Source organism: Thermogemmatispora sp. (genome assembly GCF_042408735.1).
Taxonomy (GTDB): Bacteria; Chloroflexota; Ktedonobacteria; order Ktedonobacterales; family Ktedonobacteraceae; genus Thermogemmatispora.
Window position 1 is genome coordinate 1 of sequence record NZ_JBHOQV010000057.1, and the last position, 57,671, is coordinate 57,671.

Here is a 57,671-nt window from a genome sequence, read left to right on the forward strand (position 1 = left end):
CGATGACTGTGTGAGCTTTAAGTGCCCGTGCCACGGCTCGCATTATAATGTCGATGGCGAGTTCCTCGATGGCCCGGCGCCCCGCAGCCTGGATCGCTTCCGCATTCTCTTCCAGGGTGAGAGCGTGATCGTGGACACGTCCCAGCTGAACAATAAGGTTCAGCATCCCGATGCGTCCACCCGCCTGATCCCGGAGCCGACGATTGCCTGTGCCTGATGCTTGCTTTCTCTTCCTCCGCGCCTGAGCGGGAGGCCGCTGCGCCGAGCAATGCCTCACTCACACCAGCCAGACCGCCGATGTGAGGAAGGTAGCCAGCGAGTTGCTCGCCTGCCGGCCTTGCTGGCCGCCCTGGTGTTCGCAGGTGGAGGGCCGGCCCCCGGCCCGGGCTTCCTGGTTGGAGAAGAGAGAGGGAACAGAGGGAAAACTCTTGGAAAGGTAGCGCGTATGATCAATCCTGTCCAGGCAGCTATAGGCATTGTCGTGCTGCTGGTGACCGTTGGCGGCCTGCTCTATCTCTTCTATTCGCGTACCAATGCGGTCGAGAAGAGCGGCTACGGGGCGCTGATCATGCTCTCCTTGATCACGCTGATGATCCCTGTCTTCTGGATCATGGAGAGCAATGGCCAGGCAATGGCAAAGGCCCAGCAGCATCAAACCGCCCTGGAGCGCGGCGCCGAGCTGTATGCTCAGTACTGCTTCCAGTGCCACGGAACGAAGGGCCAGGGGCGCGTCGGCCCCAGCCTGAATAATAATCCCCAGGTCAACAAGTTGAGCGATAATGATCTGCTGCGCATTATTAGCGCTGGCATCTATAATACGAACACTAATCAGCTCAACGTGGCAATTATGCCGGCCTGGAGCGAGGATTACGGTGGCCCGCTGACGAACATCGATATCCAGTATCTCTTTGAGCTGATTCGCTCCTCCGACCCGGATTATCTGAAGGCTAATGGCTTGCCGTCGGGCAATGGCTTCGACCAGGTACCGGAGCTTATCCAGAAGAATAATCCCACGGCCTATCAGACGGCGGTCGCCCAGGAGAGCAGCGGTCAGTTCGGTAATCCGGTCGATCTGACTTCCAAGAAAAATGTCACGATCGACATGGTCACCTCCCCCAGTGGGGCAAGCTGCTCGCCGGCCTGCTACGACCCGATCTATGTGAAGGTCAAGGTTGGGACCACCATTACCTGGGTCAATAAGGATAGCCAGGCTCATACCGTCACGGCTCTGCAGACCGAGGATCTCAACAATAAGAAGATCGCTTCCAACATCTTCGACTCGGGCCTGTCAAAGCCGATCCTGACCAATGGTACCTTCACCTACACGGTGACTATGGCGGCCTATAATCTGAATAAGGACCATAAGGTCTATTACTACTGCCAGTATCATCCAAGCATGGTGGCTGTCCTGCTGATCGTTCCCTAGTTGGGGTGCGATCAGCCGGGGCTGCCGCTTGGCCCGGCTGCTGGCCTCGCTCGAAACCTCTCCGCCTTCTGCTTCGTGCTGGCCTGTTGGTGGGGGAGAAGGGACCAGGCTGGGGCTGGCAGCCGCTGGGTTGGGATTGCTAGGCTGAATCTCTCTCAGTGCAGATGAGCAACGAGGCGTCTTTCGCTTGATAAGGCGGACTGGCTGGCGATGCCGGCGAGGGCCAGCCTTGCCGGCATCGCCGTCAGGTCTGGCTTCAGGTAAGCTGCTCCCGGCGGGAGACGCTGTCGACATAGCGGGGCTTCGTGCCCCAGATCAAGCATGTCGCCGCAACTGTTTGTGGTACATGTCGTTGAAAGGGCTGGCAACTATGCAGAGAGTTCAACCACGGGAGCTGCCTGAGCGCATGTCGTGGGCACGTGCCCTGATCTTTGGTGTTGGCTTCTTCTTCATTACGGCGTTGCTGATTGGGCAGCTTCCGGGCTATATTTTCGATGAGCTGACGGCCTCCACGCTGCAGGGCATGGAACAAGGCTCGCTGGCCCTCGGCCTGGTCTGCCTGCTCGGTTTCTTTGTCGTTGAGGTTATTGTTCTGCTCTTTGACCCTAAGCCGTTGCTGCCGCCCATGCTCTTCGTAGGGCTGGGCCTCGTGCTCTTTGTAGGCGGATTGGCCTTGCTGCTCTGGGCCGCGCTCACTCCCGCCACGGCGGGTGGAGTGACGACCAATAGCCAGTACTTCCCTCAAGCGAACTTTTTCTGGAATCCCCTTCTGGATGGGAATGTACTCTGGCTAGAGCCGGGAGCTGTCGATTTTATCATGATCGCCATTGTCCTTATGCTCGCCGGTGGGGCCGCCATGTTCTACGGCGCCCTGGCCCTTAAGGAGCTGCGCGATCCCGATCGCAGCGATCCCGGAACCACACCGACCATCCGTGGTCTGACGGTGCTGGGCAGTGTTGTCCTCTTTGCCTACATGCTTTTCTCGATGCTGGTTGATCCCAATGCTCTGGCGGCCCGCATCAATCCGGCCTGCCCCACGGCCATCGATCTGGCCAAGGGCTGCGGGATGATCACCGGCCTCTTCGTGGTCAACGCGATTGAAGGTACCCTGCTGGCGATCGCTGTGGCGGCAACGCTGGGGGCCTTCGCCTTGCGCCTGCATTACCTGATGCGCCCCGTGCGCAAGCGGGTCATGGCGCCTTTCTATGCTGTCGGGGTCAACCTTCTGCCTTTCGGTGTAGTTTTCCTGCTCCTCTGGTTCTTCCTCTATCCTCTGCTGGCTTGGATTCATAGCTGGTCGCTGGCGGGCCTTGGCGACTGGCTGACGGTCTGCGCGCGCAAGTCGGTGGTCCCGGGTTCCTGTACCTTCTCTCAGCAGGCTGGTTACATCGTCGATGCTTTCCTGACGATGAACTTCTTTGTCCTGCTGATGGCGGCTGTCCGTGTCTGGCGTACGAACCGCAATCTGGTCATCATTGGAAGCTTTTGGGTAGCGGCGGTGCTGGGTTTGGCGACCCTTGTGACCCATCTGCATCCCGAGGAAGCCCTGATTGCCCTGCTTCTCTGTGGCGGGACGCTGGTCATGGTCACGATCTGGACGAGTGTGGCGCGGCGCGAGTTCGCCGTGGTGGGAGAGCGCAACCTTGGCTGTCTTGGCCAATGGCTGGTAGTGGGAACCTGCCTCTTCGTCTATATCGCTGCCTTTGCCTTCTTCTCGATCCCCGGCTTCCGCGAGACAGAGCCAAATATTACCTTTACACCGGGCCTGTTGATCCCTGGCAAGGGTGCCCCCGATGCGATCATTGTCTTTATTCTGATGGGCTTGCTGGCCGCTCTCCAGTTCTACTTCCTGGTGCGCAGCCGTTACAAGGTATAATAGCGCGCCAGCCGGGCCAGGCAAAAGAGCCAGGCAGGCGGCTCCGTCCCTGAGATAGGGCGGTGCTCGCCCTGCCATCTGCAAGGCGTCGCAAGGTTATCTGCTATCCGCAGGATAAAGGTGCGGAGAAGAGCCTGCGACGCTCTCTTTTTTTGGGGGCTGGATGGTGTATAATGAGGGACAGATTGTAAGAACGGGAAGACCAGGTAGGCAGTATGCAGTCTGAGAGTCCGCTCAAGATTCTAATTCTCGCCGCGGAAATCGTGCCCTTTGTCAAGGTTGGTGGGCTGGCTGATGTTGTCGGCGCCCTCCCCAAGGCGCTGCAGGCGCTTGGGCATGATGTGCGCCTGGCCATGCCGCGCTATCGTCAGGTTGATCCCGAGCGCTTTCAGCTTACGCCGGTGCTTGAGAGCATCACGGTGGATATGAATAAGTTCCAGGCCAGGGTGAGCGTACGCCAGGGCACGATCGGCAACGATATCCCCGTCTACATGATCGACGCCCCCCGCTTCTTCGAGCGCGAGAACGTCTATGGCTATACCGATGATGGGGAGCGCTTCATCCTCTTCTGCCGCGCTGCTCTAGAGGCCATGCGCGCGCTCGACTGGTCGCCCGACATTATTCACTGCAACGACTGGCATACCGGTATTGTTCCGAATTGGATGCATACCATCTATCGCCGTGACCCCTTTTACGCCGGGGCGGCGACCGTCTATACCATCCATAATCTGGCCTATCACGGCATTTTCGGCTATCGCATTCTCGAAGTGGCCGGAGTTGCGGCCAATGGCTTTCTCTATCCCCAGATTGCTGAGCTGGCGAACGTCGTCGATATCATGGGGCGGGGCATCCTCTTTGCCGACGCCATTACGACCGTCAGCGAGCGTTATGCTCAGGAAATTCTGACGCCCGCCTTTGGGGAGAAGCTTGATCACTTGCTGCGTTCGCGCAAGGATCGGCTCTTTGGCATTCTCAATGGCATTGACTACGAAGAGTGGAATCCTGCTCACGATCGCTACATCGCGGCCACCTTCGATGCCAATACTCTAGAGCGGCGGGCAGAGAACAAGCGCGCTCTTCAGCAACAGGCTCATCTGCCAACGCGCCCCGATGTGCCCTTGCTGGCGATGATCTCGCGCCTGACCGATCAGAAGGGCTTTGATCTCCTGGCGCAAATCGCGCATCCCCTCCTGGCTCAGGGAGTACAGTTTGTGGTGCTGGGCATTGGCGACCCCCACTATCAGGAACTGTTCCAGACCCTGGAGCAGCAGTATCCCGATCAGGTAGCTAGCTTTTTTACCTTCAATACTGAATTGGCCCATCGGATCTATAGCGGGAGCGATATGTTCCTGATGCCCTCGCGCTTCGAGCCGTGTGGTCTGGGACAAATGATTGCCATGCGCTATGGCAGCGTGCCCATCGTGCATCGCGTAGGTGGACTGGCCGATACGGTGCAGGAGTATGATCCGCGCAGCGGCGAAGGCAATGGCTTTACCTTTACCCGCTATGACCCCTGGGAGCTGTTCGCCGCCATTGTGCGAGCGCTGGAGCTTTATCGCTTTCCGGAGATCTGGCGCGACCTCCAACGGCGCGGTATGGCTGCCGACTATTCCTGGCATGCCTCGGCTGTCCGCTATGTCGATGTCTATCGCAACGCTCTCGCCTTTCATCAGCAGGGCAAATAATGCAAGGAATGGCCTGGACAGGAGCAAGCCAGGGGCCGATAAGGCTGGGGTGGGATGCCGGGCGTGGGCACAACAAGTGTGCTCCTTGTGGGAAGACCAATGTGGAACTGAGGTAAGTGAGCTGGAGGCCGTTGAAAGAGAGGTGAAGGGTAGGAGGCTGGTCTGGAGGATTCAGGTCCCCTTGCCGATTGGCTGGCTCAGACTGACCAGAGGCCCGAAGAATAGGCGCGGGTGTCAGGCGGCTCAGCTTACGCCTGGCGCAGACTTAGCCAGACACAGGTACCTTTGCCGGGCAGACCTTCGCTCTCCAACCAGATCTCGCCTCCCATCTCTTCGAGCAGCCGCTTGCTTAGATAGAGGCCAAGGCCCTTTCCCTGGGGGGCCAGGTGCTGGGCCCTCTCCAGTCGCTGGAAGGGTTGAAAAAGTCGTTGTTGGTCTTCGCGCGGGATGCCGATGCCTTCGTCCTGAATGGCCAGGTAGATGCGCCGCTCCTTTTCGGCGGTCCCGTCGGCGGCTAACGGAGCACTGCCTGGTCTGCTCTCGCTGAAGGTGATCCGTAAACGACTCCCTGGACTGGAGTAAGTAAGGGCGTTATTGACGAGGTTGCGTAGCACCTGACGCAGTTGGAGGGGCCGCGCCAGCACATCGCACTTGCTTAGCTCCAGCTCAAGCCGCCGATTTTCGAATTGCAGGCGAGGAGCAAAGGAGGAGAGGACAGAAAGCATCGCCTCCTTAAGATCAAGGCATTCGACCCCGGCCTGCTCTGTGGCCCGCTGAGGGAGGATGATAGAATCAAGGACGAACGTAGCTTCGTCGCAGGCGTGGTTGATCTGCTGTAAATATTGATCATAAAGCTCCCTGGGGATCTGCTCATGATAGCAGCGCAGCAGCTCGGCGTAGCCTTTGATGGCCGCAAGCGGCGTTCTGACCTCATGATTGAGGATCAGGAGTAGCTGGTCGCGGTTCTTCTGATCTTCGGAAAGCCGCTCTTTCTGCTGACGGAGCTGTCGATGTTCCTGCTCGATATGGCGCACCTCGTCGCTGATCTTGAAGAAGGCGCAGCCAACGATGAAGATCTGGGCCGTTGCCAGAATAAGGCTGCTATAGATTATTGCGCTGGCTGAGCCAGCAAGGCGGGGCAGGATAAGAAGGCTGGCGAGGTTGAGCAGACCAATGGCGGCCAGAACCCCGCAAAGGAGACGCAAGCAGGTGCGGAGCATTGTCATGTAATTTTTCACCTTCAAGACCCCTTCGCACAAGGCTCGTGACAAGTTAATGGTTCTGTTCTAGGACAACGAAGATGGTCTCTCGCCAATCTCTTAATTATACCCTTCGGTCCGGCTAGATCGACAAAACGCTGCTCTGTTAGCTGAGCCGATTCTCTTCGCTGTGACTGAGCCGGCGGCAGAGAGCGGACGCTGAAAGAAGATGGCCGAGTGCTGTGGACTGGTCTCCCTGACGAAACCTTTTTTAGAAACGAGGAGGGTGAATGATAGCCTACCTGGATTGCTATTCTGGGATCAGCGGCAACATGTTCTTGGGAGCAATGCTTGATGCTGGACTCCCGTGGAGTAGTCTGCAGGAGATGCTGGCCCTGCTCCCCGTGGAGGGCTACCAGCTACGACGTGAGACGGTGGAGCAGGGAGGGATACACGGTCAGCGCGTTGAGGTGGTCCTGGAAAACCCTGATCAACCGGAGCGACACTGGTCTGAGATCCGCCAGCTCCTGGAGAGCGCTCCGCTGCCCGGGCGGGTGCGTGAACGAGCGCTGGCGATCTTCCGCACGCTGGCTGAAGCGGAGGCAAGTGTGCATGGCGTAACGCCTGAAGAGGTGCATTTTCACGAAGTGGGGGCTGTTGACGCCATCGTCGATATTGTCGGGGCGGCGATCGCCGTTGAAGTGCTCGCTATCGAGCAGCTCTATGCCTCGCCTCTGCCGCTCACAAGCGGTATGGTACAGACGGCGCACGGGCTACTGCCGGTGCCCGCCCCTGCTACTCTGGAGATCCTGCGCCGCGTGGCAGCGCCCTGGCGCCCCTGCTCGGTGGAGGGGGAACTGGTGACGCCAACGGGGGCGGCCATTCTGGCTGCGCTCGCGCGCTTTGAGATGCCGCCGATCCGCATCGAACGGGTGGGCTATGGCTTTGGCCATCGCCGGCTTCCCTGGCCTAATTGCCTGCGCCTCTGTCTTGGCTCGGCTCAGCAAATGGCGGCCCGTGCGGGGGAAGAGCTAGATCGCGACTGGGTGGTCTTAATCGAGAGCAACCTGGACAATACGACGCCCGAGATCTTGGGTGCCTTGATGGATGAGCTGCTGGCGGCGGGGGCGCTCGATGTGACTTTCTCACCCATCCAAATGAAGAAAAATCGCCCCGCGACCCTGCTGAGCGTTTTGGCGCGCCCAGAGCAGAGCGAGGACCTGGCCATACTGATCCTGCGCTCCTCTGGAACGCTTGGCGTGCGTCTGCAACACATGCAACGCCTTAAGGCTCAGCGCTCTCAGGAGGAGCTTCTGACGCCACTGGGACCGGTGACAGTCAAGGTCAAGCGCCTGGGTGGGCGTCTGGTAAGTGCGGCGCCGGAGTATGAGAGCTGCCGCCTCCTGGCTGAAGAGCGCCATCTCCCCCTGGGCGCGGTCTATGACCTTGTCCAGCAGTGCCTTGAGGTCACCCTCCGTGATCAAGGTTCGACAGCAAGACTGGCTGGGGCGACGGACCCCTTGCTGCTTCAAGGAGAAAACGAGCGCGAGCAGAGGAACGTGTGATCATGGATCGAGAACAATATCTGCCTTTCTACCGTCGAACGCAGCAACAAGGAGAGGTGGAGAGCGATAGCGAGCTGAGCAGGAAGGGCTATGATGAGCGGCGATTCCGGGACTTTGTCGAAGACAAGATTCGTGACGCCCAGGAGCGAGGTGTCTTTGAGCATCTGCCGGGAATGGGCAAGCCTCTGCGTCTGGATGAGAATCCTTATGCACGCGATAAGGAGTTGGCCTATCACCTGCTCAAGAGCAATGGCTTTGCTCCTCAGGAAATCGAGCTGGCCAGGGAGATTCGCTGCGAGCTACAGCAGGCTGATGCCAGGCTGGCCAGGCTGCGCGAGCGACGCCAGCGGCTGGCCGGGCGCCGCGTGCCTCCCTTCCCAAGCGAGAAACGGGCCTTTAACGCTGCTCTGGCTCAGGCCCTGCGCGACTATGAAGCAACGCTACGCGAGTTGAATCGCAAGATTCTGACCCTCAGCCTGATGGTGCCGCCGGCGATGCACATGAACATGGTCGACGTTGACAGCAAAGTTAAGGCTTTCCGCGAAAGCTGCCCGCCATTTCCAATCTGAAGCCTGCCGTAGTGCAGCGCGACCAGGCCCTGTGCAGGCTGGGTCAGCCTACCTCGTGTTGGCCTGATGAGGTCCGGTTATCCTGTCTGACGCTCCCTTGCCGCCAGGCAGGGCCGAGCCGGGCCTCTCTTGTGCTCCCCCTTGCTGCGGCCTCGGTGCACTGGCACCTACAAGCCGAAATGAGCCGGCCCTCTCCCTTCAGTCGCCGGTCGAGTCACTCCACTCTATAAGCAAATACTCCTAATCTTCAGACTGGCATAGCAGTCCCTCTCAAGACTGAGTAGACTCCCTAATCGGAGGGGGCGAGGACGATCATGATCGATGAAAGCCGTGGGAGACCCCCCTCGGCTCCGGCCAAAGCGAGGGGAATCTCCACCAGGAAACTGACCGCTCATCTGGCCAGTCAAAGGACAGAAGTGAAGATCCCCGAGCGTCGAGCCGGCTGGAAGAAGAGCAGGGGAGCGTCGCACAGAGATGGGCCTGCCGGCAGTCCTCTATCCAGCGGTCCCCCTGCTCCTGTTCGCGACCTGATGCCTGGAAACGTTTTGCATGGAGGTGTGACATTGGCAACGCAGGATGAACTGGTACGGAAAGGGTTGCTTGAAGGGGATATCGATGTTGATCAGGCCAACGTTGACAAGCTGCATAAAAACGTTATTGGCCTGCCTGGCGTGCTCTACTTTTGCATTGCCGGCTCGGCCCCCATCTCGGCCATGCTCTTCAACGTGCCTCCCATAGCCCAGCAGGCCGGGGCGGCCTCGCCGCTTGTATTCCTGCTCTCGGGAATAGGCCTGCTCCTGCTAGGGGTCTCCATCGTTTATCTTTCGCGCCGCCTGACCTCGGCGGGAGGATTTTACACCTGGGTCAGTCACAGCCTTGGAAAAGGCACGGCCTTCCAGGCGGGCTGGCTCATGATGGGAGGCTATGCCCTCTTTGAAGCGGCTCTGATGGGAGCCTTTGGCTCCTATACCAACAGCTCCTTTGCCACCTACCTGCATCTCAACCTCCCCGGAGGCTGGGTCAGCTGGGCCCTCATTGGAACGCTCCTCATTTTCCTGCTCTCCTACTTTGACGTCAAGTGGTCGGTCTTTGCTATGGCCCCCTTCCTGATCCTGGAGATCAGCGTGCTCGTCATTCTCGACCTTGTCATCTGCCTGCGAGGAGGAGCGAGCGGGCATGATCTGCTCCATACCTTCAGTGCGCTGGGGGCGGACCTCAAGGGAGCGGCGCCAGGTGGGGTGCTGGGGATCGGCATCGGAATGGCCCTGGGAGTCTGGTCCTGGGTGGGCTTCGAGGCGGGAGCAGTCTACGGCGAAGAGGCGCGCAATCCGCGTCTGGCTGTTCCGGTGGCCATCTTCAGCGTCGTTGCTTTCCTGATCATCCTCTATGTCTGGACGTCCTACTCAGCGACCATTGGCTACGGCTGGCAGCATGCCGTCGATCAGTTCGCTGCCAATCCCAGCACCGCCTATTACACTCTGGCCACCACCTACGTCGGTGGCTGGCTCCAGGCTCTCATGATCGTCGCCATCAGCACCAGCGCCCTGGCCTGTGGTCTGGCCTTTCACAACGGCATGGTTCGCTACCTCTACGCTATGGGCAGGGAAGGCATTCTGCCGCCCCTCTTCGGCAAGACACATCCGCGCTATCGCAGTCCCCACATGGCCATCGTTGCCCAATCGCTTTTTACCTGTCTGCTCATCGCCTTCTTTGCCTTAGTAACGCAGAAGCCAGGAACAGGGAGCTATGGCTTTGGTCTGCCGGGCAACGGCTATCAGCAGGTAGATGGGCTGGCCCCCTATGCCTGGCTGGCCACGGCGGGGACCATAGCCTTTATCATCGTCTACATCATGGTGAACCTGGCGGCCCCCCTCTTTGCCTGGCGCTTTGACCGCGCCAGCTTTGGGATCGTGCGGCACATCGTGGCCCCCCTGCTTAGCTCGGCGGTTCTGCTGATCCCACTGGCCTCCTTTATCCTGCCAGCCATCCCAGGGCCGATCGGCACCTTCTTTACAACGCTAGGCTTTGCTCCCACTCCTTTCCCGACCAATATTCTGCCCCTCTTTGTGCTGGCCTGGATTATCTGCGGCCTCCTCTACGCCAACTACCTGGCGCGCAGCGATCCCGAGCGTTATGAGAAGATGGGGCGCATCGTACGCGGCGATGTCGCCTAGCCACCAGGCTCGCACAAGGCTGGGTCCCTCTCGACCATTCTTGTCAGCCCTTCGCTGCTCCTTAAAGGCCAGGAGAGCCGCCAGGCAGGCCACAAGCAAGCCCGCTCTCCTGGCCCCTCTCATTCCCTGATATCGATAAAGATAATAAAATCTATTTATAGCTAAATTTTGCCAGTCTTGTGTATTTTTCTTGAAAAAATCGAGATAATCATTAAACTCAGCATAGAGAACAGCCGACCCATTGCCATCTGGCCGAGAGTTCGAAGGGGAGGGGAGAGGGCAGCGCGGACCAATGGCTGCCGGCGCGGGTGGGAAGGTTCGGGTCAGGGGGAGGAAGCTTATGGCGCTTTACTCAGAGAGCGGCAAATGGCGTAGTGCTCAAGAGCCGCTGGCTTCGGAGGAGTACGTTGTCAAGGCGATGCCGGCGGTGCTGGGCACTCTTGAAATGAGCGCCTTCTTCATCGTCATCGTCTTTTTCATTACCAACAGCAACACGGCGAGCGCGGCTGGGCCGGCGGCGCTCACCTACCTACTGATCGGAGCGATAGTTTTCTTTCTGCCCAGCGTCATCGCCACGGCCCAACTGGGAGCCATGTTCCCCTACGAGGGATCGCTCTATAACTGGACTCACAAGGCCTTTGGGGGCTACTGGAGCTTCTTTGCGGCCTTCTGTGCCTGGTTCCCGGGGGTCCTTGTGATGGTCAGCGCGGCCGATAACGTCCTGGCTTTTATTCAGGGACTCAATCGTCAGTGGGTTCTCCAGCCCTGGCAGCAAGGGCTAATCATCATTGGCACGCTGGTGCTAGCCGGCCTCCTGGCGCTCCAGCGCTTCCGCACGGTAGTCAATGTCGTCCTGGTGGCGGCGGGAGCCATTTTAGGAGCGGTTTGCCTCCTGGGAGGAGCAGCCGCCTGGTGGCTGCTTAGCGGGCATGGACCTCTAAGCGACTTTAGCGAATTCTCTGCCTGGCTGCCCAGGCTCGCCCCGCAGGGAGGAAACATCGCCACCTTTGGGCTGGTTATTCTGGCCTATCTCGGAGCCGAGACCCCGCTGAACATGGCCGGTGAACTAAAGCACCGGCGGGTGGTGACGCGCCATCTCTGGTGGGGGCCACTGGTGGTGCTGCTGGGCTACCTGGTCGCCACGACTGCTCTGCTCGTCGTCGAGGGGCCGACCAGCGGCGCCCTCTTACCGGCCCTGGTGGCTACTGTCGACCTCAGCCTTGGCAAGATCGCTGGGAACCTCATGGCTGTTTGCCTGATCATCTTCTTTTTCACCGCCATTGTGGCCTACAACTGCAGCTACGCTCGCCTGCTCCTGGTGGCCGGAATCGATCAGCGTCTCCCGGCTGGAGTGGGGCGTCTCAATCGCAACCGGGTGCCGGCCAGGGCTATCCTTTTTCAGACGGTCATGGCCATCATGCTCGCCACCCTTATTTTCATCGTGGCGCCACTGGTGGTGCACGTTGGCTCACCTGCCGATCTGACCACCGAGGTCTACAATGTGATGCTGGCCTCCTCGACGCTGGTCTGGGCGACCTCGGCCTCCTTTCTGTTCGCTAACCTGATCATGCTCGCCCTGCGCAATCGAGAGGTCCTGCATGCCCAGCTCATCGTTCCGGCTCCGATTCTCTGGGGCAGCGTCGTGCTTGGCCTGATCTCTTCACTCTTTGCCGTCGTTGACTCGCTGATCTTTTCCTGGATTCCGAGCCTGATTCCCAATACGAGCTGGTGGTATATTATCGGAGGAGTGACCTGCTTCTGTCTCATTATTGCCGCTATCGGCAGCATGTTCGCTGCCAGCGAGGCCGACTGGCAGGGCTTAAGTAAGTGGTGAGCGCATCCCTCCTGGTGGCTCTGGCTCTGGTTAACGGATAACAGGTACAGAAGATGTCCAAAGATTGAAAAGAGAAATATTGATCAGGTCGGGATAAAGAGACCTCGTGGCGCGTGCAGGAGGACCTATCGGGAATACAGGAATAGAAGAGGGGCGCTCCCGCCAGGACCTCTCTCCCGCAGGACAAGCTGGGGGCCTGGTCTGGCTGGTCTAGACCGATTATGGTCAGCGGAGGAGGAGGATAGTGCGGGCCATGGGGTCGAGGATCTGCTGGCCAGCGAGAAGTGCGGCGGTCGCAGGTTAGAGGTCTGATGGTGGCAAAAAAAAGAGCCGGTGGTCGGACTCGAACCGACGGCCTGCGCATTACGAGGGCGCTGCTCTACCACTGAGCTACACCGGCTGAGGTTGGGTTGAACAACTGGCAACGTTCCAGCGCTGGCGACCCAGGTCGAGGTTGCCGGCTGGGCTGTTACCGCTTTCAATTATACGCCTGGACTAAGTTGCTGTCAAGCATCAGTTTGAGAGAAGAAAAGAGACTAGAGCGCCGGCTGGCGCGAGAAGCTTGCCAGGAAGAGACCGAAGTTGCCTGTGGTTGATGGAAATGCTATCCACGGTGAGCCCGGTGAGCGTCCTTATCACCGGGAGAAGGTGGCCCCTCGGGTCCAGGAAGAGGAGGGAGAGAGAGGCGGCTCTGTGGTAGTCGCTACCTGGCGCTTACCCTGCCGATGACCGGCAGAGCGAGAGAGAAGACAGATAGTACTCTCTGAAAAGAGCCGTGCCTCTTACGAAACTGGTGCGTCTCTATCAATTGAGGAGAAGAGAGTGGCCCTGTCTGAATGATTGTCCCTTTGCCGGGGGGGAGTAGTTGCAGGCTGTCCTATGAAGGAAAGCAAAACGGTACTCATCATAGATGACGATCGTGACGTCAGCGAGCTGTTGCAGATGGTCATTTTAGAGCGCACGGACTACCGTCCGCTCTGGATTGGTGAGAGCGAGCTGACACTCTACGCGGCCCCGCACGTGAGGCCGGCGCTCATCCTGTTAGACTATCGACTGCCGCGCATGCATGGTCTGGAACTCTATGATCGTCTCCAGGAGATCGAGACCATGCGCAACGTGCCTACCGTGCTCATCACGGCCTGGAATGACTTGCCGCTCGAAGAGCTACGCCGTCGCGGTATCTACCTGTTGCGCAAGCCCTTTGATCTAGAGGAGCTTCTCCAGCTAATGGCGCTGTTACTGCCGGGTGCGGTGTCTCCCGGGCAGTGAGGATCAGAGAGAAAAGCTCCACCAGAGCTGGATCGAACTGAGAGCCGGCGTGGCGGTGGAGTTCGGCCAGGGCCTCAAAGGCGGTGCGCGGCGCCTGATAGCTGCGACCACTGGTCATGACGGCGAAGGCGTCGCTGATAGCGATCAGGCGTGCTCCGAGAGGGATCGCCTCGCCGGCCAGGCCAGCCGGATAACCGTGGCCATCCCAGCGCTCGTGGTGATGGTAGACGGCGCGCACCAGTGCCTGGGGAGCGTGCAGGCGGCTCAGGAGCAGTGCTCCTTTCAAACAATGAGTTCTGATGTGGGCAAACTCCTCGCTCGTCAAGGCTGTCGCTTTATGGAGGAGCTGTCTGGGCAGCGCGAGTTTCCCAATATCGTGGAAGAGAGCTGCCAGCTCGATCAGCATGCTCTCGTGCGCCGGCAGACGGAGGGCCTGCAACAGAGGCGTCGTCAGCAAGTAGACGCTCAGCGAATGATGATAGAGCTGGCCATCGTACTCGCGCAAGGCCCGGAGAAGGTAGGCAAAGCCACCAGCCGGCAACGGGGATCCCCGCTGAGGAGAGGCAATGAGCGCTACTCTTCTTTCCTCTGGCTCCGATTCTTCATCCGCCTGACTGACATGGACATGACGGCTGCTTGCCTGACTGGTCCAGGATAGCCGCTGACCGGGGTAAGCCTCTAACCGTGTGACGGCTACTTGCCAGTCTCGTCCTACAGCGACGCTGCTGTCTCCGCTTACATAGTGTCGCATCATCGTTTGTCCTGGTCAATATGCTGTCCTTCCCCGACGTCATCCGAGTTGGCAGTGGAGGCCTGATCTGCCTTTCATATAGTTCATTTGAGCGTCTAAGTGTTTGCTCTCCTAAGAGGTACGTTTCAGACCAGGAAAAAGTTGATAGGGCTGTGAGGTTGATGGAGGTAGCCGCTGGCTCTTCCATAGGGCCGGTGCCAAGGCGCTTAGCGGCCTTTTTTCCTCTCGACAAGGCTGCCCCGGTATGGTAATATGGGATCAAATTTTATGTCATCCGCCTGGGACAAGGAGCGAACGGGCCTGAGAAGGTCTTGCCTGCTCAGGAAGTCAGGGTGAAGGGAAGCGGTTCCCGCTCACGGCGCCAATGGATACGAGTGTCCCCACCTGCGTCTGCTCCGTAGTGACCTGAAATCGATGAAGCAACGTGAGACGAGTGATCAACCCGCTCAAGAGCCAAGACGCCTGCTGCTGGCGACGACGAATCGCGGTAAGCTAGAAGAACTGCGCGTGCTCTTCAAGGATCTGCCCTTTCTTCTGGTTTCCCCTGAGGAGATTGGCCTTGCGCTGGAGGTGGAGGAGACTGGGCAGACGTTCCGTGAGAATGCTGAGCTGAAAGCGCGGGCCTACGCCAAAGCCGCCGGGCTGCTGGCCCTGGCCGACGACTCTGGCCTGGAGATCGATGCCCTGGGCGGAGCACCAGGCGTCTATTCTGCCCGTTTCCTTGGGCAGGAGACGCCCTACGAGGAGCGTTTCCGCTATATCTTCCAGCGCCTGCAGGGGCTACCGCCGGAGCAGCGCACGGCGCGCTTCCGCTGCTGTATCGCCATTGCTGAGCCTTGGGGCTATTGCCGCACGGTTGAGGGGGTCGTGGAGGGCCAGATCGCTGAGGAGCCGCGTGGCAGCAATGGCTTTGGCTACGATCCCATTTTCCTCGTTCCTGAAATTGGTAAAACCACTGCCGAGCTGCCCTCGGAGGAGAAGCATCGTATCAGTCACCGAGGAAGAGCGGCTCAACTAGCCCGGAGACTGCTCGCAAGCTGGCCTCCCTTCGCAACTTCTGCCGATCTGCTTGACACTCTGCCCTAGCCTGGCCTTCTGGCAGAAGAAGCGGCGATCGAAGAGTGCGCGAGTGGCTGAGCAAAAGAGCAAGGGAGCAAGCAAGAGTCAGAGACCCCCGGCTCAGGCTGGGAGCTTACAGGGAAGCTTGCTTGTAAGTCCGGCTCTGACCGGCCCAGGCGGCTGAGCCGAAGGAGAGGGCGAGAAAGCCGCTCTGTCGTCGACAGGCCAACGTCCCATTCCGGGATGCTTCCCCTGTCCCGAACCCGGGAAGCTCCGGCTGCAGACAGGCTTCAGGGTGTCGGCGAAACGGGCCGGAGCAGACGGAGGACTGGCTGGCAGTATGGGCGAGCAGAGCGGTCCAGGAGGGTCCGCCCGACCCGCTGCCGGCCCCGTGAGGGCTTCCGATCCGAAAGGAAGGGAAGGATCATGGCGTTTGTGCTGGAGAAGAGCAGGCAGCCGCTCATTGCTGGCTCCGAGCAGCGAGCACCGTTGTTCCTACAGCCCGGAGGCGCCGTCGTCCACCGGCTCCCGCCCTTCACGAGTCGGCCCAAAGATCGACGACTTGAAGGAGGCACATGGCAGCCCGACGGGCTATCGCTCGGTCCTGGCAGCAAGGTCACTGGGACGGTGGATGATCCTTGCGAGCATGCCTTGAGCTGGGCGGTGCTCGCTCAGCGTGGAGATGCCGGCCGGGAACGGAGGCAGCAACGCGCGGCCTCCCGCGCCTCACGGCTCACCCATCGCCGGAGAGCCAATGGATGGTCGCCGCCTTCGCTGCAGAGCCGGATTGAGCACCTCCTCTCCTGGGCGAGCTGGGATCGGGGTCTGGCCTCCATTGCTCGTATCGGGATCGAAGCCGAGACCGTCCGCTTTGAGACGCCGGCGCTCCAGCCTGGGGAGAGCGCTGGTGCTCCTCACCAGCGTGGCGAGCTGGTCGGCCATGAGGGCCGCGAGTACCTGCCAGCAAGGTGGGGACGCTGTTGTGGGCACCGTGGCGCAGAGAACGGGCCGCTGGAGCTGGAGCAGAGCATCGTGCAGTCGGGAGGCGGCATGGATCGGGTCAGGACCCTCCCTGCCGTCTATCGGGCCTGCAACCAGGCCAGAGGGAACCGGACGGCGGAGGGAGGATGGCTATCTGGAAGCCACCTGGAAGGGCCAGCCAGGGCGAAGGGGCCGCTGTGGGAGGCTGCGGCCGTCAACCCGATGGGCCACGCGATCCGGAACGGTCTGCACCTCCTGGGTCGAGCGGTTCGCTCCCGGACGGGCAGGCGGACGAAGGGGAACCGAGGACGGGCTGGGTTCCCGAAGGCGCAGGCGTTGGCGACCCTGGGCATGGGCGCTCTGGCCGGTGTTTCCGGCTGGCAGGCCCCGGTTCTGGAAAGCAAGGCGCTGGGTCGCGGGCAGCGGTGCCGGGCGACCGCGGAGGGAGGTCCACGGCTTCCCGCGCGAAAGCTGAGCGGGGGATCTGGGCCCTGTGGGAGTTCCGACGGGCAAGCGCACCGGCGTCCAGAGTGGCTCTGTGCTGTGGCCGTGCGCGCCTCTGGATCATCGCGGGTGGGACGAGCGGATCGGATGGGATTTCGTGGAGGTGGGGTTGCCTGCTTCAGCAGGCAGATGGATACGGGTACACGATACGAAAGGAAGGAGGGCGCGGCGCCTCCTCCCCAGGCGTGAACGCTGGGGCTTCCGGTGCCGCCTGACTGGGTGAAAGATTTCCTATGGGGAAGAAGCCGCCTATCCGGGTCGCCCTTGACCTGGAAACAACCGGCCTGCATGTGGAGCAAGATGCCATCCTCGAAGTGGCTGCGGTCAAGTTCCAGGGTACCACGATTCTCGATCGCCTTGAGACGCTGGTGGCGCCGGGGCGCTCCGTCCCTTATCGAGTTCAGCGTCTGACGGGCATTACGCCGCAACAGCTCATCGGGATGCCCTCCTTTGAGGCCATCGCGCGCAAGCTCCAGCAATTTGTCGGCAGCTTTCCAATTGTTGGGCACAGCATCCCTTTTGACGTGAGCTTCTTGCGCCGCCAGGGGTTGGCTTACCATAATCAGCTGATCGATACCTTCGAGTTGGCTTCAGTGCTCCTGCCCTCATTGCCGAGCTACAGCCTGAGCTATGTGGCGCGTTTTCTGGGAGTGCCCAGCTCGCCGGAGCGACATCGGGCTATGGCCGATACCCTGCTGGCGATGCATGTCTTTCTGGCCCTCTATGAGCGTCTGCAAGCGATCGACCTGGCTGCGCTTGAGGAGCTGGCTCATCTCGATGCTCCCCCCGACTGGCCGCTATTGACCTTTTTCCGTCAGGAGCTGCGCGAGCGCCAGCGGGAGCAGGGATTGCAGCGTGGCCCTATCTGGGGAAGCCTTGGTCAACACTTTGCCGCCCAATTAGGGATGGATCCGCGCGTGCTCTCGTTCGCCGTAGCGCGTGCTGGTTCGCCGCTCCTGGCGTTGGCTGCTGATCCCCCTCCTGAGCCGGCCCGCCCGCCCGCCTCCCTTTCCGCTACTGGTTCTGATCTCTCGTCTCACCTGGTTCGGCTCTGCTCTCCAGAGGCGCTCGCTGGGCTTCAGATTCTGGCCGAGGCCAAACGCTCGGAGTGCGAGCGTCCGCGCCTCGATGACTTTGCAGCCTTGCGGCGTCAGTTGCATGAGACGTTAACCTGCTCTGGGACGGCTCTGGTCGAAGCGACGCTCGGCAGCGACGACTACCTGCCGCTTCTGCTCGCGGTTCTGGAATGGCTGAAGGAGACTGCCGCCCAAGCAAGGGTCGCCTCCCTTCCGCTGCCCCGCCTGGTGATCGCCTGTGCATCGACCCAGATGGCCTATCGCATCAGGGATACATTCCTGCCTCGCCTCCAGAAGCTGCTGGGTGCACATTGTACGGTGGCCTATCTGGCTGAGCGCGACGGCTACCTTTGTCTGCATCGCTGGTTTGGGACGGCCCAGGTGCGGGCTGGTGGGGGACCGCGCCCGGAAGAGGCTCGCGCCTTTGCAAAGTTCACGCTCTGGGCCCAGGAGACCCTGACCGGTGAGCGGGGGGAGCTGACGCTGTTGCCCCACGAGGTCGCGACCTGGGAGCGCATTTGCTCGGGGGGGGAGCGCCTGGTGGCCAGCGATGAGCGCCTGGGCTGCATCTATGAGCGCTGCGCTTATCGTCGTAAGGGCTACTGTTTCTATCAGCGGGCCGAGGAGCGCGTACGGGCGGCCCAGATTGTAGTGACAACCCTTGCGGGGCTACTCGATGATCTCTCCTCTCCCCATTCTCTCTTACGGGAAATCCCCTATCGCCTCATTCTAGACGCCGATCTTCTCGAAGAGGAGTGGGCCCGCCGCAGCGGCGTCGAGCTGAGCCATAGCCGCCTGTTGACCCTCCTGCAAACGCTGGGGGTCGAGCTGCCCAATGGGCGCTATCAGGGGCTGCTGGCCCTGGCGGCTCCTGCCTTGCGAGAAGAGCCGGCTCTCTCCATTAGCGCTTCCTCCGATTTTGGGGCTGCCGAGACCGTTACGCGGGCAGAGCTGGACACACGCCTGCTCTCCTGGTTCCAGGTCCTCCGTCAGACCTGTGGGGCAGCCAATCAGTTTTTCACGGCGCTGACGCATCTCGTGGATGAGGCATTGCACACCTCCGCTGCCAGCCAGGGGGCTCGCCATGAGCGTGGGCGCTCTCAAACGGCCCGCAATCAAGGCCAGAATCCGCGTTTTGCGGAGCGCCTGGATCAGGCCCTGCGTCTCCAACGCTCCCTGCTGAACCTGGAAAGCTGGGACGAGACCGCCCATGCCTGGCGTCAACTTTCACAGCGCTTGCAGGCCGTGATCGAGCTGACCCAGGAGGCTGAGCGCCTCCTCTTGGCCGGCAATCGCGGGCGGACGCGCCAGGAGCGGGCCGGAAGCGGACCGTTGACCGATGCGCTGGCGGCCGAGTTTGCCATCAGTGCCCAGCGTCTGCGCACTCTCAAGGAACAGGGAGATCGGGCTTTTACTCTGGCAGAGGGTGAGATGGTCTACTGGCTGCGCGTTCCTCCTGCTCCCTGGCATTCGCAGCCTCGCGGCCTGGAGAGCGCTGCAGCGACTCCTGCTGTAGAGCAACCATTAGAGCATGCCCCCGCCCTCTACGGTCAGCCAATCCAGGTTGCTCCCATGCTGAAACGCCTGCTGTTTCATCCCCAGCGGGCGACCATTCTGGCAGGAGTGGCCCTGGCGGTGGCCGGCGATTTCTCGTTTGCCCGGGGCCGGCTGGCGCTGGAGATGGAACACTGCCCAGCCTATTCGTTGGAGGGCGATCATTGTGCTCAAACCCTGCTCTATATTCCCAACGATGTTCCAGAGCCAAATATGCCTCAGTATCAACGGCGCCTCGATGAGGCCATTTTGCAGATGGCTGAGGCTCTGGAGGGGCAGATCCTTGTCTTGTTCACCTCTCACGCCGCCCTGCGCAGCTCATATGCCTTCATCAAGTCGGCCCTGGAGGCACGCGATATCCTGCTGCTGGGCCAGGGCATCGACGGCTCGCCGCGCCAGCTCTGGCAGATCTTCGCCGAGCAGCCACGGGTCATGCTCTTTGGCGCCGGCGGTTTCTGGGAAGGAGTCGAAGAGCTACCAACGCTGCCGGCCTGCCTGTTTATCCCTCGGCTCCCCATGCCGGCCCTTAACGATCCTCCGTTAGCCGCGCGCGCCGAGCAGTATGCGGATCAGCTGCATCAGATGACCGTGCCGGTGGCCGCCCTTCGGCTGCGTCGAACCCTCAATCGCCTGGCCTGGAGCGGTAGCAAACGCAACAGCGTCATCATCTTTGATCGACGCCTGATCTCCAAGGAGTATGGGCAATTGATTTTACATTCGTTGCCGCGCTGTTCACAGCGCCAGGATAGTGTGGCCCACATGTCCGATGTGGTCCTGGACTGGCTCACCTCCGATGGCCTCGGTGGTCAGCAGGAGCCTGGTTTCGGGGCCGGCCTGGCTTGACCCGTGTCCGCAGCCTATGGTATCGTACAGGCATTGAAGAAGACGAGTGGCGCAGCCGCAAGCAAGTTGAGGGCGGTATTGTGACGATGAGTGTGGATGAGCTGGATGAGCGTCTAGCGCTGGCGCTCCCGCATGGGATGGTTTCCCTGCCCGCTTTTTTGCCCGATGCAACACATGGCGTTGTGCGGGCCGTTGACAGTCTCGATCTGGAACAGTGTGGGGTTCAGGCGCTGGTGATGAATACCTTTCATCTGATGCAGCGCCCTGGTTCCTCGGCGGTAGCGGCCCTTGGTGGGCTACATACCCTGAGCGGGTGGCGGCGTCCGATTGTGACCGACTCGGGCGGCTTTCAAGCCTATTCGCTGATCCGTCAGAATGCCCGCTACGGTCATCTGACCGAGAAGGGACTGGCCTTTCAGCCAGAGGGGGCGACGCGGCGTTTCCTCCTCACGCCCGAGAAGAGCATCCAGCTACAGGTAAGCAGCTATGGTAGCGATGTGGTCGTCTGCCTGGACGATTGCACGCACGTTGATGAGCCGCCGGCGCGGCAGCGCGAGTCGGTCGAGCGGACGATTGCCTGGGCGCGGCGTGGCAAGGCTGAGTTTCTGCGCCTGGTGGAACAGAAGAGGCTGTCGCCCGCAGAGCGCCCTCTGCTCTTTGCCGTTGTCCAGGGCGGGGGCGATTTTGCCCTGCGCCGCGCCTGTGCGGAGGCGCTGTTAGAGATCGGCTTCGACGGCTTTGGCTTCGGTGGCTGGCCACTGGATAGCGAGGGCCAGTTATTGAGCGAGATCGTGGCCTGGACGCGCGAGCTGATCCCGGCGCGCTTTCCTTTGCACGGCCTGGGGATCGGTCACCCTCTGAATGTGGTGGCTTGCGCCCTTATGGGGTACAATCTCTTCGACAGTGCCATGCCGACGCGGGATGCTCGCCATGCGCGCCTGTATTGCTTTACAGAGGATCCCTTCACCAGTCGTCTCGATCCCGATGGGTCGTGGTTTACCTATGTCTATCTCAGCGATGAACGCCTACGCCGCGAGCGGCGGCCGGTCTCTGCTTTCTGTGATTGTCTCTGCTGCTCGCGCTATAGTCTGGCCTATCTGCATCATCTCTTCAAGGTCAATGATGTCCTCTTTCTGCGCCTGGCGACTATCCATAACCTGCGCTTTATGATGCAGCTGATGCAGCGCCTGAGAAAACTGTTGCATGGTGAGCGAGTGGCAGAACAGCACGAGCAGCGAGCGGCTCAGGCAACTGGTTGAGACGGTGCGGATGAGCCGCAAGTATCGCTCGCTCTACGCTGGAACGATCGCCTATCTAGGCGCCCGTGAGCTGGTCCTGCACTCTAACCTGGAGGAGGCGGTCAAGGCAACGAAGCGCCGGCTGCACCAGATTGCCGGAATGTATCTGACGGGAGCTGCCCCGTATGCACGCTGGCTGGCGGAGCTTCGCCAGGCGCGTGCAAGCGGCGATGAGGAACAGTTACGGGCTGTCTGCCGGCGTGTGATGTCCTGGCATGCCTCGACCCGCGAGCGGCTCGATCTGCTGACTACCTTTTACCAGCCCTTACTGGCCGATCTCCCTCCTATCAGGCGAGTGCTTGATCTGGCCTGTGGTTTTCATCCTTTGGCCCTGCCCTGGATGCCGTTTTTCCGCGCGGGCGAGACGGCCTGCTACTATTATGCCTGCGATATCTATGAGGACCTGGCATCCTTTCTGCAGGCTGTTCTGGAAGTGCTGGGGGTGCCTGGCGAGGTCACGGTCTGCGATATTGTCCAGGCCCCACCGGACCTGACGGTCGATCTGGCCTTTGTCTTGAAGGTCCTGCCTTGCCTGGAACATATTGAGCCGGAGGCCGGCCTGCGGCTCCTGCGGGCTATTCGGGCGCGCTACTTGCTGGTCTCCTTCCCCGGGCAGAGCCTGGGTGGTGGAAAGCGAGGCATGGCGGCCCACCATGAAGCGCGCTTTCGAACTCTGGTCGCTGATTGCGGCTGGCGGCTCGAACGCTTCTCCTTTCCCGGAGAGCTGGTTTTTCGCATCCAGAAAGAGTAAGTAAGCTGGTCAAGGTCTCGACCGCGAGCCAGGCCGGCATCCCCTTCACTGGTAGAGGAGCTTGTTCCGCATGGTGAGAGCAACTTCTGATGAAAGCAGACAGCCAACACTGGCCTCTCAGCGTGTCGTCTACGGCGCCTGTCCTCACGACTGCCCCGACGGCTGTGCTCTAGAGACCGTCGTCGACGAGCAGGGTAGGGCGCTGAGCGTACGCGGACGGGCTGACCATCCGATTACCCGCGGCTGGCTCTGCGCCAAGGTGAACCGCTATCTGGAACGTGTCTATCATCCTGAGCGCCTGCTCTATCCGCAGCGTCGCCAGGGGCCCAAGGGCAGTGGCTCCTTCAGGCGCATCAGTTGGGAGGAGGCGCTGGCCGAGATCAGCGAGCGCTGGCGGCAGATTATCGCTGAGCATGGGGCAGAGTGTATCTTACCTTACAGCTATGCGGGCACACTGGGATTAGTCAATGGAGCCGTGGCTGACTCGCGCTTTTGGAATCGCCTCGGGGCCTCACGGCTGAAGCGCGCCATCTGTGGCTATGCAGCCGAGGAAGCCGTGCGTCTCACCATCGGCTGGCGTCTGGCCCCCTCGCCGGAGATGCTGCTGCAGAGCCGGCTAATCTTGATCTGGGGCAGCAATCCGGCCAGCACAGCCCCGCATATCATGCCGTTTGTGCGCCAGGCTCAGCGCCAGGGAGCGCGCGTCATCGTCGTTGATCCCGTGCGTACTCTGACCGCCCGCTCTGCCGACCTGCATATCCAGCCTTATCCTGGCACTGATGCCGCCCTGGCTCTGGCCATGATGCACGTCATTGTCACTCGGGGCCTGCATAACCAGGCCTGGATCGAGGCCCATACCGTTGGTTGGGACGGGCTGCGCGAGCGCATCATGCGCTATCCGCCCGAGCGAGCCGCGGAGATTACTGGCCTGCCGGTCGAAACAATCACCGAGCTGGCAGTGACCTATGCCACCACCGCGCCCGCCATGCTACGTGTCACCGATGGCATCAATCGCCACACCAATGGTGGGCAGACTGTCCGAACGCTGCTCTGTCTGCCGGCCCTGACCGGGCAATATGGGCTGGCAGGTGGAGGAGTAATGTACAGCACCAGCGATTGGCTTCACTGGGATGCAGAAGCCGTCAAACACGAGCATGATCCGGCCTGTCCGCCGGCGCCGCGCACTCTCAACATGAACCGGCTCGGAGCCTTACTCACCGGGGAAGCAGATCCGCCGATCTACGCCCTCTATGTCTATAATGCCAACCCGGTGGCCTCTGCTCCCAACGCTGCCAGGATTGTCGAAGGACTCAAGCGGGACGATCTCTTTGTCGTGGTGCACGACCTCTTCGAGACCGACACGGCCCGCTACGCAGACATCCTCCTCCCTGCTACCAGCCAGCTTGAGCAGACCGATCTTCACAAAGCCTATGGGCATCTGGCTCTGCAGTACAATGCCCAGGCTATTGCCCCGTTAGGGGAGGCCCGCAGCAACTGGGATGTTATGCGCGGGCTGGCCCGGGCGATGGGCTTCGAAGAACCCTGGCTGCACGAAGATGCGGAAGCCGTTATTCGGGGCGTGCTGCAGGCCACAGCGGCGCGCTCGCCACTTCTGGCGGATGTCACCCTGGAGCGGCTCCAGCGCGAAGGGTGGGTGGCACTCTCCATTCCGGAAGAGCAGCGCGTCCCCTTTGCCGATGGACGCTTTGGCACCCCCTCCGGCAAAGTAGAGTTTTACTCGCAGCAAGCGGCAGAACTGGGCTACGATCCCCTGCCCGACTGGGTCCCCGATGCCGAATCGCCATTTACCGAGCACGCCAGCGGGCAGAGCGGACGCCTGGTGCTGGTCTCGCCGGGCGCACATCACTTCATCAGCTCTAGCTTTGGCAATGTGACTACCTTACGGCGTAAAGAGGGCCGGCCCAGCGTGCGCCTGCATCCCGATGAGGCCCGGGCGCGCGGCATTCGGGATGGTCAACTGGTGCGCCTCTGGAACGAGCGAGGAAGCTGCCTGGTCTTTGCCGAAGTGAGCGATGAGGTGCGGCCCGGAGTACTGGCTGCCAGCTCAGTCTGGTGGCCACGCTTCAGTCCCGATGGACGCAACATTAACTGGTTGACCTCCGATCGGCTGGCCGACTTCAACGGCGGCAGCACCTTTCACAGCACCCTCGTCAGTATTGAGCCAGCCACCGAGGCGGCCCAGCCTGTAAGCGAGAGGCAGGAGGCCCTCAAGGGCTGACGCTGTACGGTATACCTGGCTAGCTAGAGGGAACGCTGCTGATAGAAGACCTCGTAAAGCACCAGGGCTGTGGCGACCGCCAGGTTGAGCGAGTCGCTGCGGCCCGTCATGGCAATGCTGACGACCTGCTCGCAGCTAGCCTGCTGAGCGGGAGAGAGACCTTCGCGCTCGCTGCCCATGAGCAGGACGAAGGGGAGCGGGTAGCGCAGGCTGCGGTAGTCAGTGGTGGCCTGTCCAGAGGTACCAATGACAGGGCAGCCGGTCTCTGCCTTCCAGCGACAGAAAGCCGCAAAGCTAGCGCGCACAAGGCCCTGAGAGAAGAGAGCGCCCATGCTGGCGCGCACGGCCTGGGGATCATGTGGATCGGCGCAATGATCAAGGAGCATCACTCCCCGCGCGCCAGCCGCATCGGCAGTGCGCAAAATCGTTCCAATATTGCCAGGGTCCTGGGCGGCGTGCAGGGCCACCCAATAGTCGCCGGGTCCCAGGCGCAGCTCCTCCAGCCGCAGCCAGCGCTGGCGCACCACGGCAGCCAGACCCTGGGGACCCTCCTTCTGCGAAAGGCTGCTGAAGACAGCCTCGCTGACCTCCAGCAAGGGTATGCCGCTGGTCTGGGCTTGCACCACCAGAGCGCGCGCGAAGTCGCTGCGTAGCAGGGAGGGAGCCACCACCAGCGTTTCGACAGGGGCCCCCGTCTGAAGCGCCTCAGCTACCAGGCGAATGCCCTCGATGAAGAAACAGCCGCTGCGCTCGCGCTCGTGGCGCTGGCGCAAGGCCCGAATCGCTTTAATGCGAGGATTAGCGGGACTGGCAATCTGCATATGCGCGTCTCTGTCTCTGCTCGACTCACACCGGCTCCGGCACCAGCCAGGCATCACGAGGCCGGTCCTTCAACCCCATGGGCGTCAAGGACGGACCGACCTTGCTCGCCTATCATAGCGCCTCCGCCAGAGAAAGGCAAGCCGGTCCGCCCTGCGCGCCGGACAGCCACAGAAGCCGTTGCCGAAAGCAGCGATGGCAGCAAGCGGCCTCTGACCTGGAACGAAGAGCCTACCTGTCGGAGAGAGCTAAGACTGTGCTATAATGAGCTTGACTCGCGGGTTTCGTCTCGTCTTCAGGTATGAAGAGGGGAATGCATCGTGTGAAACAACGCTCAGCCAGGCAGCAGGAGAGTAACTTAGAGCAGCAACAGCGGGAGCTGCTCCGCCACATTATTGATATCGGTGCCTCATTACGCCTGGGAATGGATACCGATACGCTGCTCCAGCGCGTATCGGAAGCTGCCTGTAAGGCGCTGCGTTTTCGCTATTCAGCGCTCTACCTCAACAACGGGGCTGGTTTTTTTGAAGCGAGAGCCTCGGCGGGCCTCTCGCCGGAGCAGCATCGTTACCTGATCGAGCATCCCCTACCCGAGGAGGCGGTCAACAAGCTGACCTGTGAGCGCTATCGCATCGGCAACTCCTACTTTATCCCCAAAGGCGACCCCATTTGGCGGGATGCCACCCTGGCCAGCTTCTTCATCATCGTCGATGACCAGGTTGAGCCGGTGCCTCTGGACTCCACACCCCTGAGCGAGCCGGACCTCGGCCCCGAATGGCACGTTGAAGACCTGCTGATCGTGCCCCTGCGCGGCGCCGATAACTCTCTGCTCGGCTTTCTCACCCCAGACTCACCCCTCAGCGGCCTGCGCCCAACGCTGGAGATTCTGGAACTGTTCGAATTATTTGCCAACCAGGCAGCGATTGTTATCGAGGGCACACGGCTCTACGAGGAGCTGAAGCGACACAGCGAAGAGCGGGCAGCTCTGGTCAAGATCGGTAGAGCGCTCTCGGCTCCCGAGGATCCTGGGGACTTGCAGAGCATCTACCAGACCATCTATGAGCAGGTCGCGCCCATGATGCCCGTCGATGCCTTTTATATTGCCCGCTATGTCTGCGACGCAGAGGGCGAGAAGCTGGTAATGGAGTTCCTTATCGATGATGGGGTCAAGTATCCAGCGGTCGAGTTCGGCCTCATTTTGCCGCAGACACACGATATCCTCTTCCACGAGCCTGTAGGGCTTCTCTTAACGACAAGCCGCGAGTTCCTTGAATTTGCCGGTCTGGCAGCCGGCGATCAGGGAGCGAATCTCCTCGGTAGTAACCGGGCGGCGGAATCGATCCTCTTTGTGCCGCTGCGCTACGGAGAAAAAGTCTTGGGGCTGCTCTCTGTCCAGTCCTATCGCCCGCATGCCTACACGCAGCGGCACCTGGAGCTTTTGAAAGAAATTGGTATCCAGGCCGCCATCGCCATGAACAATGCGCAGCTCTATACGGAACTGCGCGAAGCTCTCAAGCAAGCGCAGGAATCAGAGCGTCTCAAGAATCATTTCCTCATGACCGCCTCACATGAGCTGCGCACGCCGCTCACAGCTATTCAGGGATATCTGGAACTGCTTGGAGATTTTGGGGAATCCCTCGACGAAGAGGCCAAGGCGCGCTTCATCAGCAACGCGCGCCGGGCCTGCGAAGAGCTAGTCCTGCTGCTTGGCAACGTAATGGACGCCAGTCGCATCGACCAGGATCGAGTCATGCTCAAGATGGAGCCGGTGCAAGTTATTCGCCCCGTCATGCTTATCCTGGAGATTCTGGAACCGATCCTGGTGCGTGAGGAGCGCAGCATGCACATCGAGGTTCCCGAGGACCTGCAGGTGTGGGCTGACGATCTGCGGCTGCGTCAGATCCTCCTCAACATTGTGGGCAACGCCCTCAAATACACTCCAGCGGGATCGCCCGTTGCCATCAGTGCGCGACGTCTCAGCTGGGAAGAACTCTGCAGTCTCCCCTCATTGGCGAGCCAGCACCGCCCGGCCAGGCCGCCCTCGGATGGCTTCGCCCTGATTGCGGTGCGAGATTGGGGACCAGGGATCTCGCGAGCAGATCAGGCGCGCCTCTTTACCAGGTTTATGCGCCTACCCAACGCTCTCAACAGCATGCAGCGCGGTGCAGGGTTAGGGCTATATCTCTGTCGCCAGCTCACCGAGGCGATGGGTGGCTCGATCTGGATGGAGAGCGAAGGTATTCCTGGCGAAGGCTCGACCTTCTACATCGCGCTGCCGCTCTATTCTGAGGAACAGCATCACAAGGAGTGAGTTGTAGGTGACGAAGGATCTCTCATTTGCGACAGCCAATGATCACAAGACGAGCTCAGCCAGCACCATAGCTTTGATGACTGCGGCTGGATACAGTCGTGCAGATATTCACATGCATACTAACCTCGGCGACGGCTGGGCCAGCCCGGCTCAGGTCATCAAGGAGGCGCGACGCCGCGGTCTGCGCCTCATCGCCATCACTGATCACGACCATCTTGAGGGGGCCTGGCGTGTGGCCGAGCTGCTTGCCAGGGAGCAGGCCCTGGGCCCAGATGGTGATGGCCGCGAGGAAGCGGCACCGCTCGAGCTGGTGATCGGAGTCGAGGTCACCACGCGCGATGGCCATCTCCTGGGCCTCTTTGTCGAGAAGGCCCCTCGCGCCCAGCGACCGGTGGAGGAGGCTATCGACGAGATCAAAGCTCAGGGAGGACTGGTCATTGTGCCTCATCCCTTTGGGCGCCTGGTGCCAAGTCTAAGCCGGGCCAGAATTGAAGGCTTGCTCAACAAGGGCTACTGCATCGATGCCCTCGAGATGTACAATCCCTCGCCTGCCAATGCCTCGCAGCGCCACATGGTGCGCCTGGCTAACCAGGAGTGGCAGCTTGCCGAAGTGGGTGGAAGCGATGCCCATTTCTGGCAGCATATCGGTGTCGCCTATACCCTCTTCCCCGGACAAAGCGCCCAGGAGCTGCGCCAGGCCATTCTCCAGCGCCAGGCCACACCCGGTGGCCAGGAGGTGCCGACGCCCCGTCTGCCCCTGGGGGTCTACGTCGCGCAGTGTGCCTGGAGCTGGCTGGTTGATCCTCCACGGCGCGCCTGGCGTGCGCGTCGCAATCACCATCATCAGCGTGGGGTCGTGGTACGCTAGTACAGTGGGGTGGTCTATAGGGATAGTCAACCACCCCCGGCTTCGGCCGGGGGCTTGTGGTGAACAGGCCCGAGGGTGACCAGCCCAGGTTCGCAGGCTGGTTGCCTTGTGGAACTCCGGTCTGCTGGTCATCACACCCCTGGGGTGCCCGAGCCAGCTCCAGGCCCTGTGGCGGGCGATTCAATCGGCCACCAGTGCGCCTGCCAGGGAGGAGCTTCGGGAGACGCAGTGCTCAACATTGACCAGGTGATCCCCACCCCAGCTCGCGAGGTGGTACCCACCGAGGGAACACCCTGGCGGTTGTCTGCTGGACGGGCAACGAGGCCAAGGGGAAGCGGATGCCGACAGAATGGCTGGAGGATTGGAAGGTTCGAAGCGGCCGATTGATCGCCTCCGCAAGCCCCCTTTCTCTGAGCCATGCAGGCCTCTCAGGCCTCCTCGGCGAGAAGCGGCGGTGAACACGGTCCGGTGGGTGACCGTCGAGCGATCGATGCGGCTCGGCCTGCCGGTCGAGTTGCGATCGGGAGGCCGAGCGCAAGGCAATCGGAGCGAACAGAGCTACGCGAAGAAACACTGGATCGACGCGGTTTGTGCGGGCGAATTGGGAGAGGGTGTGCAGCTTGACCCGCAGAGGCGGATTGGGGCGAAGGGGCCTGGGACACGACGCCGGAGCGGGACGGACCAGGACGGGTTTCCCGTTCGGCCCGTGGTTGCCGCAACGTCGTGCATGAAATTCCGAGCGGGGAACCTTGTGCAGGCTCATATCCCGCGAGGGAAGGAGGCGGGTACGCGCGTTGGACGCCTTGCTATCCGCCATTGGCCGATTAGCAGGCTCAACGGGTTCTAAATGTATCAAGAATACTTGAAGCTTTTGCTTAAATTTGACGAAGATGCGTATCGGATGGGATGACTTCGGCCTCCCCTCCCCACGGCTAAAGCCGGAGGCCCCCGACGCCGGGAATGGTTGGGCGGGTGGATTGTCCGGGCGACCGAACCAGTATGGTATGGCGAAGCAGGTGCGGCGGTAGGTGGAGGCAGTCCTCGTGAAAATGTCCTCGCCCGCTGGCTCTCGCCGCCTTGTCTGTCCGGAGCGGCCCGCCGTCGCGCCGCTCAAGGCGCTCAGGGAAGAGCGCCCATCGCCCACTCCCTTCTCTCCTCGCAAAGAAGGAACCTCCAGTCCCAGGCCGGTCCAGCTCATGGGTGGTTTCCCTGCTTGTCATCCCGCATCCCGGCCTACCAATCTGTCAGTGAAGCGGCTCTTCTGCGATCAGCCCCGGTTTCCGCTTCCGGAGGGCGAGCCGTTGGCTGGCCGCTGCTCTGGGAAAGATGAGTCACTCCTCAACCCGTTCAAGTAACATATAATAGAGGTTGATGAACGGCAAGCGGTAGCCGCTACCCTAGAAAGAGAGTAGGCCGTCATGAACTTATACGAACAATTGCAAGTCATTCATGAGCGCCTGAACAGCATCGGAGCCCATGAAGACAGTATTGCCCTGGTAGAGACGCTGCTCAAACGTGCTGAAGCCACCAAATATGACCGGACCCAGATCTCTCAGATGCAAGTGTTAAAGCACATGCTGCGTATGCCAGCTGTGATCGATAACTACGACATCTATAATGACCTGCAAGAGCTAATGGGAGATCACTCCGAGGTTGAGCTGATGGCGCGCGAGGAGGCCGCCCCACCGGCATACGAAGATACGACGCGCCGTCCCAAACCGCGCTCCTACTACAAAGCGCGTAAGGCCAGGGAGAAGAAGAGCAGCTAGATCTCGGCCCAGGCTACTTCTCGTCTTGACTGGGCCTCGTGGGAGGAGGACTGTCAGCCGCCGCCTGCCAGGAAGGGGCCTGCTGGGCCGAGGAGGCAGGCCAGGTTCCCAATTCAAGCCAGAGGGTTACCGGCTCCATCTGCTTGTTTCCAGGCAAGGGACTGGCTTGGCCAGATGCTGGCAGACAGACATCCGAGCCAGACCTTGGCGCCAGGCGTTTACGCTTCTGCTGGGGGAAGATGGCCTTGCCCCTCTGAAGTGGGCCTGTCTGACAGAAGCCGCTGTTTGAGTCGTTGGAGCTGTCGCTCGATTTGCCGGTCCTGATCGAGCAGAGCCAGCTCCTGATCAAAGGGGTCGCTGCCAGCGGGCAGCAGAGGAGGAGAGAGCGGACTATCGAGCGCGCCCTGTTCGAACAAGGAATGGAGGGCGCTGGCGCGGGCCTCCGCCGTTAGGATCTTCTCGTGCGCGCGCTCGAGGGCAAGCCGCATTTCCAGCATCTCTGCGTTCAGCCCGGCGAGCGTCTCCTCGATGCGGGCCTGAGCCTGAGCGGCACTGTAACGGGCCTTCAAGACCTCCTTCTGCGTGCGGAAGCTCTCAACGCGCAAGCGCAGCTGCTGCTCCAGCTCAATCAGCTGCTCCTTTTGAGCGCGTACCTGTCCAAGCTGTTGCTCATAGCTGTTGAGCTGGGCAAGCAGCAGCTCGCGACGCTGTAGAGCCAGGCGTGCCAGGTCTTCACGATTGGCGCGCAGGGCAGAGAAAGCCTGTTGCTCGTAGCGCTCGGCCCGGCGCAGCAGCTCCCCCTGTTGCAGTTCCAGGCGTCGCTCGCTGGTTGCCACATCGGCAACGGCGCGCCGGAGCTGCTGAAGCTGCTCTACTTGTTTCTGATAAGAATAATCCAGCACCTGTGCCGGATCCTCCGCTCGCTCAAGGGCCGCCTTACTGCGGATGCGCAACAGCAAGGCCAGACGTGAAAGCAAGCCCATGACTGCCTCCTCTCGGGCGTTTGGCCGAAGGAACCTTCCTTCTGCCTGGCCGCCCGCTCAGCGCTCTCTTGGTCCCGCTCTTCTCCTGCTTGCTGGCTACCTTCTGCCTCGTCTCTCGTTGCCCTACCCTGGACCCCCAATCGAATCGGGATCGATCGCGATGCTTCTGCCCAATCCCGAAGAGACCGCTCGTTGACATGATATCACAAAGCGGGTCGCTGGCTTCCAGCGATCTGGAAGCAGTGCCAGCAGATTCCCTCTCTCCCCTCTTGACATTTGTGGCAGAGGGGGCTATAATAAATGCCGTCAAGAGTGAAACGCGGGCTTGGTGTAGCGGTAACATGCAACTTTCCCAAAGTTGAGATCACGGGTTCAAATCCCGTAGCCCGCTCCAGTACAAGCCAGAACGCCCTGCACATGCAGGGCGTTCTTTCTTTGTTGTGCTCTCCGGCGGGCAGCCCCAGTCTTCATCGGCCTTGCTTGCCGCCGGAGGGGGCCATTCCCCCGCCTGGATGGAGCTGATGGGCCTGTTCCTCACCTGGCTACGTGCTCGCTCGCCGTCGTTGGCTGACGGCGCTCTTCCAGGCTTCGCTGCATCCGCCGCATATCGCCCGCCACCGTGCGCAGGCCCACCAGACAGACCAGGCCAGCCAGCAGCAAAGCGCTAGGAGCAGTGCTCAGCAAAGCCAGGTGGAGGGAACTTTGCTCCTTCAGCAGACCGATCACTGCGGGAGCCGAGGCATCGCCGAGCAGATGAGCAAGCAGCAGAGCGAGGCCCAGCGCCGTAGCCCGCACCTCCGGCAGCACCACATCCTGGATCACCGCGTTCAAAGGGCCGGTACAGAAATTGAGGGCCACACCGGCCACGAAAAGGGTCACTACGAAGAGCGCTAGCTGATGGAAGAGGAGAGCCAGCAGGGCCAGTGGGGCCCCGATCAGAAAGCCAAGCGTTGCCACCAGTAAACGGCCCTGGGCGAAACGGCGCTGAGCGCGATCGGCCAGTAGGCCGCCAAGGACCGTACCGATGAGTCCGCTCCCAACCAGGAGGGCACCCGCCAGCAGGCCGGCCTGACTCAACGTCAGGTGAAAGTCCAGAAACAGGTATGTTGGCAACCAGGCCGAGGTACCGCCAATGGTGAAGAAGCTACAGATGAGGGCCCCGAGCAGGACCCAGTAGGTAGGAATGCGCAGGATAGCTCGAGCCTGGCGCCAAAAATCGCCGCTCAGGCTGGCATGGCCCTCGGCCATCAGCGTCGAGGCGGCGGCCTGGCCCTCCTCCTGAGCCTCATCCTCCTCGAAGGAGCCTCGCGCTGGTTCATACAGGCGCCAGGCCAGAAAAGCTGCCACTAGTCCCGGCAGTCCAACTACATAGAAAGCCCAACGCCAGCCAAGCGTATCGGCGATCAAACCGCCGATGACAAAGCCCAGGGCCGAACCAATCAGGGTTGCCGCCGCCCAATAGGACAGCACGCGCCCACGTTGGGCACGGGGGAAATAGTCGCCCAGCAGCGAGAGCGACGCGGGCGCATAGCCGGCCTCACCGATGCCGAGAACCGAGCGCGTTATGAAGAGCTGGACAAAGTTGCGGGTCAGCCCAGTAATGGCCGTAGCCAGACTCCAGAGACCAACGCAGAGGCTGACAATGTTCTTGCGCAGGGTACGGTCGGCCCAGATCCCCAACGGCAGGGTTGTCAATCCATAGACCAGCAAGAAGGCTGAATTCAGCAGACCGGCCTCGAAGTCGCTGATCTGCAGGTCGTGCTGGACGTGTGGAAGAATGGCCGGCAGGATGTAGCGATCCGCATAATTGAGCATGTTAATGACTAACAAGACTGCCAGAGCAAAGCGGGCCTCGGCGCGCGTAGGCCGCCGTAGGCGCTGACCTTTAGAGGCCGGGGTGACGGCGGTCATGTATCGATAAACTCCTTTCCTCTTGAGAGCGGAAGTTGCTAGAGCAAGGATACTCGGCTCGGTTGATTGGGCCTGCACTGGAATGGCTCGCTAAGGCGGCGAACGGTCCCGCCAGAGGTCAAAAAAGAAAGAACGAAGAGATGACGGGACAGAAAGGCGGCTCCCCCGCCGACTTGCTCAGACGCTCTGACCTGACGTTCGCTGCTGTTTCCCCTTGGCGAAGACCACTCTGGCGAAAAGGCGAGAGGCTGACGAGCGGGGGCGAGGACAGACTCTGACCGGTCGACCTGCTCGCGCTCGCTCTCGTCTCGCGCCAAAGAAGGCCATTCGCTTAGATGATACGTTGCCAGGCCAACTTTGTTGCAGCCCAATCTGGATGACCGCTTCAGGCCAGCTCGGGCTGGCAGTTGCAACCCTGGCGATCACCCACTCGTCTTATGGATGAAGTAAGCAGGGCACATAACGATCTGATTTGGAACACGTGGGTGACTGTTTCGCCATCGATTAGCAAGAGCTGCTTCTGTTGTATACTCTTCAGCAAGAGCAGAAGTGCAAGGCGGGAAGTCATCGCCTCGGTGGGGAGCAGTGACCATCCGACTGACTGGCTGACTGGCATGGTTTGGTCTGAGCAGAAAGGAACGACATGCTAGAAACACTGATCCAGTTCTTGATAGACCATATTCTTTTTAAAGCTCATCCAATAGCTATTTATGGTATAGTTGCCCTTTTTCTTTTCCTGGAAAGCTGTGGAATTCCAGTAATTAACAGTACCCTGCTGCTGCTCACGGGGGCGCTGGTAACACTTGGCCATCTGCACTTCTGGCCGTTGGCAGGAGCGGCCTTGCTTGGAAGCTGTGCCGGGGCTTGCCTGGCCTACTGGATTGGAGAACGGGGAGGGCGTCCGGCCCTGGTTCGCCTGATGAAGTTGCTGCGTATTGACGAGAGCAAGGCGAGTGTTGCTGAGGGGTGGTTTCAGCATGCCGGGGCCTGGATGATCTTCCTCTCGCGCATCACCCCTTACGTTCGTCCTTTTGCCTGTTTTCTGGGGGGCATGTCACGTCTGTCCTATCAACGCTTCCTGCCGGCCATGTTCCTGGGCTCCTTGCTCTGGTGCGTAGCCATCATTCGGATCGGTATGGTCCTGGGGAAGCATTGGCGGTGGGGTGTAGGGCTGATCCAGCAGTACACGCTGCCAGCCTGTCTGATTCTGCTGGCTCTGATGGTCTGCTCATTTGGCATTAGTCGTCTCCTGCAAAGCCGGCTCAAGAGGCGTTTCTTGCAGGAAAGCTCGCAAAGAGAAGAAGAGGAAGAACGCCAGCTACTCAAGGTCCAATAAGGGACCGAAAGCGCAGCCGATGCTGGCGGAGAAGGCAAGGCAGTCCCTTCCAGGGCTGCGGCCTGGTCGGAGCCGGAGGGGACTGCCCCATGGCAGGGCGGCAGTTGCAAGCGCGAGGCCGTTGCCACTGCGAGCCTGGGCCTGGTTCTGGCCCAGGCTGCTCGAATGCCCGAATGCCCAAAGCGAGCGCGGTCCTCGTTGGAGAGGAGCCTTAGAGGTTGACCACCGTCAGGCCGAAAATATCGCCCGCGGCCCGGATCTCCGCCAGCGCCCAATCGGGAATCGGGTCATCGACAGAGATAATCATCAGGGCAATATCGGGTTTGGCGCCGGGCCGACGCGGTCGCGGAGCGCGTTCGATCGGTCCAACATCCATATGGCGGATATTGACGCCGGCCTTACCAAGGATGGTTCCCACGCGCCCAATCATGCCGGGTTGATCGGGATTGTGGCAGAAGAGAATGTAGCCCTCGGGCACAAACTCTGTCCAGTAGCGACCTACCCGCACAATACGCGGTTCCCCGTGCATGACCGTGCCGCTGAGCAGCTCGACGCGCTCGGCCTCAGCTTCACCCTGCCCGGCAAAAGAGGCGCGGCCATTCACATCCAGCACGCGCAGGGTCACGAGGTTAGCGAACTCGCTCGAGGTTGGCGACTTTTGTTCTGTGATCTCCAGGCCCCGCTGTTTGGCCAGCAGAGGAGCGTTGATCATATTGACGTGGACATCCGAGATAGGTTCAAGCAGCCCTTTAATGAGCGCGGCCTGGAGAGGACGCAGATCATAGGCCGTGATCTCGCCGCTGTAAGAAAGCTCGATGCGGTGGAGCGGGCCAGGCTGGAGCTGCGTATAGAGGCGCCCCATTTTCTCCAGCAGCGTCATATAAGGCTGAAGGACCTTTAGCGTCTCGGGAAGGATGAGCGGGGCATTGACGGCGGCGCGTGGGAAGCCGCCGCGCAGGACCGTCACGATCTGTTCGGCCACATCGAGAGCCACGCCGACCTGAGCCTCCTCGGTGGAGGCGCCCAGGTGAGGGGTAGCCACCACCTGCTCCTGGCTCACCAGCTCCCGAAGCAGGGCGTGGTCGCGGATCGGCTCCTGACTGAAGACGTCGAGGGCGGCGCCGGCCAGACGCTGCTCCTTGAGGGCTTGCAGCAGTGCCTCCTCATCGATGATGCCGCCGCGTGCGCAGTTAATCAGGCGAGCGTTGGGTTTCATCAGGCTCAGCTCACGGGCGCCGAGCAGGCCGCGCGTCCCCGAGGGGCCGGCTGTCAGCGAGGTGTGGACCGTCACGAAGTCGGAACGCTGCAGCAGGTCATCGAGAGTAGTCATCTGCACGCCCAGCTTACTGGCTTGCTCGGCTGAGACGTAGGGATCGAAAGCGATCACCTCCATCTCCAGGCCGCGGGCGCGCTTAGCCACCTCGCTGCCGACCTTTCCCAGGCCAATGATGCCGAGAACCTTATTGCGGACCTCACTGCCCAGAAAGCGGCTCTTTTCCCACTTGCCAGCCTTCATGCTGCGGTCGGCGGCGGGAATATGGCGCGCGAGAGCCAGCAACATCGCGATCGTATGTTCAGCGGCAGCGATCACGTTGCCCAGCGGCGAATTGACCACCATGATGCCGAGGCGTGTGGCTGTCTCCAGATCGATATTGTCCACGCCGACCCCAGCGCGGGCCACAATCTTCAGCTGCTTCCCGGCGGTCAGCACCTCGCGGGTGACCTGCGTCTCGCTGCGCACGACGAGTGCGGTATAATCGCCAATGATCGAAGACAGCTCAGTGGGAGAAAGGCCCGTGCGCACATCGATCGTTGCCTCTGGCAGGTGAGTGCGCAGAAAATCGATGCCTTCCTGAGCCACGCGATCTGCAATCAAAATCTTCACAGTCTCTGTTGGCGCGGGCTGTGCATCCTCAGCCATCACCATAGCCTTGCTCCCCTCTTCCAGCAGCGGCGTTCAACGGCCAGTGAAGCCGAAAGAGCGCAGGCGCTGCTCCACCTTATCCATTGCCTCGGCCAGGTCCTCCTCGCGGAAGTAGCCCAGGTGGCCGACGCGGAAAATCTTGCCCTCCAGGTGCTCCTGGCCGCCGCCGAGCACAACGCCATCCTGCTCGCGCAGAGCCTTCATGAAGCCCTTTGTATTGAAGCCATCCGGCAGGCGCACCGCAGTGACGGTATTCGAAGCGTAGCGTGGGTTAGCGAACAGCTCCAGGCCCATCTCGCGGGCGCGGCGGCGCACGTACTCACCGGCGCGGCGATGCCGTTCGAAGATCGCCTCGCGTCCCTCTTCCAGCATTAGCTCCAGGGCGCGATCGAGGGCGTAGAAGACCGAGACTGCTGGTGTGGTCGGATGCTGACCGACCTCCAGCTTCTTGCGCGTACTGGCCCAGTCGAAGTAGAAGCGCGGCAGCCTGGCGCTCTTATTGGCCTGCCAGGCTCGTTCACTGGCCGCGATCATCATCACCCCGGGGGGAGACATCCAGCCCTTCTGAGAGCCTGTAAAGACGACATCCAGATCCCACAGATCCATTTCCAGAGGGACACAGCCCAGGGAGCTAACAGCATCGACGGCAATCAGGGCCTCGGGATTGTGGCGTCTGATCAGCGAGGCCAGCGTCTGGATATCGTTGGTCACCCCTGTTGAGGTCTCATTATGGGTGATCAGCACGCCGCGATAGGGGGGCAGCGTTTTCAGGCGGCTCTCTACCACATCGGGGTCGGCCCCTTCGCCCCAAGGGAACTCAATACGGCTGACCTGCAACCCATAGGTTTCCGCGATGCGCGCGAAGCGATTACCGAAGGAGCCGATGGTAATCGCCACCACATGGTCACCTGGAGAGAACAGATTGACGATAGCGCTCTCCTGCCCGCCAGTTCCAGAGGCGGGATAGGTCAAGACGGGCGAGCGCGTCTGGAAAAAGTATTGCAGCCGCGCGGTGACACGGCGCAGAATAGCGGCGAATTCCGGCCCGCGGTGGTTGATCATCGGGCGGGCCATCTCGGCCAGGATCTCATCCGGCACCACGGTGGGGCCGGGAATACGGAGATTCTGCTTAGGGATCGGAGCCCGTGGCTCAACCTGGGGAACGGGGATCGCGTTCTTTTCCTGCTGAATAGTCATGCACACCTCTTCTTCCTGAAACAGGACTCAAAAGCCGAGCCAGCCAGGCGGTACGTGCCATGCCTTGCCCCGTTGCAATAAGGCGCGGCGGGATAACATCGCTATTACCCGCCGCTGCCGATGGCGCTGGTCTGATGTTTTCCAGTATAGTCCTCTTGAGCGGGGATGTCAAACCGACCGCCCCCTGGCCTGTTGGCCGAAGCTCTCCTCAGCAGCTTCGGCCAAGGCAGGCTGCAGTGGACGGGCCTGGCTTGACCTGGACCCGGCTCGTCTCAGCGGGAGAGGCCTCCCTCGCCGATGCGATGCAGTTTGACGAAGTTGGTGCGCGCGCGGCTGGCCACGGGCAGGCCTCCCATGATCACTACATGCTCGCCCTCGGTCAGCAAGTGGTCGCTCAAGAGGCGTTCCTCAACGGTGGCGATCAATTCCTCGGTTGTTCCGTGCATCTCGATGAGGCGTGGCCAGACTCCCCACCAGAGGGCCAATTGACGATAGACGCGCTCCGAAGGAGTATAGGCCAGGATCGGACGGCGAGGGCGGTCTTTCGAGATCAGGCGGGCCGAGTTGCCCGAGCGAGTAAAAACCACAATGGCGCGCACGCTGGCCTCTTCTGAGAGAGCGCGGGCGGCGTGACTGACGGCATGTTCCTGAGAGAGGCGGCGGCAATGCGGAGGCTGGGCGGTACGGTCGTCGGCCTCAGTCTCCTGGATGATGCGCACCATCATGGCCACCGCCTCCACCGGATAGGAGCCGCTGGCCGTCTCAGCGCTCAACATCACGGCATCGGTCCCATCGAGCAGAGCATTAGAGACATCAGCCACCTCTGCGCGCGTCGGAGTAGGATTGGTCACCATCGACTCCAGCATTTGCGTCGCCGTAATCACCGGCAATCCTAGCTCGTTGCAGCGGGCGATGACCCGCTTCTGGATGAGCGGCACCTTCTCTAGCGACATCTCGACCCCAAGATCGCCGCGAGCCACCATCAGGCCATCGGCCACCTCCAGAATCTCATCGAGGCGGGCGACGGCCTCCGGCTTCTCTAGCTTGACAATCAGAGGAATCTCTCCTGCTGGCTGACGCTTGCCTGCTGCAGCGGCAACCTCTGCCTGCAGGCTCTGAAGAAAGCGGCGGGCCTCTAGCACGTCCTCTGGCCGGCGCACGAAGCTCAGCGCCACGTAGTCAACCCCGTGCTGGACGCCGAAGCGCAGGTCGGCGCGGTCCTTATCGCTCAAGGCGGGGGCGCTGACGGTCACACCTGGTAGATTCATGCCTTTGTGTTCTTTGAGAAGGCCTCCGTGAACCACGCTACAGCGTGCTGAAAGACCATCGCTGGCGAGCACGCGCAGCTCCATCAGGCCGTCATCGAGCAGGATACGGTCGCCTGGTTTCACATCCTGGGCAAGCTGCCCATAGGTGGTCGGAATCACCGGCAGCTCGCTGTCGGAGACTTCAAGGAGGGCGCCCTCGCCGTTCGTGGCTGGCTGGCGGGTTGCAATAACGACCTGCTTGCCGGGCGTCAGGCGCAGCGGTTGCCCGCCGGGTAGACTGCCAACACGAATCTTGGGTCCCTGGAGGTCCTGCAAGATAGCCACTGGCCAGCCCAGCCGTGTCGAGAGGCGTCGGATACGCTCGATCACAGCCGCGTGCTCCTCGTGGGTTCCATGAGAGAAATTGAGCCGGGCGACGTTCATACCAGCCAGCATGAGCTGCTCCAGGCGCTCCTCGCTGCTGCTGGCTGGTCCGATGGTACAGACAATCTTGGTACGACGCATGAACAAGCTATGCCCCCTCATACTCTGCATTCGCGCCCCATTATAGCAGAGAGCCGGCCAGCTGAGGGGGGATTTTCCTCGGCAGTCGGACCCGGTCATAAGCCCTCTCGCGGCTAAGGACCGTCCTGGAGGCCGCCCTGCCATCTGTTGACAAAATGTTCTGCCCGTGCTATCCTGATGACGCCATTGGGGCCATGCCCTATGTCTTTACCTTACCTGGCACCTACTGTGCTGCGCCGTCCGACGTAACGGCACAGCGTTTGCTCCTGCTACTCTCTCGCTTCGGTCTGGCCTGCGCGCGGTCGGCGTCTGCAGCTCTTTAATCAGAAGTGCACGAGACGGGGTCGGCTGGCAGCGCTGTGGGCTGGCGGGAGGCGCTCCAGATGGGGCTAGCCGTGGGCGTGGTTCCACTAAGACCTGAATGAGGGCGCTGGCTCCTGACGAGCAAGGACAGGGTCGTCGGGCTGAACTGGGCTAGCTAGCCAGCCAGACAGAGGGACAGCAAAAACAGAAAATATTGTTGTGAGGACTTTCCCCGCTGGGGAGAGGTGAGAAGAGGAAAGTATGGCTGTTAAGATTCGTTTGATGCGCGTGGGCAAAAAGAAGGCACCGAGCTATCGTATTGTAGTTGCGAATGCGCCTTCGCCGCGCGATGGGCGCATTATTGAAAATATTGGCTGGTACAATCCGTTGCGTGAGCCGGCGGCGGTGCAGATTGATGAGCAGAAGGCGCTGCGCTGGTTGCAACATGGTGCGCAGCCCTCGGATGCCGTCGTCTCGCTCTTCAAGCAGGCCGGAGTACTGGAGCGTTTCGAGCAGATGAAGGCTGCGGCGAAAGCCGGTTCCGCGTCCTCTGCTAAGGCGGAGTAGCTATGGCCGTAAGAAACTCTTCGATGCGCCGCTTGGTGGAGTATATTGCGCAATCGCTGGTCGATAATCCGGCGGCGGTGCAGGTGCGGGAGGTACGCAACGATCGTCAGGCGGTAATCCTCGAGCTGCGTGTGGCTCCCGAGGACTACGGCAAGGTCATCGGGCGCGAGGGCCGGGTTGCCAAGGCGTTGCGTACGCTCATGCGCGCGATGGGGACGCGCGAGGGCCGTCATACCTCTTTGAAGGTTGTCTAGGCTGATCGAGCGAGCGAAGCCTATCTTTCCCCTGGAATGCTACCGACTAGAGACACTGAGCGGGCAATGGCTGCCAGTTCTATGCAGCAGGATCCTGAATGGGCCACCGTGGGGCGGGTGCTTGCCCCCTTCGGGCTGCGCGGCGAGGTCAAGGTCTTACCGATGAGCGACCTGCCCGATCGCTTCGCACAGCTGGAGGCTGTCTATTGCGGTTTTCCTCCCCGGCGCTATCGCATCGAGCAGGTCCGCCCCTACAGGAGCGGCCTTGTCTTGTTGAAGTTGCAGGGCTGCGATTCCCTGACGGCTGCCGAAGCCCTGCGCAACTGTGAGCTGCAGATCCCTCTGGCCGAGCTGCCCCCCCTGCCTCCGGACTCGTACTATCAACACGACATTCTCAACCTGCGCGTCTTCACCCTCGAGGGCCGGGAGGTCGGGACAATTCGCGAGATCTGGCTGACTGGCAGCAACGATGTCTACGTGATCCGTATGGCCGATGGCCGACAAGCCTTGATCCCTGCCGTCAAGGAGGTGGTCAAGCAGATCGACCTGGTACGCCGCACAATGTACATCGATCCCTGGCCGGGTATGCTGGACGAGCGTGAGGCCATCATTGACCGCGGCGAGCCAGAGGATACCGAAGAGGCTGATGAGCTGCCTGACCTCTAAAGTTACTCCTTCCCTACCTCCTTCTGTTCTCTCCGCTGGGCCAGGCGGCCAGATCCACTCCTTTCCTTCTTCCTCTCCTGGCCCCTGGGGCCATCTGAACTGGGTCTTATCTTCCCCAGATCGGCTTTTCCTCACAAGCCTCTGCCTCCCTGACCCTGAGCCGCGGCGGGTCAGGCGAGCGGCTGGTCCCCGCTGCCAGACCTGGCCTGCTGCTGGTTTCTGCTCGCGGTCGCCCTCGTGGGCGTGCGATCGGCGAGGGCTGGACCATCTGGCGTTTTCCAACCTGAGGCTCTTTGGTAGGACCTTGATCCCTCAAAGGACCACCCCCTCTCCGGGGAGGACAGAGAAGGCTGTCTCTCCCCCACCAGCTTGTGTGTGACCGCTCAGTGGAGCCGATGGCCCAGGTCCCCTTATGCCTTATAGGGCGCCACGTTGAGGGCCGCCAGCTCTGGCATGTGATCGAAAATCCACACGGCCCCACCGCTTCGAATCCCGGTTGCCGGATTCACCTCTCCAATAAAGGCCGTGCGGGCCTGGCTGAGCAAGTCGTCGAGCAGGGGGAAGGTCGAGGCTGACAGCAGCTGCTTGGACGACATGTTCACCAACTGGCGTGCGTCCTGGCGTACCTGCTCCAGATTCGCCTTCACGCGATTCAGCTCGGTATCGATCTGACCGGCGAGCTGGCGTTGGGAAGCGGAAGAATGGGGAGAACTGGTCAGAGCGATCAGATCCAGCTCAATATGACGGATGTAGCCCGGCACGGGTAGAGCTTTCTCATCCAGCGTGAGCAGAGGGACGCGCCCCACCGTTGGATCGACCAGAACAGGCGTACCCCGCGGAAGATCCTGGGCGACCAGCTCAGTCCCATCCAGATAGTCCAGAATCTTCACCAGGGCATTATGCATCTCCGTGGCGTTGCGCGGAACTCCCGTGCCGCGAGCAGCCGAGGCCCACTCGAAGACCTTACTCACATTCTCAAAGAACCAGACACTGAGTCCTCCATGCAGCGACAACTGATCTAACTGAGGCTCACCGCTTAGCAGGTGCCGCAGATGGTCCAGGTTGCTATAGTGGACCGTCGTGTTGCCAACGGTCTCCGCTTGGGGGTCGGGGACCTGAGGGATCTCCGCATAATAGCGCCAGCGCATCAGATCGGCGGTCGGCGAATCGGGTGTCAGAGCGGCGCTCTCCTCTGTAATCAGGAAGCGGCTATAGCTGTTAAGCAGGTTTTGATGATTAGGGCTGTTATAGCGCAAGTCAAGGCGGCCATGAACCGGGGTAAACTTGGCCAGGAGCAGGGCGCCGCCGAGCTGGCTTTTATCGCGCAATAGCCAGGCGTAGAAGCTCTGACCGCTCTGGGGGGAGGCCAGGTTCTGCAGATGGATATCGAGGCCATCGCAGATGCCGGTCGTATTATCGGCGCCCGTCAGGCCGGTATTAAAAAACTCCAGGCGCCCGTAGCTGGGTGTGGCGCTGCCGCCAGCGGTGGAGGTCTGCGCGGGACGAGTCAGGAGGAGGGCCATAACGGTGCCGAGAACCAGCGTCGCCACCAGCAAGAAAGAGAGGCCGATAATCGCTCGCCCGCGCTCCGTTGTGCCAAAGTAGAACTCTCTGAGAGAACCACCGAAAGAGGCGAGCCGGCTGGGAGGGAGAGCGGGGCGATCGTAGTCGCTCTGAGCGGACGAGCGTCCTGGCAACGCTGATAGCCCACCGAGAGGAGAGGAGCCAGGGGAGGGAGTCGGCATCAGCGCCTGAGCTGGCGGTGGGGAGCCACTCAGAGCCAGTGGGGCGCGCTCCTTTTCCAGGGTCAGGACCAGCTTCTCAATCGCCCGTGGATAGTCGTAGGAGCCGTCGAAAGTAGGGAGTGTGGCCCATTCGGGGGGAGCCTCCACCGAGGAGCCATCGGAGCTAGCCAGAAAGCGTATCACGCCCTGCAGACGCCGCTGCTCTAGCAGCTTCAATGCCGTATTGACGGCCATACGCACCTGATAGGACTGGGCCGCACTGGCCGTCTGAAATAGAACGAACCACTGAAGATCGGGCAACGTCTGATTCAAAAAGGGAAGAAAGCCCTCGTCGCTGGCGCGGCCAGGATAGACTGTGACGACGGTGCCTGTCTCCTCAAGCCGCTGGCGCAGGCGAGTTAGAATTTGCAATTCCTGATGAGCCTTAGGATCAAGGTCATGGCAGATGAAGACGCCAGACGCATTCATGACGTGTCCTCGCTTTGGCATAGGATATAGATCTTCTTAACCAGCAAGAACATCTCTGTGAGTATAACATGGTGTGGTATCATATTCAAGCTGAGGGTGTTTCTAGAGACCATGTTTCTGGCAAAACGGGGGATCGACCGGGTAATGAGCGGTGCGGGCCCCCGTGACCCGACGATTCTGGACTGGAGAGGAGGCAGACGACGATGTACTATACGCAGCCGGCGACCTCCCTTACGCCGGCGCTGGTCATCTACCTGATCGACGCGAGCCACTCTATGAACGACCCCTGTGGTTCCACCACCAAAATGGGGCTGGTCAATCGGGCCTTAAAGGAAGCGATCAAGGACATGGTCCGGCGCTCCATTCGCGATGGCATCGTCCAGCGGCGCTACAAAGTGGCCATTCTGGCCTACAGCACGGCAGTGGTCGACGTCCTGGGAGGTATTCGCGACCTGCCGGAGCTGGTCAAGCACGGTGTCCCAGTGATCAGCGCGGGAGGGGAGACCGACACCGCTATAGGCTTTGCGGCTGTGGAAAACCTCTTGCAGAAGCACCTGAGCGAATTTGATAGCTGTCCTGCGCCCCTGGTCTGTCACCTGACGGATGCCCTCATCACGGCCAGCGATCCTACCCCGATCGTCCGGCGCATCCAGGCGATGGCCGTGCGCGATGGGCCGGTCCTGGTAGAAAACGTCTACGTAGCCGACAAGATGCTGCGCACGCCAGTACGCGACTGGCGACAATGGGGGGGCGTTACTCGGGCGAGTCAGCTCACCAATGACTACGCGCGCTTCCTCTTCTCGCTCTCCTCTCCCATGCCCGAGATCTATCGCCAGAACATCAACAACTACGGCTACAACCTGCAGCCGGGGGCGGCCCTCTTCTTCCCCGGCGTTCACACCGACCTGGTGCGCCTGGCCTTTACCATCTCGACGGCCACTCAGCTCAAATAGCCCGTGGCTTCCCCGCGCCGCGCCAGAGGAAGGAGCGAAGTGATGCTATCTGAGGATGCCGAACCAAGAGAGCGCTCTGAACAAGCGAACCTCTGCTTTGAGACGGGCCTGGCGGGTGAGTACTTTACCTCGCAAACCATCAATAACCGCCTGACCTTGCGCCTGCTCTCGCTGCGCAGCCGCGAGGCCCAGACCCAGGAGCTGGCCAATCAAGACTACGCGCGGGTCGTCGCCAGCGACGATGGTTCAATCCTTTATTTTTGCGTCTGCGATGGCGTGGGCAGCTCATATCGCGGCGATTTTGCCGCCCAATATCTGGGCAGCGCCCTGGTCGCCTGGCTGCAGGAGCAGGAAGCCCTCGCCGGTTCGATCAAGACAGTCGCCGCCCGCCTGCGCCAGCGCCTGGATGAGTGGGCTAAGGCGGCGCAGCAAGAACTCTTGCGCCTGCCGCTGACCTCCGAAGCGCCAGCCCTGGTGCGCGAGGTCCTGGAGGAGCTGCGCGAAGACTATGGCAGCGAGACCGTCTTTCTGGCTGGACGAATTGCCCTGGCGCCGTGGAAGGCCCAATTGCAGATAGCGCGCCCCACTGAGGCTTTTCTCTGCTGGATGGGGAACGTGACAGCCCGCCTTTTCGTGACCAGCGAACACTCTTTCACGCTCGGAGGAAGCCACGATGATGAGGGACGCTGGTCGACGGCCCGCGGCTCGCGCGGACTGCTCCACGTCTGGAGCATGGGCCTCTCGACGATCGAACGCCTGATCGTCTATACCGATGGCTTGCTGCCTCTAGCCTCATCGCTGGCCGAACTAAACGACGACGAGCTACAAGAGCGGGCACGCCAGCTGCTCCTCCTGCCCGAGAATGACGATATGACAGCCCTCGATCTGCTCTGGCTGCCGCCAGACCAGCGGCCCGTTGAGGACCCTGTCACGGGGGAAAGCCGGCAATGAAGACCAGCGCAGCGGTCTGCACCCGCACCGCACCAGGTCCCACCGAACTTGCACTACAGGAGAAGAAAAAAGGAGATCGAGAGGTGGCACAGTTTCAGCCCTTCCCGGGCATGTTCTTGCGCATTGGCTCATCCTATTTTGAGTTCATGCCCCATCCCTTGTTGCCGGAGGACAAGGAAGCTGTATTTGTGCTGGAGGGCGGGGAGGCGCTGGTCTATCAGGTGCGCAACCTGGACACGCAGGAACGCTGTGCGCTCAAGGTTTTCAAAGCCTCCTATCGCGGGCCTCACCTGGTGCGTGTCACGGAAGTACTCCAGCGCCATGCCCACCTGCCGGGCCTCTACCTGGGCTACCGCATTTGCCTCACGCGGACGCACTATCCGGAAGCGGTAGAAGCCTTTCCCGAGTTAGAATACGCCGTACTCATGCCCTGGATCGAGGCACGCACCTGGGCCGGACTCATGCTAGATCAGGCGGCCAGTGTCGATTACAGCTTCGAGCAGGCGCGCCAGGTAGCGCTGGCTACAGCTCAGATACTGTGGAACCTGGAGATTCGCGGCCTGGCTCATGGCGATGTAGCGGGAGGCAACATCTTGCTGACTCCCCAGCTCAGCGGAGTGCAATTGCTGGATCTGGAGGGCCTCTATGCACCCGGTCTGCCTCAGCCGAGAAAGGTCAGTTGGGGGTCGCCAGGCTACCAGCATCGGAACCTACCACGCCAGGGCCAGTGGTGCCCACAGGGCGATCGCTTTGCCGGCGCGGTCCTGCTTACCGAAATGCTTACCTGGTGGGAACCGCGAGTCCGTGCCCACGTGGCCGATCATGCGGAAACGCTCTTTCCTCCCCAAGAATTGCAGCAGAGTCATACCCCTCTCTGGCAAGCGGTGCGGGATGTACTGCGCTCTCTGAGCAGAGACCTGCTCTATCTCTTTGATCAAGCCTGGTCCTCCTCAAGTCTGATGGAGTGTCCAGAGCTGGCGACATGGGCGATGACACTCTATTCCGTTTTCGTGTAGTCGCATTGCATTTAGGGCGGAGAATTGGTATCCTTTGTCTCAAGAGGTGATAAAGATTTGCTCCTTAAATTTGTGAGTTTGCATGTTTGAGCCGCTGAATAGGTGTAGCAATTCGTCAGCGGGCAGGGCGGCGGGCGCCGGCGCTCTCGCCGCAAGAGAGTGAGCGCGCTAAGGGGGCAGATGGGGCATGCCGGGCGGAAGGCTGCGGCCCCCGCTCAGACCCTTGCTGCTCGTTGTTGGCCCTGCCTCAGACGCCTGCCGAATTGGCAGTTTGCTGGTTCCTTCGTTCATCAGTTACACATCGAGGAGGAGTGTACGATGTCCTCACAGGGCGATCTGATCGGCGGTCGTACCCACCAGATGGATGCCACCGCCCAGCACTTTCTCTCGGAGCTTTCTAACTTCGAAGATGCTGCCCAGCGCATTACCGCTGCCGTTGCCAATCTAGAGGCCGACTGGTTTGGGCGTGGCAGCGTCGCCTATCAAAACGCCATGAATACCTGGAATTCGCATCTAATGGCTGTCCTGCAGGACCTGCATCAGCTCACCCAGGGATTGCAGGGAAGCTCGACGGCCTTGCAGGAGCTGGACCAGGTCATGGCTTCAAAGTTCAGCGGCTACGAGTAAGCAGCTCGAGGAGAGAGACGAACAGCGAAGTCCCACCTCGCTCTCTATTCGCTGGCGGCCTGGCAGAACCGCCGCAGAAGGCCGCCAGCGCTCTAAGCGTGCCTGGGCGCTCGCTCTAGCTTGTCAACCCCCTCCCCACGACTAAAGCCGGGGGCTTGCAGTAAGCAGGCCCGGGGTCGACCAGCCTCAGCCAGGGCCGTAAGGCCATGGGGCTACGTTATCCGGGTCACGGCACTCTGGAGTGCGCGAGCCGGCTCCGGCCCCTCCCGTCCAGGGTTCAACACAGGCAAACGGCATTGAAGCCAGTGCTCTGGAGGCAACAAGCCCGGATGACCTTGGCAAGGCTCACTTGACCGTGCGGGACGCAAGCCCCGGCGAGGAAGGAGGCGTAAGCCTTATGAGAGTGTTGGTCGCGGGAAGGGACAGGAGGTCGCTCATGCCGTGCGGTCCCGCCCTGGCCCGGGTGCTCCTCAATACCGGCCCGGCGGCAATCCTGCGGCGGTATCCGTTCATGATCAGTGCGAGGGACAGGGGAGGGGCGAGGTTCAGCCAGTCGCGCTGAAGTGCGACCCCAGCTCGGAGACCGCGGGCATGACCCTGGTGGCTGGGCTGAGTGCGGCAGGCGGAGCCGAACCGTGGTCCGGGCGGCGGAGATCCAACACCGGGGGAAGCAGGTCCGGCAGGCTCTCACGGAACGCCAGGCGCTGCGCCGGGCCAGCAGGAACCGGAAGACGCGCTACCGGCAGCCCCGTTTTCTGAACCGGAACCCGCAGAGATGCAACGGCTGCGGACGGAACGCCCGGCACGGCAGCCGGTACTGCCGCGCCTGCGGGGCAGGAGACGGGCAGAGGTTCCGCGACAAAGGCTTGTCCTCTTCTCTGGAAAGCCGGGTCGCAAACGTCGTTGGGTGGGTGACCCCTCTCTGCCAGCATGCACCGGTCTTCTAGCGAAGAGAACGGTTGAACAGGTCAAATTCGGCACGCAACTGCTCCAGAACCCCGACATCTCGGGCGTGGAGTACCAACAAGGGACCCTTTTCGAATATGAGTTGTGGGAGTACCTGTTGGGGAAGTTCGGCCACCAGCGCGCGTACTGCGGCGGGACCTCGGGAGACGCAGTGCTCAACATCGACCATGTGATCCCGAGGTTGCGAGGCGGCAGTGACCGGGTGGGCAACCCGGCGGTGGTCTGCCGGACGTGCAACGAGGCGAAAGGAAACCAGATCCCGGAGCATGGTTGGAAGAACTGAATGCGTCGGTCCGTCCGCTTGCCTCTATTCGGGCGCAACGTTTTCCCGAGGTGCTCAAAAGGCTCAAACAGCCTCTCCGGATGCAGCGGCGGTGAACCCGGTCCGATGGGTGATCGTTGAGCGGTTGAAGAGACCCGGCTTGCCGGTCGAGTCGGGATCGGGAGGCCGGACGAAGCGCAATCGGACCGAACAGGGCAACCCGAAGAAGCCTGGATCGACGTGGCTGGTGCGGGGGAATCGGGGAAGGGTGTGCGGCCTGACCCGGCTATGCGGATTTGTCAGATTGAGGCGAAGGGGCACGGGAAGCGGTAACGGTGCATCACGGACACATAGGGATTCCCGAATAGTCACGCGCCGTTTTCGAGATCGTGCCTGGGTTTCTGCACAGGAGACCAGGTACGGGCTGATATCCCGTGCGGGGAGGATGCAGGCAGGCATGTTGGACGCCTTGCTATCCAGCATCGGCCGAGTTTCAGGCTCCACGGGTTTGACGTCCATCCGAACGACTGGAAGCTTTTGCAGAGGGGTGACGGGTATGCGTACCACAAGGGATGATCCTGGCGTCTCCTCCCCACGGCGACAGCCGGAGGCCCCCGACGCCCCGAAGGGTTGGTGGGCAGGAAGAAGCCATGCGTAACAGAGTGCTGGTGACTGTAGTGGGACCGGATCGCGCCCTGGACCTGGAGCTGCCTGCCGACTGTGCTATTGGCGAGCTGCTTCCTTTTCTGTGTGAGCTGTGTGCCTCTTCAGCAAGCGCGCTCGCCGCAGGCCCAGGCGAGAGACCCAGAGCTGACGCCGGAGAGGAGTGGCTCCTCTTCCTCGCCGGGTCCCACGATCCTCTGGCTCCAGAGCAGACCCTGAGCGAGGCCGGCATCTTCGATGGCGTGCGTCTGCTGCTGCGCTCGCTTCCTCCCCACAGCGAGCGGGTGGCTGCTATCGATACTCAGGAACTCTTTCTGCCTTCTTCCATCGCTCCAAGCGAGAGAACGGGCGGAATCGGAGTTTCCTGGGAGCAGCTTCCTCTCACCTGAAGCGCTGTTTTGATTTGAAAGACCAAAACGCCGCCATCGTGCCCGAAACTCAGGTTAGCGGAGAAAGATCTTGACCGCTGGAGCGCCGGCCAGTTGAGCGCCGGCAATGGCGAGAAAGCACCATGCAAAAGCAGCTTACGACCTTTTATCGTCCGGCTCGTGCCTATCCGCCGCGGCTGCCGAGCGATGAGATTGTCATCAGTGCCCCGCCGACGCTGCAACCGGCCCAGAGCGGGCCAATGAGCTGGCTCCAATACCTGCTGCCACTCATAGGCAGCCTGGGGTCGGTCTTCTTCATGCTCACCTTCCATACCAATCCCCTGATGATGCTGGTCAGCGGCGGCCTGGGGGGCTTCATGATCCTGTCCGGCCTCCTTATGAGCTTTATGCAGCGTCGTGCTCTCAAGAAGCAGCAGCGACAACTGCGCAGCCTCTATCTCGATTATCTGGAACGAGTCCGGAAGCATCTGCTCTGGCTGACCAAAGAGCAGCGCCTGGTCGAGCAGCGCCTCTATCCCTCCTACGAAGAGCTGGCGGAGCGTGTCGAGCGCCGTGAATATCTCTGGGAGCGGCGTCCCAGCGACTTCGACTTCATGATGACACGCATCGGCTTCGGGCCAGGACCGCTCTGTTGTCCCCTGCGTCTGGACGTCAGCAACGCCAATTTCATGGTGCAGTACATGCCGGAGCTGCGCGCACAGGCCGAGGCCCTTGTGGCGGAGTACGGCTATCTCAACGATATGGCCGCGCTCATTCCGCTGCGCTCCTTGGGCACTCTGGCAATTAGCGGCGATTTGCAGGCGGCGCGGGCCTTGGCACGGGCTATGATCTGTCAGCTTGTGGCCTTCCATGCCCCAGACGACGTGCGCTGTGTGGTCTATTTCCCTGGTGAGTGCCTCGAGGAATGGAGTTGGCTCAAATGGCTGCCACACGTGCGGCGCCTCCATCAGGTCAAAGCCGAGCGTCGCTATGCCCCCGAGCAGCTCTGCATGCTTGCCACTACTGTCGAGGACCTGCAGCAAATCCTGCAGCAGCAAATCAAGCCCGAGGTTGAACGACGTGCTCACCTGAGTGAGGAGGCCGGCGGTGACGAACAGCAGCGTCGTCGGGCTGCTCAGGCCTGTCTGCCCCATCTGGTGGTGGTGCTTGACAGCTTCTCGCCTCACCACCCGATAGGTCAACTCCCCGAGCTGGAGCTGCTCTTTACCAGGGCCACCCTGGCCGGCCTGACAGTCATCTGTCTGGTTGAGGATCGCTCGCAGGAGCCGGCGGCCATTCAAGCGCGCCTGGCTCTCTCGGAGGTGGGAGGACTGCAGTTTGAGGAGATCGCCTATGGAGGGCGACGTATCGAGGGGCTGCTCCCCGACCGCGTGGAGCCGGTCCTCTGCGAGCGCATTGCGCGTAGCCTGGCCCCCCTCACTCTTAGCGAGGCCGCCCAGCAGGACCTCTCCCAGGATATCCGCCTGCTGGAGCTGTTAGGGATCCCCTCCGCTGATGGCTTTGATCCAGGCGAGTGCTGGCGCGCTACAGAGAAGAGATCTGAGGATCTGCTGCGCGTTCCCATCGGGCGCCGCGCGGACGGTCAGCCCCTGATCATCGATCTGAAGGAGGCCGCCGACAAAGGTATGGGTCCACACGGCCTGATCGTCGGCGCCACCGGGTCCGGCAAGAGCGAGCTGTTGCGCACCCTGGTCAGTGCTCTCGCCATGACCCATGATCCGCGCACGCTGAACTTCGTTCTGATCGACTTTAAAGGCGGCGCTTCCTTCAACGATTTTCAGGCCTTGCCCCATGTGGTTGGCGTCGTCACCAATCTGCAGAGCGACCTCGCCCTGGTCGATCGCGTCTATGCGGCCCTGCTCGGGGAGCAGCAGCGGCGCCAGCGCATGTTGCGCGACGCGGGCAACCTTGACAATATTAAGCAGTACCGCGCCAAGTGGAAAATGCACCCCGAGCTGGAGCCAATGCCCCATCTGCTGATTATTGTGGACGAGTTCGCCGAGCTGATCGCCCAGCGCAGCGACTTCCTGGACCTCTTTGTAACGATGGGGCGCGTCGGGCGCAGCCTTGGCCTGCACCTGCTCTTTGCTACTCAGCGCCTGGAAGAAGGCCGCATCAAGGGCCTGGAGAGCCATCTGCGCTATCGCATCTGCCTGCGCACCTACAGCGCCGCCGAGAGCCGGACGGTGCTGGGAACGGCGGATGCCCATTATCTGCCCTCAATCCCTGGTATGGGCTACTTCAAGGTCGATGTCGATACCTATGAGCTGTTCAAGTGCGCCTTAATCTCTGTTCCCTACCTGCCTCTGGCAGAGCAGACATCGCTTGAAAGCAAGATACGCATCTTTACCGCTAATGGTAAGCTCCTGCACTATCAGCAGGTGGTAGGGAATGGAAGGCGCACCTCGGCTGCCCTGGCCGTGGCTGGCTCCGCCGAGCTACACACCGAAATGGACGTCATTATCGAGCGGCTGGCCCAGGCGGTACCGCCGGCCTTCACGAAGGCCATCCATCAGGTCTGGCTTCCCCCTTTGCCCCACGTCCTCACGCTCGGGACGGTCCTCGCTCACACGGAACACCCGCGGCTCACAGCTCACTACGAAAGCGGCATACCGCCATTTGGCGATCTGCGTGTTCCCGTTGGCCTCGTCGACAAGCCCCTGGAGCAGGCCCAAGAGCCGCTATGGCTGGATTTCTCCGGTACCGGTGGCCATCTCGCCATTATTGGTGCCCCTCAGTCCGGCAAGAGCACCTTTCTGCGCACGCTGATCACCGCCTTTATGCTAACGCATACGCCGCGCGATGTCCAATTCTACTGTATTGACATGGGTGGGGGCCTGCTGCGTATCTTTGAGCAGGCGCTGCATGTGGGAGCAATCTGTAGCAAGCATGAGCGTGATAAGGTCAGGCGCGTAGTGCGTCAGATGCGTCGGGTAATAGAGGAGCGGGAGTTTCTCTTTCGCGAGCGCGGCATCGACAGCATGACGACTTTTCGCGCCCTGCGTCAGCGGGGCGAGCTGGAGGATGTTCCGTTCGGCGATGTCTTTCTAGTGATCGATAACTTTGCCCAGTTCTATCAGCAGTTTGATCAACTCGAGCCGGATCTCGTCGAGATCGTCTCTAGTGGCCTGGCCTACGGTGTTCATCTAATCATTGCCGCCAATCGCTGGGCCGAGGTGCGCCCCCGTCTGCGCGATAACATTGGTACTCGTCTGGAGCTGCATCTGAACGACCCCGTCGATTCTGAACTGGGGCGAGCGGTAGCGGCTGCCATCCCTGCCGGTGTGCCAGGGCGTGGGGCCAACCGTGAGAAACTCTTTTTCCAGATTGCCCTGCCGCTGATCATGGACGGGAAGGTGGCCGAGATGGAGGATCTCCATCTGCGAATTCAGGAATACCTCCAGGCGCTCATCGAGGACCTTCGCCGGAGCTGGAAAGGGTTAGTGGCTCCCCCCGTCTTAATGTTGCCGCCGTTGGTGCGCTGGGAAGACCTGCCCGGGCCTGGACCCGAGGAGCCGCCCGGGGTCCCGATCGGCCTGGAAGAGTTTCGCCTGAAGCCAGTCTATATTGATCTGATTACCAGCGGGCCGCACTTCTTGATTCTGGGCGATAGCGAGAGTGGCAAGACCTCCCTTCTGCGTGCCTGGATTCGCGGCCTGGAGCAGCGCTACACTCCTCAGCAGGTAGCCTATGCCATCATCGACTTCCGTAAGCGCCTTCTGGATTTTGTTGAAAGCAAATTCCTGCTCACCTATGCCTACAACAGTCAGAGCCTGACGAGCTGTGTAGGAAACCTGAAGGTCGATCTGGAGCGCCGTCTCAAGAAAGTTTCAGAGGTGCCACTCAGCGAGCTGCGGCGCCCGCAGCAGTGGACTGGGCGGCAGTATTTCCTCTTTGTGGATGACTATGAGGCCATTGGAGGTGCGGGAGGCAGTCCCCTCATGCCGCTGCAGGAGTATCTGATTGTAGGACGTGATATCGGCTTTCACCTGGTGCTGGTTCACCGCGTGGGGGGAGTCTCACGCGCCATGTTTGAGCCGGTTATGCAGCGTCTGCGCGAAATGGGGACGGCGGGGCTGATTCTGAGCGGTGACCCGATGGAAGGCAAGCTCTTGCACGGACAGGCTGCTACTCCTCTGCCACCAGGGCGAGCCTATCTGGTGCAGCCGAAGCATCCGCCGATGCTCGTACAGTTGGCCTTTGCGGCGCCGCAGTGGGAGGAGTTCCAAAGCCCAGGCCAGGCTAATTAGCGGTCGCGACCGCGCAGGCCGCGCGGGTTAGGCCGGGTATGGGGAGGAGCGGCCGACCCCAGATCGTCTGGAGGGTGAGGCACGGACGGCAGCGGGCGCTCCGCCGCCAGCCGGCTGAGATCGTCACTCACTGGGGGATAGCGATAGCGCTGGCCTCCGCGCCGTTGAGCGGTGGCGAGCTGTTCAAGAGCACCCCCTGGCGTCTCCGCACCTGTCTGCTCCTGACCGGGTGGCCTGGCCACCTGGGCTGGGGCCAGGAAAGGCACAACGCTGCCGATGAGGGCCGCATCTCGCCCGAGATGGGCCGGGACAATACAAAGGTCGGCTGCTCGCTGGGCCAGTTCCGCTGGCTGGGATCCCAGGTGAGAGAGCAGTGAACGGCGCAGGTGGCTGAGCAAGAGCGGGTCGGCGTTCAACAGACCATTGCCGAGAACCACCACCTCGGGCGCAAAATGGCGCAGGTAATAGGCAATGGCAATACCAAGCCAGTGCCCCACCTCTTGATAAATGGAGAGCGCCAGGCCATCCCCGCGCGTCGCCTCCTCGGCCAGGAGCTGGGCGCTGAACAACTCTCGGTTGCTGAGGCGCTGGATCAGGCTGCTGGTCTCACCCTTGCGGGCAGCTCGCTGGATCAGGCGCTGCAGGGCCTCCAGCGAGACCAGAGTACTGATGCAGCCACGCCGGCCACAGCTGCAGCGCGGGCCTGTGTTGGCTACGGGCAAGTGGCACACGTGGCCAGTGCACTCGCGCGCCGCCGGCTCCGGCTGCCCATCGCAGATCAGAGCAGCCCCCACCACCGCCTGAACGGTGAGCAACAAAGTACGCCGCCGGCTCCTGGCAGCACCAAAGGCACATTCGCCCAGCGCCGCCGCATCAACGTCGCAATGCAGTTGTACAGGCAAGTGATAGCGGGTCTCTAACAGGTCGCATAGAGGAAAGTGATTGAGCGAAGGGAGGAGAGGAATGAGAAAAGGACGGCGGTATGTCTGGTCAAGTTTGCCCGGCAAGGCCAGACCGATGCCACGCAAGGCGTAGCCCGCCCCCTCGGCTCGCTGCAAGGCGGCATCTATCGCTCGTAGATACGGCTCCAGCGTGGCCCGCGCCGGACGCCCGCGCAGCGTTCTGGCTTCGATGCGCTCCCGGACCTGGCCGTCGCCAGAAATAATAGCGATCGTTGCCCGACTGCTCCCGATCTCCACCCCGACCGCCGCGCTCTGCTCTCGCACCATATCCCGAATCCTGCTAGCGGCTCTCGCCCGAGTAGTTGCACTCTATCAGAACAGATGTTCTACATGTGGTAAACCCGGGCGACACGGACAGGAACAATAACGACAGTTTATGCAATTCAAAGTATACTCACTGTTGAGAACATTTGTCAAGAGCATCTGTTCGTCCCAGGAGGGGTCCGACGGCCCTGCTGAGGTAGAGGGATGAGGGGGAGAGTGAGAGAGAAAGGGGAGCCGCTCCAGACCATTGGTGCGGGCCAGGCCCGGAGGCAGCTCCCCGAAACTCAACAGAGACCGGCGGTGAGGCTGAGATAATTGAGATGATAAAGAGAGGGCGGTGGTCGTAGCTGGAGGGAAAGCCGACTCAAGCAATCGCGGCCCATCCGCGGGCCCGCTCTACCGCGTTAAACCAGCGGCGATAGAGGGCCTCGATCGAGCCATTGCCGCGGGGTCGGTAGACTCTAGCTTCGCGCCAGAGGCGGGCGGTTTCCGTCTGGTCGTGCCAGAGGCCGGCCCCGATCCCCGCCAGAAAAGCGGCGCCCAGCGCTGTGGTTTCCTGGACGGCGGCGATGTGGACCTCGACCCCAGTGATATCGGCCAGCGCCTGCATCAGAAAGCTATTGGCCGAAGCGCCGCCGTCGACCTTCAAGCTACGGATTGGGCGTCCGGTATCCTGAGTCATGGCCTGCAGCACATCGCGGGTACTAAAGGCGATTCCCTCCAGGGTGGCCCGTACCAGATGAGCGCGTGTTGTCCCGCGAGTCAGGCCGATGATCGTCCCGCGGGCGTAGCTATCCCAATAGGGAGCAGCGAGGCCAGCCAGGGCCGGAACGAAGAAGACGCCGCCGCTGTCGGGGACCGAGAGCGCCAGCTCCAGAGTTTCCTCTGGACTATGGACCAGGCCGATATCGCGCAGCCACTGGATAGCGGCCCCGGCCACATAGATCCCCCCATCGAGGGCATAAACGATCTCCTCGCCGCGTGACCAGGCCACCGTTGGCAGCAAGCCGTGGCGCGAGGTAGGCAGCGTTGGGCCGGCGTTGAGTAAGATAAAGGCCCCGGTACCGTAGGTTACCTTGACATCATTTGGCGCGTAGCATGCCTGACCGAAGAGGGCCGCCTGTTGATCCACCAGTGAGGCTGTCAGCGGCAAAGGGTGCCCGAAGTGTTCCGCCGAGATCGTTCCGAAGAGCGAGCAGGAGGGCTGGATTTCGGGCAAGATCGAGCGAGGAATCTCCAGCAGGGCCAGAACCTCCTCGTCCCAATCGCGCAGGCGCGGATTATAGAGCATCGTGCGTGAAGCCGTCGTCTCATCGGTGCGATGCTCGCCCAGCAAGCACCACATCAGCCAGGCATCGGTGGTCCCGGCCAGCAACTCGCCGCGAGCGGCCAGCTCACGGGCCCCTGGGACATTATCCAGAATCCAGCGGATCTTGGTCGCCGAAAAATAGGGATCGAGCGGCAGTCCTGTGCGCTCGCGGATCACGTGCTCAGCCCCCTCACGGCGCAGCTGCTCGCACAGCAGATCGGTGCGGCGGTCCTGCCAGCTAATAGCATTGTAGAGCGGCTGCCCGCTGCGCCGGTGCCAGACCACCACCGTCTCGCCCTGATTCGCCAGGCCGCAGGCCAGCAGGGGCACCTCGCCGGCGGCCTGAATGGCCGCGCGGGCATTAGCGATCACGCTCTCCAGTAAATCATAGGGATTCTGTTCCACCCAGCCCGGCTGCGGGTACGTCAGAGGTACCTCGCTGGCTGCCTGGGCCAGACAGCGCGCCTCGGCGTCGAAGATCAGCGCTTTTGTGCGGGTGGTTCCCTGATCGATAGCCAGTATTGCGGGAGCCATCATCCTTGCTCTCCTCCTGTACTGATGCCCTGTCCAACGCAGCCTGACCGGCGGGCGGCCTCGCGCTCGTCGCCTGCCTGTGGCCCTGCTCATGCGCCGTCCTCCCCTCTACCTGTAGAAAGCCAGCTCCAGCGCACGAGCAGGGATGGTCAGCCGGTTGGCCCAGTCGGATCGAAAGCGCTGGCGCGACTAGGTCGTTGACGAACCCGAGATCTCGGCAGAAGCTGAGGAATTGCCCAGGGCGCGTACAGTCTCCTCGATCGGCACCGTCTTGAGGACCTCGGGGCGTGCGATCAGCAGCCAGACGAAATAGATCAGGCCGAGCGCGAACATACCCAGCGTATAGAGCCAGGGCACAGCGAACTGGGCATCGCGGAAGATCAGCAGTTCGAAGACCAGCCAGACCAGAGCCAGGACGACCACCGGCCACTCGAAGACACCCAAATTGAGGCCGCCTGGAATGGCTGGCAACCGTCGCCGGGCGACCATGTAGTAGATCACCGTTAACAGGTAGATAATCGCAGGCAGGAGAGTGGCCGCCGAGAAGAGGTTGCTGAGAGTAGTCGTCTGGTTCAAAGCCAGGCCGATGCCGGCGAAGAGAGCCAGGACCAGCTCGCACAGGACGAAGGAGAGCACGGTCGAGGGGACCGGGGTGCCCGTATTCGGATTGACCTGGCGCAGCCAGTGCGAAGCCGGGAAACGCTCATCGCGCGACATCGCCCAGATCAGGCGTGTGAGCGTGATAAAGATCACCAGCCCGCAGGCAAAGATTGAAAAGGTCACCAGCACCAGGAAGATATCGCCGACGATCGGCCCAAGCACATGAGTAATGATATCGGCCACGGGCGTTGCCGAGCCGGCCAGGGCCTGCAGGTTATCCGAGGCCAGGTTGAGAGCAATCAGAAAGGCGAAGCCAACAACACCGCTCAACAGGACCGAGGACCACATAGCGAATGGGACCGTGCGATGGGCCTCATGG

Annotated in this window: 41 protein-coding genes, 2 tRNA genes and 2 pseudogenes (1 of these 45 running past the window's edge); 32 read left to right on the top strand and 13 right to left on the bottom strand. The window is 61.2% G+C overall.

Annotated features, from left to right (window positions below):
• From ACFMO7_RS04190 to glgA, 4 genes are all read left to right on the top strand, one after another.
• Nucleotides 1-217: ubiquinol-cytochrome c reductase iron-sulfur subunit (locus ACFMO7_RS04190; RefSeq protein WP_376794276.1), on the top strand; the 217-nt coding region annotated here is incomplete at its 5' end.
• Nucleotides 218-445: 228 nt separating this feature from the next.
• On the top strand, nt 446-1,426 hold the full coding sequence (locus ACFMO7_RS04195) for a c-type cytochrome (protein WP_376794277.1): 981 nt from the start codon (nt 446-448) through the stop codon (nt 1,424-1,426).
• A gap of 370 nt (nt 1,427-1,796) precedes the next feature.
• Nucleotides 1,797-3,302 (top strand): hypothetical protein, encoded by a 1,506-nt coding sequence (locus ACFMO7_RS04200; RefSeq protein ID WP_376794278.1) that lies wholly within the window; start codon nt 1,797-1,799, stop codon nt 3,300-3,302.
• 215 nt (nt 3,303-3,517) lie between these two features.
• Nucleotides 3,518-4,987 carry a glycogen synthase GlgA gene (glgA, locus tag ACFMO7_RS04205; protein ID WP_376794279.1) on the top strand — a complete coding sequence of 490 codons (1,470 nt, stop codon included), beginning with the start codon at nt 3,518-3,520 and terminating at the stop codon, nt 4,985-4,987.
• Between the two features lie 248 nt (nt 4,988-5,235).
• Here glgA and ACFMO7_RS04210 read toward each other — a convergent pair whose 3' ends face one another.
• The gene (locus tag ACFMO7_RS04210) at nt 5,236-6,213 is read right to left on the bottom strand and encodes a sensor histidine kinase (RefSeq protein WP_376794280.1); all 978 of its coding nucleotides are present in this window, start codon (nt 6,211-6,213) and stop codon (nt 5,236-5,238) included.
• Nucleotides 6,214-6,476: 263 nt separating this feature from the next.
• On the opposite strand from ACFMO7_RS04210, the pseudogene larC reads away from it, so the two are divergent.
• The 4 genes and pseudogenes from larC to ACFMO7_RS04230 form a co-directional block, all read left to right on the top strand.
• A pseudogene (gene larC, locus ACFMO7_RS04215) lies at nt 6,477-7,643 on the top strand (nickel pincer cofactor biosynthesis protein LarC); the annotation flags it as partial.
• A gap of 110 nt (nt 7,644-7,753) precedes the next feature.
• On the top strand, nt 7,754-8,320 hold the full coding sequence (locus ACFMO7_RS04220; RefSeq protein ID WP_376794281.1) for a DUF1992 domain-containing protein: 567 nt from the start codon (nt 7,754-7,756) through the stop codon (nt 8,318-8,320).
• 563 nt (nt 8,321-8,883) lie between these two features.
• A complete protein-coding gene (locus tag ACFMO7_RS04225; protein ID WP_376794282.1) occupies nt 8,884-10,494 on the top strand; it encodes an APC family permease in 1,611 nt (536 codons plus the stop codon).
• A gap of 340 nt (nt 10,495-10,834) precedes the next feature.
• Nucleotides 10,835-12,328, top strand: coding sequence for an APC family permease (locus tag ACFMO7_RS04230; RefSeq protein WP_376794283.1), 1,494 nt, complete (start codon nt 10,835-10,837; stop codon nt 12,326-12,328).
• 328 nt (nt 12,329-12,656) lie between these two features.
• On the opposite strand, the gene ACFMO7_RS04235 is transcribed toward ACFMO7_RS04230, so the two are convergent.
• Nucleotides 12,657-12,728: transfer RNA gene (locus ACFMO7_RS04235), tRNA-Thr, on the bottom strand.
• Nucleotides 12,729-13,207: 479 nt separating this feature from the next.
• Between ACFMO7_RS04235 and ACFMO7_RS04240 the strand changes: the two genes are divergently transcribed.
• A complete protein-coding gene (locus ACFMO7_RS04240) occupies nt 13,208-13,597 on the top strand; it encodes a PleD family two-component system response regulator (RefSeq protein ID WP_376794284.1) in 390 nt (129 codons plus the stop codon).
• A gap of 82 nt (nt 13,598-13,679) precedes the next feature.
• On the opposite strand, the pseudogene ACFMO7_RS04245 reads toward ACFMO7_RS04240, so the two are convergent.
• Nucleotides 13,680-14,351 (bottom strand): annotated as a pseudogene (locus tag ACFMO7_RS04245) (HD-GYP domain-containing protein); the annotation flags it as partial.
• 411 nt (nt 14,352-14,762) lie between these two features.
• On the opposite strand from ACFMO7_RS04245, the gene rdgB reads away from it, so the two are divergent.
• The 6 genes from rdgB (at nt 14,763) to ACFMO7_RS04275 (ending at nt 24,653) form a co-directional block, all read left to right on the top strand.
• The gene (gene rdgB, locus ACFMO7_RS04250) at nt 14,763-15,434 is read left to right on the top strand and encodes an RdgB/HAM1 family non-canonical purine NTP pyrophosphatase (RefSeq protein WP_376794285.1); all 672 of its coding nucleotides are present in this window, start codon (nt 14,763-14,765) and stop codon (nt 15,432-15,434) included.
• Nucleotides 15,435-15,833: 399 nt separating this feature from the next.
• Entirely contained in the window at nt 15,834-17,081 is a 1,248-nt protein-coding gene (locus ACFMO7_RS04255) for an RRXRR domain-containing protein (RefSeq protein ID WP_376794286.1), read from the top strand.
• 44 nt (nt 17,082-17,125) lie between these two features.
• Entirely contained in the window at nt 17,126-20,365 is a 3,240-nt protein-coding gene (locus ACFMO7_RS04260) for an exonuclease domain-containing protein (protein ID WP_376794287.1), read from the top strand.
• Nucleotides 20,366-20,451: 86 nt separating this feature from the next.
• The gene (locus ACFMO7_RS04265; protein WP_376794288.1) at nt 20,452-21,624 is read left to right on the top strand and encodes a tRNA-ribosyltransferase family protein; all 1,173 of its coding nucleotides are present in this window, start codon (nt 20,452-20,454) and stop codon (nt 21,622-21,624) included.
• Nucleotides 21,569-22,414, top strand: coding sequence for a 16S rRNA methyltransferase (locus ACFMO7_RS04270; RefSeq protein WP_376794289.1), 846 nt, complete (start codon nt 21,569-21,571; stop codon nt 22,412-22,414). Before ACFMO7_RS04265 ends, ACFMO7_RS04270 begins: the two co-directional genes overlap by 56 nt.
• Nucleotides 22,415-22,484: 70 nt before the next feature.
• Nucleotides 22,485-24,653, top strand: coding sequence for a molybdopterin-dependent oxidoreductase (locus tag ACFMO7_RS04275; RefSeq protein WP_376794290.1), 2,169 nt, complete (start codon nt 22,485-22,487; stop codon nt 24,651-24,653).
• A gap of 23 nt (nt 24,654-24,676) precedes the next feature.
• Here ACFMO7_RS04275 and ACFMO7_RS04280 read toward each other — a convergent pair whose 3' ends face one another.
• On the bottom strand, nt 24,677-25,474 hold the full coding sequence (locus ACFMO7_RS04280) for a TrmH family RNA methyltransferase (RefSeq protein ID WP_376794291.1): 798 nt from the start codon (nt 25,472-25,474) through the stop codon (nt 24,677-24,679).
• 320 nt (nt 25,475-25,794) lie between these two features.
• Here ACFMO7_RS04280 and ACFMO7_RS04285 point away from each other — a divergent pair, with 320 nt between their 5' ends.
• From ACFMO7_RS04285 to ACFMO7_RS04295, 3 genes are all read left to right on the top strand, one after another.
• Nucleotides 25,795-27,783 (top strand): ATP-binding protein, encoded by a 1,989-nt coding sequence (locus ACFMO7_RS04285; RefSeq protein WP_376794292.1) that lies wholly within the window; start codon nt 25,795-25,797, stop codon nt 27,781-27,783.
• A 76-nt stretch (nt 27,784-27,859) separates the two neighbouring features.
• Nucleotides 27,860-28,651: a CehA/McbA family metallohydrolase gene (locus ACFMO7_RS04290; RefSeq protein WP_376794293.1), complete on the top strand. Its 792-nt coding sequence runs from the start codon at nt 27,860-27,862 to the stop codon at nt 28,649-28,651.
• Between the two features lie 1,418 nt (nt 28,652-30,069).
• Nucleotides 30,070-30,420 (top strand): hypothetical protein, encoded by a 351-nt coding sequence (locus tag ACFMO7_RS04295; RefSeq protein WP_376794294.1) that lies wholly within the window; start codon nt 30,070-30,072, stop codon nt 30,418-30,420.
• A 218-nt stretch (nt 30,421-30,638) separates the two neighbouring features.
• On the opposite strand, the gene ACFMO7_RS04300 is transcribed toward ACFMO7_RS04295, so the two are convergent.
• Nucleotides 30,639-31,403, bottom strand: coding sequence for a PspA/IM30 family protein (locus tag ACFMO7_RS04300; RefSeq protein WP_376794295.1), 765 nt, complete (start codon nt 31,401-31,403; stop codon nt 30,639-30,641).
• Nucleotides 31,404-31,722: 319 nt separating this feature from the next.
• Here ACFMO7_RS04300 and ACFMO7_RS04305 point away from each other — a divergent pair.
• Nucleotides 31,723-31,797: transfer RNA gene (locus ACFMO7_RS04305), tRNA-Gly, on the top strand.
• Between the two features lie 140 nt (nt 31,798-31,937).
• Here the strand turns inward: ACFMO7_RS04305 and ACFMO7_RS04310 are convergent.
• Entirely contained in the window at nt 31,938-33,314 is a 1,377-nt protein-coding gene (locus ACFMO7_RS04310; protein ID WP_376794296.1) for a spinster family MFS transporter, read from the bottom strand.
• 643 nt (nt 33,315-33,957) lie between these two features.
• Here ACFMO7_RS04310 and ACFMO7_RS04315 point away from each other — a divergent pair.
• Nucleotides 33,958-34,650: a DedA family protein gene (locus tag ACFMO7_RS04315; RefSeq protein WP_376794297.1), complete on the top strand. Its 693-nt coding sequence runs from the start codon at nt 33,958-33,960 to the stop codon at nt 34,648-34,650.
• Between the two features lie 211 nt (nt 34,651-34,861).
• On the opposite strand, the gene serA is transcribed toward ACFMO7_RS04315, so the two are convergent.
• The 3 genes from serA to pyk form a co-directional block, all read right to left on the bottom strand.
• Nucleotides 34,862-36,577: a phosphoglycerate dehydrogenase gene (gene serA, locus ACFMO7_RS04320; RefSeq protein WP_376794298.1), complete on the bottom strand. Its 1,716-nt coding sequence runs from the start codon at nt 36,575-36,577 to the stop codon at nt 34,862-34,864.
• A 30-nt stretch (nt 36,578-36,607) separates the two neighbouring features.
• Nucleotides 36,608-37,771, bottom strand: coding sequence for a pyridoxal-phosphate-dependent aminotransferase family protein (locus tag ACFMO7_RS04325; RefSeq protein ID WP_376794299.1), 1,164 nt, complete (start codon nt 37,769-37,771; stop codon nt 36,608-36,610).
• A gap of 272 nt (nt 37,772-38,043) precedes the next feature.
• A complete protein-coding gene (pyk, locus tag ACFMO7_RS04330) occupies nt 38,044-39,543 on the bottom strand; it encodes a pyruvate kinase (protein ID WP_376794300.1) in 1,500 nt (499 codons plus the stop codon).
• A 564-nt stretch (nt 39,544-40,107) separates the two neighbouring features.
• Between pyk and rpsP the strand changes: the two genes are divergently transcribed.
• The 3 genes from rpsP to rimM all read left to right on the top strand — a co-directional run bounded on the left by rpsP (nt 40,108) and on the right by rimM (nt 41,333).
• Nucleotides 40,108-40,413: a 30S ribosomal protein S16 gene (rpsP, locus tag ACFMO7_RS04335; RefSeq protein WP_376794301.1), complete on the top strand. Its 306-nt coding sequence runs from the start codon at nt 40,108-40,110 to the stop codon at nt 40,411-40,413.
• Between the two features lie 23 nt (nt 40,414-40,436).
• The gene (locus ACFMO7_RS04340) at nt 40,437-40,667 is read left to right on the top strand and encodes a KH domain-containing protein (RefSeq protein WP_052888354.1); all 231 of its coding nucleotides are present in this window, start codon (nt 40,437-40,439) and stop codon (nt 40,665-40,667) included.
• Between the two features lie 81 nt (nt 40,668-40,748).
• Nucleotides 40,749-41,333 carry a ribosome maturation factor RimM gene (gene rimM / locus ACFMO7_RS04345; protein ID WP_376794302.1) on the top strand — a complete coding sequence of 195 codons (585 nt, stop codon included), beginning with the start codon at nt 40,749-40,751 and terminating at the stop codon, nt 41,331-41,333.
• A 410-nt stretch (nt 41,334-41,743) separates the two neighbouring features.
• On the opposite strand, the gene ACFMO7_RS04350 is transcribed toward rimM, so the two are convergent.
• Nucleotides 41,744-43,567, bottom strand: a complete 1,824-nt coding sequence (locus ACFMO7_RS04350) for a hypothetical protein (protein WP_376794303.1) — start codon at nt 43,565-43,567, stop codon at nt 41,744-41,746.
• Between the two features lie 182 nt (nt 43,568-43,749).
• Between ACFMO7_RS04350 and ACFMO7_RS04355 the strand changes: the two genes are divergently transcribed.
• From ACFMO7_RS04355 to eccCa, 9 genes are all read left to right on the top strand, one after another.
• Nucleotides 43,750-44,499, top strand: a complete 750-nt coding sequence (locus ACFMO7_RS04355) for a hypothetical protein (RefSeq protein WP_376794304.1) — start codon at nt 43,750-43,752, stop codon at nt 44,497-44,499.
• A gap of 42 nt (nt 44,500-44,541) precedes the next feature.
• Nucleotides 44,542-45,450 (top strand): protein phosphatase 2C domain-containing protein, encoded by a 909-nt coding sequence (locus ACFMO7_RS04360; protein ID WP_376794305.1) that lies wholly within the window; start codon nt 44,542-44,544, stop codon nt 45,448-45,450.
• An 83-nt stretch (nt 45,451-45,533) separates the two neighbouring features.
• The gene (locus ACFMO7_RS04365; RefSeq protein ID WP_376794306.1) at nt 45,534-46,466 is read left to right on the top strand and encodes a hypothetical protein; all 933 of its coding nucleotides are present in this window, start codon (nt 45,534-45,536) and stop codon (nt 46,464-46,466) included.
• A gap of 318 nt (nt 46,467-46,784) precedes the next feature.
• Nucleotides 46,785-47,093 (top strand): WXG100 family type VII secretion target, encoded by a 309-nt coding sequence (locus ACFMO7_RS04370; RefSeq protein ID WP_376794307.1) that lies wholly within the window; start codon nt 46,785-46,787, stop codon nt 47,091-47,093.
• 436 nt (nt 47,094-47,529) lie between these two features.
• A complete protein-coding gene (locus ACFMO7_RS04375) occupies nt 47,530-47,655 on the top strand; it encodes a hypothetical protein (RefSeq protein ID WP_376794339.1) in 126 nt (41 codons plus the stop codon).
• Between the two features lie 73 nt (nt 47,656-47,728).
• Nucleotides 47,729-48,040 (top strand): RRXRR domain-containing protein, encoded by a 312-nt coding sequence (locus tag ACFMO7_RS04380; RefSeq protein ID WP_376794308.1) that lies wholly within the window; start codon nt 47,729-47,731, stop codon nt 48,038-48,040.
• A gap of 188 nt (nt 48,041-48,228) precedes the next feature.
• On the top strand, nt 48,229-48,342 hold the full coding sequence (locus ACFMO7_RS04385; RefSeq protein WP_376794340.1) for an HNH endonuclease: 114 nt from the start codon (nt 48,229-48,231) through the stop codon (nt 48,340-48,342).
• Nucleotides 48,343-48,971: 629 nt separating this feature from the next.
• Nucleotides 48,972-49,373, top strand: coding sequence for an EsaB/YukD family protein (locus tag ACFMO7_RS04390; RefSeq protein WP_376794309.1), 402 nt, complete (start codon nt 48,972-48,974; stop codon nt 49,371-49,373).
• A gap of 122 nt (nt 49,374-49,495) precedes the next feature.
• Nucleotides 49,496-53,623, top strand: coding sequence for a type VII secretion protein EccCa (eccCa, locus tag ACFMO7_RS04395; protein WP_376794310.1), 4,128 nt, complete (start codon nt 49,496-49,498; stop codon nt 53,621-53,623).
• Here eccCa and ACFMO7_RS04400 read toward each other — a convergent pair.
• From ACFMO7_RS04400 to ACFMO7_RS04410, 3 genes are all read right to left on the bottom strand, one after another.
• Nucleotides 53,620-54,852, bottom strand: a complete 1,233-nt coding sequence (locus ACFMO7_RS04400) for an ROK family protein (protein WP_376794311.1) — start codon at nt 54,850-54,852, stop codon at nt 53,620-53,622. The two genes, eccCa and ACFMO7_RS04400, sit on opposite strands and share 4 nt — an antisense overlap.
• A gap of 361 nt (nt 54,853-55,213) precedes the next feature.
• Nucleotides 55,214-56,692 carry a glycerol kinase GlpK gene (gene glpK, locus ACFMO7_RS04405; protein ID WP_376794341.1) on the bottom strand — a complete coding sequence of 493 codons (1,479 nt, stop codon included), beginning with the start codon at nt 56,690-56,692 and terminating at the stop codon, nt 55,214-55,216.
• Between the two features lie 189 nt (nt 56,693-56,881).
• Nucleotides 56,882-57,671, bottom strand: the 3' portion of a protein-coding gene (locus ACFMO7_RS04410; RefSeq protein ID WP_376794312.1) for an amino acid permease. Its footprint extends 758 nt past the window's final position; 790 of the gene's 1,548 nt are visible here — the last part of the coding sequence; its start codon lies beyond the right edge, outside the window — the gene reads right to left on this strand; it ends in the stop codon at nt 56,882-56,884.

Coding starts and splice junctions, on each gene's coding strand:
- rpsP (WP_376794301.1), top strand. CDS start 40,108: ATGGCTGTTAAGATTCGTTTGATGCGCGTGGGCAAAAAGAAGGCACCG.
- ACFMO7_RS04400 (WP_376794311.1), bottom strand. CDS start 54,852: ATGGTGCGAGAGCAGAGCGCGGCGGTCGGGGTGGAGATCGGGAGCAGT.
- ACFMO7_RS04390 (WP_376794309.1), top strand. CDS start 48,972: ATGCGTAACAGAGTGCTGGTGACTGTAGTGGGACCGGATCGCGCCCTG.
- ACFMO7_RS04265 (WP_376794288.1), top strand. CDS start 20,452: ATGAGTGTGGATGAGCTGGATGAGCGTCTAGCGCTGGCGCTCCCGCAT.
- ACFMO7_RS04315 (WP_376794297.1), top strand. CDS start 33,958: ATGCTAGAAACACTGATCCAGTTCTTGATAGACCATATTCTTTTTAAA.
- ACFMO7_RS04295 (WP_376794294.1), top strand. CDS start 30,070: ATGAACTTATACGAACAATTGCAAGTCATTCATGAGCGCCTGAACAGC.
- ACFMO7_RS04210 (WP_376794280.1), bottom strand. CDS start 6,213: ATGACAATGCTCCGCACCTGCTTGCGTCTCCTTTGCGGGGTTCTGGCC.
- rimM (WP_376794302.1), top strand. CDS start 40,749: ATGCAGCAGGATCCTGAATGGGCCACCGTGGGGCGGGTGCTTGCCCCC.
- ACFMO7_RS04200 (WP_376794278.1), top strand. CDS start 1,797: ATGCAGAGAGTTCAACCACGGGAGCTGCCTGAGCGCATGTCGTGGGCA.
- ACFMO7_RS04350 (WP_376794303.1), bottom strand. CDS start 43,567: ATGCCAAAGCGAGGACACGTCATGAATGCGTCTGGCGTCTTCATCTGC.
- ACFMO7_RS04260 (WP_376794287.1), top strand. CDS start 17,126: ATGGGGAAGAAGCCGCCTATCCGGGTCGCCCTTGACCTGGAAACAACC.
- glpK (WP_376794341.1), bottom strand. CDS start 56,692: ATGGCTCCCGCAATACTGGCTATCGATCAGGGAACCACCCGCACAAAA.
- ACFMO7_RS04280 (WP_376794291.1), bottom strand. CDS start 25,474: ATGCAGATTGCCAGTCCCGCTAATCCTCGCATTAAAGCGATTCGGGCC.
- rdgB (WP_376794285.1), top strand. CDS start 14,763: ATGAAGCAACGTGAGACGAGTGATCAACCCGCTCAAGAGCCAAGACGC.
- ACFMO7_RS04360 (WP_376794305.1), top strand. CDS start 44,542: ATGCTATCTGAGGATGCCGAACCAAGAGAGCGCTCTGAACAAGCGAAC.
- ACFMO7_RS04310 (WP_376794296.1), bottom strand. CDS start 33,314: ATGACCGCCGTCACCCCGGCCTCTAAAGGTCAGCGCCTACGGCGGCCT.
- ACFMO7_RS04325 (WP_376794299.1), bottom strand. CDS start 37,771: ATGACTATTCAGCAGGAAAAGAACGCGATCCCCGTTCCCCAGGTTGAG.
- ACFMO7_RS04240 (WP_376794284.1), top strand. CDS start 13,208: ATGAAGGAAAGCAAAACGGTACTCATCATAGATGACGATCGTGACGTC.
- ACFMO7_RS04255 (WP_376794286.1), top strand. CDS start 15,834: ATGGCGTTTGTGCTGGAGAAGAGCAGGCAGCCGCTCATTGCTGGCTCC.
- glgA (WP_376794279.1), top strand. CDS start 3,518: ATGCAGTCTGAGAGTCCGCTCAAGATTCTAATTCTCGCCGCGGAAATC.
- eccCa (WP_376794310.1), top strand. CDS start 49,496: ATGCAAAAGCAGCTTACGACCTTTTATCGTCCGGCTCGTGCCTATCCG.
- ACFMO7_RS04355 (WP_376794304.1), top strand. CDS start 43,750: ATGTACTATACGCAGCCGGCGACCTCCCTTACGCCGGCGCTGGTCATC.
- ACFMO7_RS04270 (WP_376794289.1), top strand. CDS start 21,569: ATGGTGAGCGAGTGGCAGAACAGCACGAGCAGCGAGCGGCTCAGGCAA.
- ACFMO7_RS04275 (WP_376794290.1), top strand. CDS start 22,485: ATGGTGAGAGCAACTTCTGATGAAAGCAGACAGCCAACACTGGCCTCT.
- ACFMO7_RS04290 (WP_376794293.1), top strand. CDS start 27,860: ATGACTGCGGCTGGATACAGTCGTGCAGATATTCACATGCATACTAAC.
- ACFMO7_RS04300 (WP_376794295.1), bottom strand. CDS start 31,403: ATGGGCTTGCTTTCACGTCTGGCCTTGCTGTTGCGCATCCGCAGTAAG.
- pyk (WP_376794300.1), bottom strand. CDS start 39,543: ATGCGTCGTACCAAGATTGTCTGTACCATCGGACCAGCCAGCAGCAGC.
- ACFMO7_RS04195 (WP_376794277.1), top strand. CDS start 446: ATGATCAATCCTGTCCAGGCAGCTATAGGCATTGTCGTGCTGCTGGTG.
- serA (WP_376794298.1), bottom strand. CDS start 36,577: ATGGTGATGGCTGAGGATGCACAGCCCGCGCCAACAGAGACTGTGAAG.
- ACFMO7_RS04340 (WP_052888354.1), top strand. CDS start 40,437: ATGCGCCGCTTGGTGGAGTATATTGCGCAATCGCTGGTCGATAATCCG.
- ACFMO7_RS04220 (WP_376794281.1), top strand. CDS start 7,754: ATGGATCGAGAACAATATCTGCCTTTCTACCGTCGAACGCAGCAACAA.
- ACFMO7_RS04370 (WP_376794307.1), top strand. CDS start 46,785: ATGTCCTCACAGGGCGATCTGATCGGCGGTCGTACCCACCAGATGGAT.
- ACFMO7_RS04375 (WP_376794339.1), top strand. CDS start 47,530: ATGCCGTGCGGTCCCGCCCTGGCCCGGGTGCTCCTCAATACCGGCCCG.
- ACFMO7_RS04230 (WP_376794283.1), top strand. CDS start 10,835: ATGGCGCTTTACTCAGAGAGCGGCAAATGGCGTAGTGCTCAAGAGCCG.